The sequence below is a fragment of the Siphonobacter sp. genome (genome assembly GCF_048595215.1).
Taxonomy (GTDB): domain Bacteria; phylum Bacteroidota; class Bacteroidia; order Cytophagales; family Spirosomataceae; genus Siphonobacter.
Window position 1 is genome coordinate 1 of the sequence record NZ_JBMDWJ010000173.1, and the last position, 48,061, is coordinate 48,061.

At 46.1% G+C, this 48,061-nt stretch carries 54 protein-coding genes; 17 read left to right on the top strand and 37 right to left on the bottom strand.

The annotated features are described in order from the left end of the window. Window positions 1–14: 14 nt before the first annotated feature. Window positions 15–827 carry a helicase-related protein gene (locus ACOJTG_RS10010; protein ID WP_420153698.1) on the top strand — a complete coding sequence of 271 codons (813 nt, stop codon included), beginning with the start codon at window positions 15–17 and terminating at the stop codon, window positions 825–827. 122 nt (window positions 828–949) lie between these two features. On the opposite strand, the gene ACOJTG_RS10015 is transcribed toward ACOJTG_RS10010, so the two are convergent. Next, window positions 950–1,450, bottom strand: a complete 501-nt coding sequence (locus ACOJTG_RS10015) for an SRPBCC family protein (protein ID WP_420153699.1) — start codon at window positions 1,448–1,450, stop codon at window positions 950–952. A gap of 148 nt (window positions 1,451–1,598) precedes the next feature. On the opposite strand from ACOJTG_RS10015, the gene ACOJTG_RS10020 reads away from it, so the two are divergent. From ACOJTG_RS10020 to ACOJTG_RS10035, 4 genes are all read left to right on the top strand, one after another. Further along, window positions 1,599–1,997: a nuclear transport factor 2 family protein gene (locus tag ACOJTG_RS10020; RefSeq protein WP_420153700.1), complete on the top strand. Its 399-nt coding sequence runs from the start codon at window positions 1,599–1,601 to the stop codon at window positions 1,995–1,997. A 68-nt stretch (window positions 1,998–2,065) separates the two neighbouring features. Continuing rightward, window positions 2,066–2,665 (top strand): GNAT family N-acetyltransferase, encoded by a 600-nt coding sequence (locus ACOJTG_RS10025; protein WP_420153701.1) that lies wholly within the window; start codon window positions 2,066–2,068, stop codon window positions 2,663–2,665. A 12-nt stretch (window positions 2,666–2,677) separates the two neighbouring features. After that, window positions 2,678–3,577, top strand: coding sequence for a carbon-nitrogen hydrolase family protein (locus tag ACOJTG_RS10030; RefSeq protein WP_420153702.1), 900 nt, complete (start codon window positions 2,678–2,680; stop codon window positions 3,575–3,577). A gap of 215 nt (window positions 3,578–3,792) precedes the next feature. Next, entirely contained in the window at window positions 3,793–5,451 is a 1,659-nt protein-coding gene (locus ACOJTG_RS10035) for a GH39 family glycosyl hydrolase (protein WP_420153726.1), read from the top strand. Between the two features lie 169 nt (window positions 5,452–5,620). Here ACOJTG_RS10035 and ACOJTG_RS10040 read toward each other — a convergent pair whose 3' ends face one another. The 3 genes from ACOJTG_RS10040 to ACOJTG_RS10050 form a co-directional block, all read right to left on the bottom strand. Next, the gene (locus ACOJTG_RS10040) at window positions 5,621–7,039 is read right to left on the bottom strand and encodes a reverse transcriptase domain-containing protein (protein WP_420153703.1); all 1,419 of its coding nucleotides are present in this window, start codon (window positions 7,037–7,039) and stop codon (window positions 5,621–5,623) included. A 575-nt stretch (window positions 7,040–7,614) separates the two neighbouring features. Continuing rightward, window positions 7,615–7,947, bottom strand: a complete 333-nt coding sequence (locus tag ACOJTG_RS10045; protein ID WP_102200239.1) for a hypothetical protein — start codon at window positions 7,945–7,947, stop codon at window positions 7,615–7,617. A gap of 12 nt (window positions 7,948–7,959) precedes the next feature. Further along, window positions 7,960–8,484 (bottom strand): hypothetical protein, encoded by a 525-nt coding sequence (locus ACOJTG_RS10050; protein WP_420153704.1) that lies wholly within the window; start codon window positions 8,482–8,484, stop codon window positions 7,960–7,962. Between the two features lie 225 nt (window positions 8,485–8,709). Between ACOJTG_RS10050 and nadB the strand changes: the two genes are divergently transcribed. The 8 genes from nadB (at window position 8,710) to ACOJTG_RS10090 (ending at window position 19,237) form a co-directional block, all read left to right on the top strand. Further along, entirely contained in the window at window positions 8,710–10,287 is a 1,578-nt protein-coding gene (nadB, locus tag ACOJTG_RS10055; RefSeq protein ID WP_420153705.1) for an L-aspartate oxidase, read from the top strand. Window positions 10,288–10,334: 47 nt separating this feature from the next. Next, window positions 10,335–11,045 carry a thioredoxin gene (gene trxA / locus ACOJTG_RS10060; protein ID WP_420153706.1) on the top strand — a complete coding sequence of 237 codons (711 nt, stop codon included), beginning with the start codon at window positions 10,335–10,337 and terminating at the stop codon, window positions 11,043–11,045. Between the two features lie 118 nt (window positions 11,046–11,163). After that, a complete protein-coding gene (locus ACOJTG_RS10065) occupies window positions 11,164–13,107 on the top strand; it encodes a KUP/HAK/KT family potassium transporter (protein WP_420153707.1) in 1,944 nt (647 codons plus the stop codon). A gap of 121 nt (window positions 13,108–13,228) precedes the next feature. Next, window positions 13,229–14,290, top strand: coding sequence for an NAD-dependent epimerase/dehydratase family protein (locus tag ACOJTG_RS10070; protein WP_420153708.1), 1,062 nt, complete (start codon window positions 13,229–13,231; stop codon window positions 14,288–14,290). A 135-nt stretch (window positions 14,291–14,425) separates the two neighbouring features. Continuing rightward, window positions 14,426–14,971 (top strand): hypothetical protein, encoded by a 546-nt coding sequence (locus ACOJTG_RS10075; RefSeq protein WP_420153709.1) that lies wholly within the window; start codon window positions 14,426–14,428, stop codon window positions 14,969–14,971. A 65-nt stretch (window positions 14,972–15,036) separates the two neighbouring features. Further along, a complete protein-coding gene (locus tag ACOJTG_RS10080) occupies window positions 15,037–15,633 on the top strand; it encodes a Crp/Fnr family transcriptional regulator (protein WP_420153710.1) in 597 nt (198 codons plus the stop codon). A 376-nt stretch (window positions 15,634–16,009) separates the two neighbouring features. Continuing rightward, a complete protein-coding gene (locus ACOJTG_RS10085) occupies window positions 16,010–18,370 on the top strand; it encodes a TonB-dependent receptor (RefSeq protein ID WP_420153711.1) in 2,361 nt (786 codons plus the stop codon). Window positions 18,371–18,373: 3 nt separating this feature from the next. After that, window positions 18,374–19,237, top strand: coding sequence for a DUF4249 domain-containing protein (locus ACOJTG_RS10090; protein WP_420153712.1), 864 nt, complete (start codon window positions 18,374–18,376; stop codon window positions 19,235–19,237). A 62-nt stretch (window positions 19,238–19,299) separates the two neighbouring features. Here ACOJTG_RS10090 and carA read toward each other — a convergent pair whose 3' ends face one another. Beyond that, entirely contained in the window at window positions 19,300–20,415 is a 1,116-nt protein-coding gene (carA, locus tag ACOJTG_RS10095; protein ID WP_420153713.1) for a glutamine-hydrolyzing carbamoyl-phosphate synthase small subunit, read from the bottom strand. A 463-nt stretch (window positions 20,416–20,878) separates the two neighbouring features. On the opposite strand from carA, the gene ACOJTG_RS10100 reads away from it, so the two are divergent. Continuing rightward, window positions 20,879–22,324 (top strand): amidohydrolase, encoded by a 1,446-nt coding sequence (locus ACOJTG_RS10100; RefSeq protein WP_420153714.1) that lies wholly within the window; start codon window positions 20,879–20,881, stop codon window positions 22,322–22,324. 53 nt (window positions 22,325–22,377) lie between these two features. Here the strand turns inward: ACOJTG_RS10100 and rplQ are convergent, their stop codons facing one another. The 31 genes from rplQ to dnaN form a co-directional block, all read right to left on the bottom strand. Continuing rightward, window positions 22,378–22,938 carry a 50S ribosomal protein L17 gene (gene rplQ, locus ACOJTG_RS10105; RefSeq protein WP_102200246.1) on the bottom strand — a complete coding sequence of 187 codons (561 nt, stop codon included), beginning with the start codon at window positions 22,936–22,938 and terminating at the stop codon, window positions 22,378–22,380. 162 nt (window positions 22,939–23,100) lie between these two features. Continuing rightward, a complete protein-coding gene (locus ACOJTG_RS10110) occupies window positions 23,101–24,090 on the bottom strand; it encodes a DNA-directed RNA polymerase subunit alpha (protein WP_094816383.1) in 990 nt (329 codons plus the stop codon). Window positions 24,091–24,230: 140 nt separating this feature from the next. Further along, window positions 24,231–24,839, bottom strand: a complete 609-nt coding sequence (gene rpsD, locus ACOJTG_RS10115; RefSeq protein ID WP_420153715.1) for a 30S ribosomal protein S4 — start codon at window positions 24,837–24,839, stop codon at window positions 24,231–24,233. A gap of 171 nt (window positions 24,840–25,010) precedes the next feature. Further along, a complete protein-coding gene (gene rpsK, locus ACOJTG_RS10120; protein ID WP_094816379.1) occupies window positions 25,011–25,406 on the bottom strand; it encodes a 30S ribosomal protein S11 in 396 nt (131 codons plus the stop codon). A 77-nt stretch (window positions 25,407–25,483) separates the two neighbouring features. Continuing rightward, window positions 25,484–25,861, bottom strand: a complete 378-nt coding sequence (rpsM, locus tag ACOJTG_RS10125) for a 30S ribosomal protein S13 (RefSeq protein WP_094816377.1) — start codon at window positions 25,859–25,861, stop codon at window positions 25,484–25,486. Between the two features lie 41 nt (window positions 25,862–25,902). Then, window positions 25,903–26,019 (bottom strand): type B 50S ribosomal protein L36, encoded by a 117-nt coding sequence (ykgO, locus tag ACOJTG_RS10130; RefSeq protein ID WP_094816375.1) that lies wholly within the window; start codon window positions 26,017–26,019, stop codon window positions 25,903–25,905. A 95-nt stretch (window positions 26,020–26,114) separates the two neighbouring features. Then, the gene (gene infA / locus ACOJTG_RS10135) at window positions 26,115–26,333 is read right to left on the bottom strand and encodes a translation initiation factor IF-1 (protein ID WP_093200805.1); all 219 of its coding nucleotides are present in this window, start codon (window positions 26,331–26,333) and stop codon (window positions 26,115–26,117) included. A gap of 57 nt (window positions 26,334–26,390) precedes the next feature. After that, window positions 26,391–27,182, bottom strand: coding sequence for a type I methionyl aminopeptidase (map, locus tag ACOJTG_RS10140; protein ID WP_094816373.1), 792 nt, complete (start codon window positions 27,180–27,182; stop codon window positions 26,391–26,393). Between the two features lie 11 nt (window positions 27,183–27,193). Beyond that, window positions 27,194–28,516: a preprotein translocase subunit SecY gene (gene secY / locus ACOJTG_RS10145; protein ID WP_094816371.1), complete on the bottom strand. Its 1,323-nt coding sequence runs from the start codon at window positions 28,514–28,516 to the stop codon at window positions 27,194–27,196. Window positions 28,517–28,556: 40 nt separating this feature from the next. After that, window positions 28,557–29,003: a 50S ribosomal protein L15 gene (gene rplO / locus ACOJTG_RS10150; RefSeq protein WP_094816369.1), complete on the bottom strand. Its 447-nt coding sequence runs from the start codon at window positions 29,001–29,003 to the stop codon at window positions 28,557–28,559. 49 nt (window positions 29,004–29,052) lie between these two features. Then, a complete protein-coding gene (gene rpmD, locus ACOJTG_RS10155) occupies window positions 29,053–29,232 on the bottom strand; it encodes a 50S ribosomal protein L30 (protein WP_094816367.1) in 180 nt (59 codons plus the stop codon). Window positions 29,233–29,308: 76 nt separating this feature from the next. After that, window positions 29,309–29,821: a 30S ribosomal protein S5 gene (rpsE, locus tag ACOJTG_RS10160; RefSeq protein WP_094816365.1), complete on the bottom strand. Its 513-nt coding sequence runs from the start codon at window positions 29,819–29,821 to the stop codon at window positions 29,309–29,311. Between the two features lie 12 nt (window positions 29,822–29,833). Continuing rightward, entirely contained in the window at window positions 29,834–30,181 is a 348-nt protein-coding gene (gene rplR, locus ACOJTG_RS10165; protein WP_420153716.1) for a 50S ribosomal protein L18, read from the bottom strand. An 87-nt stretch (window positions 30,182–30,268) separates the two neighbouring features. Then, window positions 30,269–30,823: a 50S ribosomal protein L6 gene (gene rplF / locus ACOJTG_RS10170; protein ID WP_420153717.1), complete on the bottom strand. Its 555-nt coding sequence runs from the start codon at window positions 30,821–30,823 to the stop codon at window positions 30,269–30,271. 73 nt (window positions 30,824–30,896) lie between these two features. Further along, window positions 30,897–31,292, bottom strand: coding sequence for a 30S ribosomal protein S8 (rpsH, locus tag ACOJTG_RS10175; protein WP_094816359.1), 396 nt, complete (start codon window positions 31,290–31,292; stop codon window positions 30,897–30,899). 76 nt (window positions 31,293–31,368) lie between these two features. Beyond that, complete coding sequence (gene rpsN / locus ACOJTG_RS10180) at window positions 31,369–31,638, bottom strand: 30S ribosomal protein S14 (RefSeq protein ID WP_094816357.1); 270 nt, start codon at window positions 31,636–31,638, stop codon at window positions 31,369–31,371. A gap of 62 nt (window positions 31,639–31,700) precedes the next feature. Next, window positions 31,701–32,255: a 50S ribosomal protein L5 gene (gene rplE, locus ACOJTG_RS10185; RefSeq protein WP_094816355.1), complete on the bottom strand. Its 555-nt coding sequence runs from the start codon at window positions 32,253–32,255 to the stop codon at window positions 31,701–31,703. A 67-nt stretch (window positions 32,256–32,322) separates the two neighbouring features. Next, window positions 32,323–32,655: a 50S ribosomal protein L24 gene (rplX, locus tag ACOJTG_RS10190; protein ID WP_094816353.1), complete on the bottom strand. Its 333-nt coding sequence runs from the start codon at window positions 32,653–32,655 to the stop codon at window positions 32,323–32,325. Between the two features lie 30 nt (window positions 32,656–32,685). Further along, complete coding sequence (gene rplN / locus ACOJTG_RS10195) at window positions 32,686–33,054, bottom strand: 50S ribosomal protein L14 (protein WP_094816351.1); 369 nt, start codon at window positions 33,052–33,054, stop codon at window positions 32,686–32,688. 98 nt (window positions 33,055–33,152) lie between these two features. Continuing rightward, window positions 33,153–33,413 carry a 30S ribosomal protein S17 gene (gene rpsQ / locus ACOJTG_RS10200; protein WP_420153718.1) on the bottom strand — a complete coding sequence of 87 codons (261 nt, stop codon included), beginning with the start codon at window positions 33,411–33,413 and terminating at the stop codon, window positions 33,153–33,155. A gap of 38 nt (window positions 33,414–33,451) precedes the next feature. Next, window positions 33,452–33,634: a 50S ribosomal protein L29 gene (gene rpmC / locus ACOJTG_RS10205; protein ID WP_094816347.1), complete on the bottom strand. Its 183-nt coding sequence runs from the start codon at window positions 33,632–33,634 to the stop codon at window positions 33,452–33,454. A gap of 95 nt (window positions 33,635–33,729) precedes the next feature. Continuing rightward, window positions 33,730–34,155, bottom strand: coding sequence for a 50S ribosomal protein L16 (gene rplP, locus ACOJTG_RS10210; protein ID WP_094816345.1), 426 nt, complete (start codon window positions 34,153–34,155; stop codon window positions 33,730–33,732). Between the two features lie 54 nt (window positions 34,156–34,209). After that, window positions 34,210–35,103: a 30S ribosomal protein S3 gene (gene rpsC / locus ACOJTG_RS10215; protein ID WP_420153719.1), complete on the bottom strand. Its 894-nt coding sequence runs from the start codon at window positions 35,101–35,103 to the stop codon at window positions 34,210–34,212. A gap of 6 nt (window positions 35,104–35,109) precedes the next feature. Continuing rightward, entirely contained in the window at window positions 35,110–35,493 is a 384-nt protein-coding gene (rplV, locus tag ACOJTG_RS10220) for a 50S ribosomal protein L22 (RefSeq protein ID WP_094816341.1), read from the bottom strand. 85 nt (window positions 35,494–35,578) lie between these two features. Beyond that, window positions 35,579–35,857: a 30S ribosomal protein S19 gene (gene rpsS / locus ACOJTG_RS10225; RefSeq protein ID WP_104709471.1), complete on the bottom strand. Its 279-nt coding sequence runs from the start codon at window positions 35,855–35,857 to the stop codon at window positions 35,579–35,581. Continuing rightward, entirely contained in the window at window positions 35,857–36,681 is an 825-nt protein-coding gene (gene rplB, locus ACOJTG_RS10230; RefSeq protein ID WP_094816337.1) for a 50S ribosomal protein L2, read from the bottom strand. The genes rpsS and rplB overlap by 1 nt, the downstream gene beginning before the upstream one ends. Window positions 36,682–36,765: 84 nt before the next feature. Then, window positions 36,766–37,053: a 50S ribosomal protein L23 gene (gene rplW / locus ACOJTG_RS10235; protein ID WP_094816335.1), complete on the bottom strand. Its 288-nt coding sequence runs from the start codon at window positions 37,051–37,053 to the stop codon at window positions 36,766–36,768. Between the two features lie 41 nt (window positions 37,054–37,094). Next, a complete protein-coding gene (rplD, locus tag ACOJTG_RS10240) occupies window positions 37,095–37,721 on the bottom strand; it encodes a 50S ribosomal protein L4 (RefSeq protein WP_094816333.1) in 627 nt (208 codons plus the stop codon). Window positions 37,722–37,773: 52 nt separating this feature from the next. Continuing rightward, the gene (gene rplC, locus ACOJTG_RS10245; RefSeq protein WP_094816331.1) at window positions 37,774–38,391 is read right to left on the bottom strand and encodes a 50S ribosomal protein L3; all 618 of its coding nucleotides are present in this window, start codon (window positions 38,389–38,391) and stop codon (window positions 37,774–37,776) included. Between the two features lie 696 nt (window positions 38,392–39,087). Next, window positions 39,088–39,519 (bottom strand): thioredoxin family protein, encoded by a 432-nt coding sequence (locus ACOJTG_RS10250; protein ID WP_420153720.1) that lies wholly within the window; start codon window positions 39,517–39,519, stop codon window positions 39,088–39,090. 132 nt (window positions 39,520–39,651) lie between these two features. Next, on the bottom strand, window positions 39,652–40,776 hold the full coding sequence (dnaN, locus tag ACOJTG_RS10255) for a DNA polymerase III subunit beta (protein WP_420153721.1): 1,125 nt from the start codon (window positions 40,774–40,776) through the stop codon (window positions 39,652–39,654). A 310-nt stretch (window positions 40,777–41,086) separates the two neighbouring features. On the opposite strand from dnaN, the gene treF reads away from it, so the two are divergent. Then, window positions 41,087–42,709 (top strand): alpha,alpha-trehalase TreF, encoded by a 1,623-nt coding sequence (gene treF, locus ACOJTG_RS10260; RefSeq protein ID WP_420153722.1) that lies wholly within the window; start codon window positions 41,087–41,089, stop codon window positions 42,707–42,709. A gap of 43 nt (window positions 42,710–42,752) precedes the next feature. Here treF and ACOJTG_RS10265 read toward each other — a convergent pair whose 3' ends face one another. Further along, window positions 42,753–43,838, bottom strand: a complete 1,086-nt coding sequence (locus ACOJTG_RS10265) for a serine hydrolase domain-containing protein (protein WP_420153723.1) — start codon at window positions 43,836–43,838, stop codon at window positions 42,753–42,755. Between the two features lie 395 nt (window positions 43,839–44,233). On the opposite strand from ACOJTG_RS10265, the gene ACOJTG_RS10270 reads away from it, so the two are divergent. Together ACOJTG_RS10270 and trmB are read left to right on the top strand one after the other, a co-directional pair. Next, on the top strand, window positions 44,234–47,158 hold the full coding sequence (locus ACOJTG_RS10270; protein ID WP_420153724.1) for a DEAD/DEAH box helicase: 2,925 nt from the start codon (window positions 44,234–44,236) through the stop codon (window positions 47,156–47,158). 83 nt (window positions 47,159–47,241) lie between these two features. After that, window positions 47,242–47,970 (top strand): tRNA (guanosine(46)-N7)-methyltransferase TrmB, encoded by a 729-nt coding sequence (gene trmB / locus ACOJTG_RS10275; RefSeq protein ID WP_420153725.1) that lies wholly within the window; start codon window positions 47,242–47,244, stop codon window positions 47,968–47,970. Window positions 47,971–48,061: the final 91 nt, after the last annotated feature.

A 48,061-nucleotide genomic window follows, 5' to 3' on the forward strand; every position in this document is an offset into this window, starting at 1 on the left:
CGTAAAATGTAGATATGTTTTCGTTCTTTTTTCTGTATTTTCCGACCCTTTTTCAATTAACGCCGCTGGAAACGACGGCAACGACGGTGAATCAGGTCATTTATTCCGTACCGAACCTGCATACAAAAATCAATCTGCTGGGTTACCTCTTACAGGACCCCGCCTTTCAGAAGGTGATGATTTTCGTTCGCTCGAAGGAAGTCGCCGATAATATTCACAAATTCATTTCACGGAAAGTCTTCTCGGAAGAGGAAGTTCGGGTCATTCACGCCAACAAGGGCCAGAATACGCGAATCAACGCCATGCAGGCTTTCCGGGATAATACAATCCGGGTACTGGTGGCGACGGACGTGGCCGCCCGGGGAATTGACGTGCAGGAAGTTACGCACGTCATTAACTTCGACGTACCGCTGATTTACGAAGATTACGTACACCGGATTGGTCGGACCGGACGGGCTTTCCGTACCGGCGAGGCCATCACCTTTGTTACAGAGGCCGAAGAATACCACATCGAGAAAATTGAAAAAATCATCGGTCAGGAAATTCCGGTGGAGTTTTTACCCGAAGCGGTCGAAGTAACCAATACGCCTTTCCAGGAACGGCAGGATATGCTGCGGGAAGTGGATGACCAACGCAAGAAGGCCGATCCAACGTTTAAGGGAGCTTTCCACGAGAAAAAGGCCAGACCCTGGCAAAAAGCTCAGGCCGCTGGTCGGCCCGGCAGTAAACCCGGCGGACCCAAAGCCAGCAAGACAGGTGGACGGCCCGGACCCAAAAATTCGGGCGGCAAAAAGCCCACCAGCGGACCAAAACGAGGTAGACGATAAAAGCTCACCCCGATCTGTGACCATCATGGAATGATCGGGGTGGTGTTTTGCGTCTAAGACGCCTGACCAGTAATGCCCCGATCATTCCATTAACGGTTTTAGATCGGGGCAAGCGAGTAAACCTAATAAAATTGAATGTTCAGCGACTGTCCATCCGGCCAGGCTCCGAACACTTCTTCAGCTTTCTGATAACGAAAGGTGAAGATTTCCCGCAGTTTATCTTTCGCTATGATCGCGTGAGCGATATCCCCCAGAATCCAGAAAGGCAGCCGGTAATGTACAATGTCAGTCATTTCCACGCCACCTGCAATCTCCCGAAAATGGTGCTGATGGTGCCACAGACTGTACGGTCCAAACCGCTGCTCGTCCACAAAATAAGCGTGGTCTTTTACGTGGGTAATTTCCGTCATCCAGTACAAGGGAATTCCAAATAGAGGCTTTACGGTATATTCAATGACTTGTCCGGCGTACATCCGGTCGCCGTGGTGGTGACTTCGAATCGTAAAGCCCATCGTAGACGGCGTAATATCTTTCAGATTTCCGGGCTGACTAAAAAAATCCCAGGCCTGATCCAGCGTAATGGGTAACTTCTGAATCGTTTTCAGGGAATAGGTGCGGGACATAACGTAGGGATTGGTTCGATTGTACTCATCGAACAATTAACCCTACCAAAAGTTACAATTCTGTCGTAATTTGCATTGAACGTTTTTCCTGAAACGTTTCTTTAATGTTTAGTACGTTTTATTCGATCTTTTAATTTCTGTATCCACTATGACTGCACTGGAAATTGTTCAACAATATTATGCCTATTTCAACGACAAAAACTGGCAGGGAATGCTAAGCCTGGTAGATCCCGAAATACGTCATGAACCCAACCAGGGTGATGCCCGCATCGGCATCGAGCAGTTTACCAAGTTTCTCGAGCACATGGATGAAAGCTACGAAGAAACCTTAACCGATCTGGTGTTTTTCAGCGAACCTACGCAAACGCGGGTAGCCGCTGAATTTGTAGTGAATGGCGTTTATAAAAAGGGGGAAGACGGTCTGCCCGAAGCTCGTCATCAAACCTATGAATTACCCGCCGGGGCTTTTCTGGAAGTGAAAGACGGAAAAATTACCCGCGTTACGACGTATTACAACCTGCCCCTCTGGATTCAACGCGTTTCGTAGTCTAAAGGCATGGCAGTAGGGTGTGAACTTTTGAAGCTTCCCACCCTAACCAGACTTTCCCTGATTCTATGCATTTCATTCATAAAACTGGACAGGCAATTGAAGAAGTATTCGATGACCTGGCCCATTTACGTATTGCAGTATTCCGAAGTTTCCCGTACCTCTATGAAGGCTCCCTAGCGTACGAAAAAGCGTATTTACAGACTTATACGAAGACGGAGCGTTCCTTCCTGTTTGCGGCGTATGACGGCGAGCGGATGATCGGAGCCACCACCTGTATTCCCCTGGAAGAGGAAACCGCCGAGGTTCGTCAGCCCTTTGAAGAAGCAGGTATGGATATACGTACTATTTTTTATTTCGGAGAAAGCATCCTCCTGCCCGACTATCGGGGTCAGGGATTGGGGCATCGTTTTTTTGATGAACGCGAAGCCCATGCTCGCAGCTTTGGTACGTTTCAAACGGCCTGCTTCTGTTCCGTGGTTCGCCCGGAGACGCATCCGGCTCGTCCGCATGATTACCGTCCCCTGGATGAATTCTGGACCAAACGCGGCTATCATCGCGAACCTTCGCTGCAAAGCCACATGGAATGGCCCGACGTTGGCGAAACCACCTCGACGGCCAAACCCATGGTGTATTGGCTCAAAGCCCTATCACCCACCATCGCTTAAACGCCTGTACCCTTGGAAGTAACGATTGCCGCTGCTCAATATCCGATTACTGAACACGTTGATTTTCTAGCCTGGCGTCGGCATACCGAATGCTGGGTAGCCCAGGCTGCCGGGCAAAAAGCCCAACTGTTGGTATTTCCCGAATACGGGTCGATGGAACTGGTGAGTCTGTTTTCGGAAGACATTCGCCAGAACATCCGCCAACAAGTACGGGAAATGGACGCCTTACGGGCCGATTTCTGTACGGTTTTCGCGGAACTGTCCCGCCAATACGGCGTTAGTATCGTAGCTCCGAGTTTTCCGGTACTCTTAAAGAAAGAGCTCGTTAATCGGGCTTACGTCTTCTCTCCGAAAGGCCTCGTAGGGTATCAGGACAAATTCTTTATGACCCGTTTCGAAAATGAGCACTGGGGTATTTCGAGTGGTGAAAAAGAACTGACCATGTTTGAAGCGGACTGGGGCCGTTTTGGCATTCAGATTTGCTACGACGTTGAATTTTCGCTGAGTTCGCAGTTGCTCTGTAACCTAGGAGCTTCACTAGTGGTAGCTCCAAGCTGTACTGAAACCATTCGCGGAGCTACGCGGGTACACGTGGGTGCCCGGGCAAGAGCTTTAGAGAATCAATGTTATACCGTGGTTTCACAGACCGTGGGAAATGCCCTTTGGTCACCCGCGGTCGATATTAATTACGGCTTTTCAGCCTTTTACTCGACCCCTGATACGGGTTTGCCCGAAGAAGGAATTATTGCTTCGCATACGCCGCAGGCCGAAGCTTGGCTGGTACAAACGCTCGATTTATCCAAAATTGAGCATGTACGAAACGATGGAAGCGTTTTCAACTTCAAAGATCACCGGCGATTGTACGGTGGCTTTATGGAAGATCAGGTGAAACTGCACCGAGCGATCCTTTAATTTTTAGTCCGTAACCGTGGTTACGGACTTTTTTGTGGGTGAACATAGAATTGTTACGGGAAACAAGTCCCTGTACCCGACCGAACAGGTTCCTCAACTGAAGAATAAAGCTTACTTTGCCATCATTGTCGAATGATGCTAAACCTAGACTTCTTTAAGTTATGCCCTTTTTTTCCAGACCCTGGTCTCGCCAAATCTACGTCCTTTCGGCTTGGATGGTCGTTACTTTATTCTTTTTTTCAACGACCTCTACCTCTGCTCAAAACCCTGCCATTCAAGTAGACCTCAAGCAGGAAATTGCTCCCATGAAACCCGTCTGGGCCTGGTTTGGGTACGATGAACCCAACTATACCTACATGAAGGATGGGCAAAAGTTATTAACGGAACTAGCCCAGTTAAGCCCCGTACCCGTTTATGTACGAACCCATAGTTTGCTAGTATCGGGTGACGGAAAAGCGGCCCTGAAATGGGGCTCCACCAATGCCTATACTGAAGATGCCAACGGACAGCCCATTTACAACTGGGCCATCGTAGATAGCATTTTCGATAGTTACGTGAAGCGAGGCATGAAGCCCCTGGCTCAGATTGGCTTTATGCCGCAGGCCTTATCCACGCATCCGGAACCGTATCGGCATTACTGGAAACCGGGCGATCCCTACACGGATATTATTACGGGCTGGGCGTATCCCCCCAAGGATTATAATAAATGGCGGGAGCTGGTCTATCAATGGGTCAAACACTCGGTTGAACGCTACGGCCAGAAGGAAGTGGAAAGCTGGTACTGGGAAGTTTGGAACGAGCCGAATGGTCATTACTGGAAAGGCACGCAGGAGGAATTTCTGAAGCTTTACGACTACGCCGCCGATGGTTTGAAACGGGCCTTACCCACGGCCAAAATCGGGGGTATCAATATTGCGGGGACGCGGGGCAAGGGAGCTACTGAGTGGACTAATAACTTTATCAAGCACTGCATTTCGGGGACTAACTACGCTACAGGGAAGAAGGGTTCACCCGTGGATGCTATTTTATTTCACGCCAAGGGACAACCTAGACTATTGGATGGCTCCGTCCGTATGGACATGTCCGCCCAGTTGAATGACATCAAGACGGGTTTTGCGATTACGGCGGCGTATCCCGAGACCAAAGATTTACCCATCATCATCGGGGAATCGGACCCGGAAGGTTGTGCGGCCTGCGGTATGGCGACGAATCCCGAAAATGCATACCGGAATGGAACCATGTACTCCAGCTATACCGCCGCGACGTTTGCCCGAAAATATCTACTGGCGGATATGGCTAAAATTAATTTCCTGGGTGCCGTGTCCTGGTCCTTCGAATTTGAAGATCAGCCCTGGTTCTACGGGTTTCGGGATTTAGCCACGAATGGCGTAGACAAGCCGGTACTGAATGTATTCCGGATGTTTGGCATGATGTCGGGAAAACGGGTCATGGCTCAAAGCAATCGCATGTATGCGTTGACGGATGTTCTGAAATCAAGCGTTCACGGGCCGACCTCCGATATTGGAGCCCTGGCAACCAGTGATCAGAAAACCGCAGCCGTAATGGTCTGGAACTACCACGATGACGATAAGCCGGGACCTACGGAAACCATCAACCTGGAAATCGCTCACGTTCCGGCCCGAAAAGCGACGGTGCGAGTTTATGTGATTGACAAGGAAAATAGCAATTCCTACGAGGCGTGGAAAAAAATGGGCTCTCCGCAAAAGCCTACTTCCCAGCAGATTGCAATCCTGGAAAAAGCGGGAAAATTAAAATGTTTGGTTATGCGGAAAGTAAAAACCGTCGATGCGAAAGTCTCTTTGCCCATTACGCTAGAACGGCAGGCCGTAGCTCTGGTCAAACTGGATTGGTAATGCTGGGATGAATTTTCGCTATGGGAACGACATAGTGTGTAGGAGGTGCCGATAAATAGAGTTTTTTATTATCGGTACTTCTATATTGGCACTTATAATTATAGATATCTTTACGTAAAAACATATCTATAATTAGGAAATACTTTTATAAAATACAATTATCAAACAATCAATATTTCGGTATTCTTAATTTGTTTTCCCACTTATTCATATGTAAATGTATGTTTTTCCAATGATTCCTTATTTGCAATCTAATAGCTTTAGACTGCAAAATATATGATGATTTGTAAGCATAGTTTATGTAGTTTCTTTTACCTAAATGACTATATTTAATATAAAGATTTTTTCTATATATTTGGGTATGTATAGTTTGTTTTTTCTTTTGCAAATAATAAGCCTTTAATGCTTTTATTTTTATATGTCTTTTTACTTTTCTGTAGTATTTAGCTAAGCTTGATGATTTAATTAATGCACTATTACCATTAAATTCAAAACCCAGATATTTTAGATTAGAATTTATTGGTTTACCATCTATAAATTCAACAATTTCTGTTTTATCATTAAACGAAAGTTTATTGATTTCTATTTCTCTATTGACGAATTCCAATATTTCGTTTTTATTTTCTAAAGAAGTAACTATTATAATATCATCCGAATATCTTCTATAGATACCTTCTAAAGTTGCTAATTTTGCATTAATCTTATTATCAAAATCAAGCATATAAATATTCGCGAGCAACGCACTTATAGCAGTACCTTGTGGGATACCTTTGAGCTTACCTTGTGTATCTTTAAAAGGATGAAATTTTATGAGAGATTTATTCTTATAGTTATTTCTACCTATAATTTTATTTTTGAAATCTTTTTTTTCAGGACAATAACAAACAAAATTGTTATCTTGACGATGTTGTTTCAGAATAGATCGTGGAATAATATGATGATTATATTCTTTGAGTAAATCACTCTCCTCAACATATGTAAAATTTGTAAGAAACTTATATATCTTATATTGATCAAGAGGCAATAATTTTTCACCTATGGCTTTACACCACATTTTTTTTAAATAATTATGATCTAAACTATCGAAAAATTTTTCTATATCAAAGCATAAAACGGCACATGAAGGATTGCTACTTATGTAATCAAAAACTTCTTTAGCAAAATGAGCATTAGATTTACCTCTATTAGATCCGGGCTTTGTCTCAATGAACCTATATGCACATACGCTTAAATGTAGACTAGGATTTGAATTAATCACTTCTTCGTACTTTTTCCCAACTATTTCTCTTGCATAGTAAGCATATATGTAACTATCTAAGTGATTTGCATAGTAAATCTGTCTTTCTTTAGCAGTAGATTTCTTATTCACATAATCATAATGTGATCTTATAGTCTCTTCGTTTTCATTTTTCAGCTTCTTGTACCTCTTTTCCGTTACTACTTTATTGATTAATGGGAAAAAGCCATGTTTTATAATGTTGATTTCTTTAGAAACGTAGCTTTCTACAAAATCATAATCTCTACGATTGAAAGATGGGCTAAAATGTATATATGCTTTGGGTTTATACCAATGCTTAGTATTCATCATTATAAATATTAGATTAAAAGGTTATCGCTTAAGACACCGTGGCATTATGGCTTTTCTATAATTTAATATAGCATTCTGCTTACAACCCACTGAAAAACAATGGTTCACTTCTTTATTCACCGTGCCACTTCTTGACTAATCAGCATGTTACCTTTATCTAAGATTCACTATGAACGCGAACCATCGTTTCAATTGGCAACGTAAGATTGACCGTTGTACCAAGCTCCACAACTCTAAGTACATAATAAATAAATTCAATGGAGGATTTGGAAATACGAAATCTATTTTCCCTCTAAACTATTAATTAGAGGTATCAGAAAAATTATCTGAGAAGCTAAAAGATGCAGAATGCGAAAATGTCAATACGCGATAACCTTTACTTCAAATATATAATAGTTCAGAATCAATTTATTTCAACTTTTGTAAAAAAATCTAAATTTAAAAAACTATTACATACATAATATGTTATTATAAAATAATTACATACTAAACTTAAATAACATTTTAAGCTTAGCGTTTATATTCCTATATATGTTATACGCGTTTAAATTGGATCGTTTAATATGGTTATTAGTTTACCCTACTAACCGTATTCCCGTCACCTTTTCAATCGCGTCCCAGATTACGGTTACGGCGGCGTTCCAGGCTTTTTCGATCGTCACCTGAGCGACGCCCTGCAGCGTTTTCAAAAAGTTCAGTACCATATCCTGTAAACTGTCCAGAAAAAACTCGCGGGTTTCTTCCGTGATTTCACCCGTCGCAATACCCGCTGTAATCAGGACCGACTGCTGAGCAATGGCTTTTAGCTGCCGATCCCGAAAACCCTGGATGGTAGTCACATCTTTGCCCAGTACCGCAGATACCGCCGTGCTGATGTCTTTCATGAGTTGCGTAATGTCCAGCTCCATGGGTACGTAAGGTTAGCGTTCCAGAAAATTTTCGTACGTAAGAGCCTGATCCAGGTAAATTTTCACCATCCCCTTAAAGGCTTGGCTTTCGGTCAGGGTTAGCCCCTGCTTTTGGTCAGTATCCCGCATTTTCACGAGCGTTTCGTAAATTTTTCGCAGGGCCGTAGCACTTGGAATTTCGCCCTCCTCCAGTACCGGAATGCCCCGTTTCTGTAAGGCTTCGTTTACTTTCGTTTTGATCTTATTACGGGGAACGGGCCGGGCATCGGCCTGCAAGGCCAGGGCGTCGAAATTGCCAATCAGGCGATTATACTCGGGCAGTCGTTCGGGAAAACTGGCCGCTTTGGTTCCCCAGGCGTAAAAGGCAAAGAATTCCATCACCGCCTTATTCTGCTCCACTAAACCCGCGACTAAGGCTTGATTATGTTGGGGAGCTAGTCGCACGGTACAGCCCGTTAACCATCCCCAACTAATGCCCAGAATCAGTACTATTCGCAGGATTGACTTTCGACGTACGCTACTAAGAAGTAAGTCCATAGGAGTTCGTATTGACCAGGGTTTAGATAGACTAGCATTTGCTCCGCCCGCTCGGCTTCGAAGGTTATTTTATACGTTGCAGGCCAGCTGATTTATTTCCTGATTACTAAAATAAGACATTCTATTCTTGATCTCAACCGTAGCTGCAGACATTTCCCTTCCTAAGTGGCTCGCATTACCAAATATCTTTTAACTTTCGCCGCTCTAAATCGTTTTGGATGTAATATGACTCATCAGTACGACTTCCTTGTGATCGGTTCGGGTATTGCCGGGCTAAGTTATGCGACCAAACTGGCTCGTTATTTTGAAAGCCGTCAGGAAGCGGTTTCCATTGCCATCATTACCAAAGTTCAGGCCGACGAAACTAATACTAAATACGCCCAGGGCGGCATTGCAGCGGTATGGTCCAAAGAGGATTCCTTCGACAAACACATCGATGATACCGTGGACGCCGGTGATGGCCTCAACAAACGCGATATTGTAGAAATTGTAGTCAAAGAAGCTCCCGCCCGTATTCAGGAACTGATTGATTACGGAACGCGGTTCGATCGCCACGGCGAAGACTACGATTTGGCCCGCGAAGGCGGCCATTCCGATCACCGCATTCTTCATTTCAAGGATATTACTGGAGCCGAAATCGAGCGAGCCTTGCTGGAAGAGGTTCAACGCCATACCAGCATCCAGATTTTCACGCATTACTACGCCGTCGAACTCATTACCCAGCACCATCTGGGCGAAACCGTTTTGCGGTATCGGGAAGACATCAAGTGCTTCGGAGCGTACGTGCTGAATACGCAAACGGGCGAAGTCGATAAGTTTCTGGCGAAAACGACCATGCTGGCCACGGGTGGCATCGGGAACATCTACCAGAGTACCACGAATCCAACCATTGCAACCGGCGACGGCATTGCCATGGCGTACCGGGCTAAGGGGATTTGTGATAATATGGAATTCATCCAGTTTCACCCCACCAGCCTGTACCAACCCGGCAAAAAGCCTTCCTTCCTGATTTCGGAAGCCGTACGCGGCTTTGGCGGTATTCTGAAAAACGCGGATGGTTCGACGTTCATGGAACAGTACGACCCCCGCCTTTCCTTAGCCCCCCGCGACATTACAGCCCGAGCCATCGACTCCGAAATGAAACGGAACGGTACCGATCACGTCTATCTGGACGTACGGGATGCCGATTACGAAAAGTTTCTGGAGCACTTTCCCAACATTACGCAGCATTGTCTGGACCTGGGCATTGATATTCGGACCGATATGATTCCGGTTGTACCCGCACAACACTATCTTTGTGGGGGCGTTCGGGTGAATGAATGGGGACAAACCAACATTCATTTTCTTTACGCCGCCGGTGAATGTTCTTGTACGGGTCTGCACGGAGCCAACCGTCTGGCTTCTAATTCCTTACTGGAAGCCGTGGTATTCAGTCACCGGGCTTTTTTGCATACGATTGAAGAGTTGTCACAGGCTCTTATTCCGGACGATGTTCCCGACTGGGATGACTCTGGTACAACGCATCCGGAAGAGCAGGTACTGGTCACGGAAATGACCCGGGAGCTTAACAGCATTATGTCCAACTATGTAGGTATTGTGCGTACCAACCGACGCTTACGCCGGGCTTACGAGCGGGTAGAGTTATTGTATCGTGAACACGAACAATTGTACCGGGAATCAAAAGTTTCGGTACCGATTTGTGAATTACGGAACATGATCAACGTTTCGTATCTTGTGATAAAAATGGCCATGTCCCGCCGCGAAAACATCGGGCTCCATTACAATCTGGATAATCTGAAGTAAAAGCGTCTCTCTGATTCGGGCTGCATTGGCTCATCAACAACCCTGACATGAAGAATTTTCGTTTTCTGGTAAGTATACTGGCGAGCCTCTTGAGCCTGTCGGCCCTTGCTCAAACCAACCTGGATGTCAATGCCTTTGAAGGCAAGCTTCCCGGTGCTACGCAGATTCTGGATGTTCGTACCTCTTCGGAGTACGAACGCGGCTATTTACCCAATGCCCAGAACATCGACTGGAAACAGCAGACTTCTTTTGCCGAGCAGGTCGCAAAGCTTGACAAAAACAAGCCCGTGCTGGTGTATTGCTACTCGGGCGGTCGAAGCGGACAAGCGGCTGAGTACTTGGCGAAAGCAGGATTCACGGAGGTATACAACCTCGATGGCGGGTATCTGAAATGGACTACCGCTAACAAGACTGTAGTAGCTCCAAAGGAACGCCCGGCCATGGTGGCGGCTCCTACCGGAAAATCCGTACTCGATCAAACGCTGAAAGACAACAAAGTAGTACTGGTTGACTTTTACGCCGTCTGGTGCGGTCCCTGCAAACAGCAGGATCCGATTCTGCAAAAGCTCAAGAAAGACTGGACCGGGAAAGTAGCCGTTCTAAAAATTGACGCCGACCGTGATCCGGACGTGGTGAAACAGTTTCGGGTGGATGCCATTCCTACGCTTATTCTGTTTAAAGACGGTAAACCCATCAACCGCCTCGTAGGCTTCCGGGACGAAGCCCAGCTTCGTAAAGAGGTCGAAGGCGTATTGTAACGTTTCTGGCCGATCTGAACGCTACGTTTGGGTCGGCCTTTTTGTGAAGCTTCGTTTCTGCCCCCGTACGGCTGGTTGTCTAATTACTTAACTTTGCGGCTATCAAGCCAACTTTTACATGGATCATAAACACCTGGATAAGGTGAGTACTGCGGGGCTCCTGATTGCCCTGGGTATCATTTACGGAGATATTGGAACCTCTCCGCTGTACGTAATGCAGGCTGTCGTGGGCGAAAATCCCATTTCCGAACGCCTTGCTTTGGGAGCTGTTTCCTGCGTATTCTGGACGCTGACTCTACTTACTACCATCAAGTACGTCATTCTTATTTTACGGGCCGATAACCGGGGTGAAGGCGGTGTCTTCGCCTTGTACACACTAGTGCGGAAGCACGCCCGTTGGTTAACGGTTCCGGCCATCATTGGTGGAGCAGCCCTGCTGGCCGATGGTATTATTACGCCTCCCATGTCGGTGGCTTCGGCCGTTGAAGGGTTAGAGATGCGGTATCCTCACCTGGAGAAGTATATTATTTATATCATCCTGGTTATCATCACGATTTTATTCCTCATCCAGGCCCTAGGTACGCAGCTGGTGGGCCGCTCGTTCGGACCGCTGATGTTCATCTGGTTTAGTATGCTGGGCTTTTTCGGAGTTCTCTGGATTTCCCACGACTGGACCATTCTACGGGCCATCAGTCCCTATTATGCCTACGACATGCTGGCTCACGAGGCGGGCGGCTTCTGGTTGCTGGGTTCGGTCTTTCTTTGCTCGACGGGTGCGGAAGCTCTGTACTCCGATATGGGCCACTGCGGTCGCGGCAACATTCGGGTATCCTGGGTTTTTGTGAAGCTCTGTTTGATGCTCCAGTACTTCGGTCAGGGAGCCTGGCTGATGGAACATACGGGTGAGTTTCTGCGGGGTCGCAAGCCCATTTACGAAATGATGCCCGAGTGGTTCTTACTGCCCGGTATTACCATTGCGACAATGGCAGCCATCATCGCCAGTCAGGCTTTGATTACGGGATCCTTCACGCTGATTTCAGAAGCCATTCGTTTGAACTTCTGGCCCAAAGTAAAGCTTCGGTATCCTTCCAATGAAAAAGGGCAGTTGTACGTGCCTAGTGTGAACTGGCTGTTGTGGGCGGGTTGTATGGGCGTTGTACTCTATTTCCGCGAATCAACCAACATGGAAGCGGCCTACGGTCTGGCGATTACGCTGACAATGTTGATGACCACCATGCTGATGGCGTACTATCTGTATACGCACCGATTCAATTTCTATGGTGTGATTCTATTCCTGGTGGTATACCTGAGTATTGAGTTTTCATTCCTGCTGGCGAATCTGCTGAAATTTACGCATGGCGGCTGGGTTTCATTGCTGATCGGTACGACGATTGCGGGGGTGATGATTATCTGGTTACGGGCCTTCAACATCAAAGCTCGTCTGACGGAATATGTGAAGCTCTCCGATTATACGGAACCCCTGAAAGAACTCAGCCGGGACATGTCGATTCCCAAATACGCAACGCACCTGATTTTTATGTCGAATGCTTCGCGGGTGAGCGAGATCGAGTCGAAAGTCATCTACTCCATTTTCCAAAAGCGTCCGAAGCGAGCTGACATTTACTGGTTTGTCCACGTGGATACCGTGGATGATCCGTATACGATGGAGTATAAGGTCAACGTTATTGCCCCGGATGATGTCATTAAAGTGACCTTCCGACTGGGTTTCCGCGTAGAACAACGTATTAACCTTTACTTCCGGAAAGTAATCCAGGACATGGTAAAACGTAAAGAAGTGGATATTACCAGCCGGTACGAATCGCTGAACAAGCAGAACGTAATCGGTGATTTCCGCTTCGTCGTACTGGAAAAATTCCTGTCCTTCGAAAACGATCTCCCCTTCTGGGAGCGTATCACCATGCAGGCTTACTTCTACATCAAGGCCTTTACTACCTCCGAAGATCGATGGTTTGGTTTGGATAGTTCGGCCGTGAAGATTGAGAAAGTACCCCTCATCATTCGTCCCGCTCAAAACTTTGATCTCAAGCGGGTTACGGATTAGGGAATGCATGGTACTACATTTCTATTGTTAATCTTTTCATTTTTCAACCATTTCTGTGTGTAGGCTCGAAGCAGTAAGCCACCGTTACGCTTTCAAGCAACAGTCTACAATCTCACGTATTATGAAAATTCTTATTACTGGCGGAGCCGGGTTTGTGGGTTCAGCCCTCGCCCTTAGTCTCAAGAAAAACTATCCTTCGTACGAAATCTTTGCCTTAGATAACCTCAAACGGCGGGGTTCAGAATTAAATATCAACCGACTCAAAGCAGCTGGAATTGAGTTTGTACACGGAGATATTCGTTCCAAAGAAGATTTCGACGTAATTCCGGCCGTAGATGCCGTGATTGAAGCGTCTGCCGAACCTTCCGTATTGGCTGGTCTCAACGGCTCGCCCGATTACCTGATCAATACCAATCTGGTTGGTACCATCAATTGCCTCAACTTTGCTCTAAAGCACAAGGCTAACTTTATTTTCCTGTCGACCAGCCGCATTTACCCGATCAAGCCGCTGGAAAAACTGACGTATCAGGAAGCCGATACGCGTTTTGCCCTGACTGAAGAGCAACCGCTTCCAGGAGCCTCGTCCAAGGGTATTGCCGAGCACTTCCCCCTCGACGGAGCCCGCTCGTTGTACGGAGCTACCAAGCTGGCTTCGGAGCTGATGATCCACGAGTATAATGAATTCTATGGTCTGAAAACGGTGATCAACCGTTGCGGCGTACTGACGGGCCCTTGGCAAATGGGCAAAGCCGATCAGGGCGTGATGGTGTTGTGGGTAGCCCGCCATTTCTACGAACAACAACTGGCGTACATTGGCTTTAATGGTACGGGTAAACAAACTCGTGATATGCTACATGTAGCCGATCTGTACCGTTTGGTAGACTGGCAGTTGCACAATATCGACAAAGTAAATGGCGAAGTGCTGAACGTTGGCGGTGGCGTCGAAGTCAGTACGTCACTCGTAGAACTAACGAAGGTCTGCCAGGAGGTTACGGGGAAAACGATTCCGATTAAAGCTGTTACGGAAGGCCGTACGGCAGATATTCCGCTGTACATCACCGACAACAGCAAAGTAACCGAACTAACGGGCTGGAAACCCGAAATTTCCATTCGCCAGATCGTGGAAGAAGTACACGAATGGTTACAGGAAAACGCGGAACAACTGAGCTACGTTCTTAAATAACTTTCGGAAGACCGAGGCTTGAGGAGTTAAAACATTCGTGGGTACACCTTGACCCCTGTATGTTTTAACTCCTCAACGTATTCATAAACCTTGGTAGACGTCAAACTATCTTTTCGTTTTTGCTGTTCTCCTGTCATGAAAAAGTTGGTATACCTGCTACCCCTGTTAGTAGTCTTTGCTTGCCAGTCGCCGCAACGCTCGGATAATTTTAAAGCTCCGTATTATGATTTAAAAGGATACATCGATGCCCAGATTATTTCCTTAAGCCGTACGAAACCCTTGGTTCGGAAAGACGTGATTGTAAACGAAGAAAACGAGACCTTAATTACGCAAAAAATTGACTGGAGTAAAGAACTGGAATTGTTTGCACAAGCTGACATCAATAAACCGGCTTTTACCCAAAGTTACTTTGTAGATACCCTTTCTACGCATACTATTTCCTATCGCCTTCGACAAGGAGAAAATTTACCCGTTCAATACATGGAGGTCATTACGGATGAGCAGGGTAAATTGGAAAAGGTTAAAGCCACACTTTTGGATAAAAATTATCTCTTTGAATCGGAGCGAATCCTCACCTTGGAAAGTAAAAATGGACGTTTGGCAGCGTATCAAATTGAAGGCTTTCAGCAATTATTTATTGGCGAACCCAAGCCGTTTAAAGTGATGGCTATTGTACAATAATATACTTATCTTAGACATATTTAACGGTAAGTTTCGTAACATTGAGGGCTAGTTTTTATTTGCCTATGCTACCTCTTACTGAATTACCAACCCAATTAGCTGAAGTCATTACTCAGTTTCCGCCTTTTTCTGAACCGGCTCAGCAGGCATTAAATCAATTATTTAAGCCAACTACGTATCTAAAAGGTTCTATTTTAGTAACGCCCGGCCAGTCCAGTGAGTACTTGTATTTTATTGAAAAAGGACTCTTGCGGGCCTACTATTTTGAAGAGGGTAAAGAGATTACGGCCTGGATTCTAGCCGAAGGAGGAGTAGGTACCATTAGCCAAAGTTTTTATCAGCAAATCCCTTCTACGCAATATCTGGAAACACTAGAAGAAAGTACCATTTTTCGCTTGCATTATCGCGACTTTATTCGATTGCAAGAAGAACATCACGAATATATTCAGGTTGTACTTCATTTTACGCAGCAATACTTTTTGGACTATGATGCCCGCATCCAATTGCTTTGCACGCGTTCGCCGCTTCGCCGATATCAATTATTTGAGCAACAATACCCAAATTTACGAGGACGTTTAGCCCAGAGTGTACTGGCAAGTTATCTTAATATGAGTTACTATCAAATCAGTCGGATTCGCACCCAGCTTTCGCGGGATAAGTAAAAACGTGTACGTACATTTGTTGCGAAAACGCAAGTGGTTTTTTGCGTTTTCGCAATGTTTAATTCCCCTATAATCCTGAATTTTGCTGATGGAATAGCCTGTGTGCTGCTTGCCACAAGAGCTTCTTCGTTTAGCCTTCACCTTCCTATTTAGTGCTAGTTCACTGGTTTATTATCCAATCCACTCTATTACAACTGCTACGGCTGGGGGATTCCCCAGCTTCGCGTACGGTGATCGCTCCTTCTTCCAGTAGCTTCTTCTTATTTTCCCGATTAATCGTATAAATGAAGTAATTCGTAACATCTCTGTACTTCAGCCGTTTGTTTTGTAGATTGGCGTTCGCTCTCTAGACCTTTTCGACAACCCATCGGTTGCTATGCTGGTACGCTTTACCCTGATTTTACTCTTTTCCTTCCGTATAGTTCAGGCTCAAACCAGCCGTGTTACCCTCAGTGGGTACGTACGGGAACAGGGTTCGGGCGAACTATTACCGGGCGTATCGATCCGTGTAACGGAGCGACAAACGGGCACAACCACCAATGCTTACGGCTTTTATTCGCTAACGCTTCCTCCTTCGGATAGTCTGCACGTAATCATCTCATCGGTGGGTTTTCAAACGGAAACTCGAACTCTGGTCTTTCGAAAAAGTACGGAACTGAATCTGACTTTGAGAGCGGAGAACCGGCAATTACAGGAAGTCGTCGTTTCCGCTGAGCAGGTAGCCAAAGAATCGCAACATGTACAGATGTCTACTGTATCGGTTCCCATTCAGCAGATGAAGGCGGTACCGGCTCTATTAGGAGAAAAGGATATGCTGAAAGTCCTGCAATTGCTTCCCGGCGTACAAAAAGGCTCCGAAGGCAACTCCGGGCTGTACATTCGCGGGGGTGGTCCCGATCAGAATCTGATTATGCTCGACGATGCTCCGGTCTACAATTCGTTTCACCTGTTTGGCTTTTTCTCCCTTTTCAACGGCGATGCTCTCAAATCCGTCGAGCTGATCAAAGGTGGATTCCCGGCTCGGTACGGCGGTCGGCTTTCTTCCGTTATTGAGATGCAGATGAAGGAAGGCCACAAAGAAGCGTTTCACGGTGAAGGCGGAATTGGACTGATTTCCAGCCGTTTGGCACTGGAAGGCCCCATCAAAAAAAACCAATCTTCGTTTATTATTTCCGGTCGGCGGACGTATGCGGATCTCTTACTCAAGCCTCTCCTACCCCGCGAAAACCAGGCTGGTTATTACTTCTACGATCTCAACGCAAAAGTCAATTATGATTTTGGCCGACGGAATAAGCTGTACCTGAGTGGGTATTTCGGTCAGGATCGGTTTTCTTTCGCTTCCCGAATTGATGCCAACAGCCAGGGCGGCGGATTAAACTGGGGAAATGCCACGGCTAGCCTGCGGTGGAATCACCTGTTTTCCGACCAGCTTTTCGCAAATACTTCACTGATTTACAGTTACTACCAATTTCAAGTAGACGCCCGTAGTTCCCAAACGTTCAATCAGGTTACGAGTCAGTACGTGCTTCAAAACGCTTCTTCCATCCGAGACTTTTCCCTAAAAAGTAGCTTTGATTGGTCGCCTTCACCTAAGCACGCCGTCAAAGCGGGTGCATTGCTAACCTCACATCGATTTTTACCGCAGACGGTCACCCTCGAAAGCAGTATTGCATCCCAGAATGTGGCTCGTAGTCAGCCCCTGGACAGTTACGAAGGCGGCCTGTACCTGGAGGACACCTATCACCCTACTACTCCTTTACGAATCAACGCAGGGGTTCGGTTAAGTTCGTTTACCACCGATGGTCGCACGTACGTCCGGCCTGAGCCTCGATTGGCGGTTGCATATACCTTTCCCCACGATTGGGCCGTAAAGGCTTCGTATGCGACCATGAACCAGTACATTCACCTCTTGTCGAATTCGGGGGTGGGATTGCCGACGGACCTTTGGGTACCTACTACGCAGAATATTGCTCCGCAACAGTCGCGGCAAATTGCTCTGGGCGTGGTCAAAGATTATCGCCCTTTCTCGGTAACCCTGGAAGGATTTTACAAAAAGATGGATGGTATTCTTTCGTACAAGGAAGGTTCTAGTTTTTTGGCGAGTACGGGTCTGGAAAGTCTGACGGAAACGAACCGACAGCCCCGTTCGTGGGAAGAACAAATTACGGCGGGTCAGGGCTGGAGCTACGGAACTGAATTTTTACTACAAAAGAAAACGGGTCGGCTTACGGGCTGGGTCGGCTACACGCTTTCCTGGATTCAAAATCAGTTTGACGAACTCAATAGCGGACAGAAGTTCTGGGCTCGGTACGACCGCCGCCACGATGTATCACTGGTTGGCATTTATCACCTCAACTCCTGGGTGACGTTTTCGGGAACCTGGGTGTATGGAACGGGACAGGCCCTTTCCCTCCCCCAAAGTACCTTTGAAATTCGGGGCCCGATCCAATCGGGTAATGTTTCTCTATTTCCGGCTCAGGTTTTTGATTATAACCAACGAAACAGTTTTCGGGCCGCCCCGTATCATCGGCTGGATTTGAGCGTACAACTTCGCAAACAAAAGCGTCGTCACGAGCGTACTTGGGAGTTTAGCTTATACAATGCGTATAGTCGGCGAAATCCCTTTTTCTACTACATCGATGATTCGGAAAGTACCGCTACTCAGTCAAAACGTATCCTGAAGCAAGTTTCCTTATTCCCGATCATTCCTAGTGTTTCGTACGGATTTAAGTTTTAAACCATGAAGATACTCGTTGCTGTAGTACTGTTGCTGAGTCTGATCGGCTGCCTGGCTTGCGAGCAGGAAGTAAACTCCGTACTGATTCCGTACGAGCGTAAATTAGTACTGGAATGTTACTTGAACCCCCACGAGCAAATCATTCAGGTTACGCTACGTTCCAATCAGCCCATGGTGGGCACCGATAGTGCTGCTTTCATCCGCAATGCGGTGGTACAGATTTCCAATGGTCAGCGAACGGTCACCTTACCTCCCCGGGCCGACGTTTATCGAATTACTACCCGACAAATGCCATTGGTCGCGGGTGGCACATATACGTTGACGGCTTCAGCTCCTGATTTCCCTCCCATTGAAGCCTCCTGTACTATTCCGTCCGTGGTAAATGGCGTAAGCTGGCGTGACGAAGGCTTGAGTTATATCCAACGCCCCTTGAGCGTTACCGTATACCGAACGTACACCTTGCTTTGGAACGGAGGTACTGGTACAGAGCCGTACTACTTTGCCCTCGGGCGGCAATGGGCCTTTTCGGATACGACGGCCGTTGATGGAAGAGATACCGTGATTAATGGTTTGGAAACGCGATGGGATCACTTCAAAACTGCCGATGAACTTCGGCTTAACTCCCCAATGGTACGGGCGTATCTGGGAAGAATTATTTCCCCGGATTCGGTCTTACGCACGCCTCGATCAACGGATTTACTCATTCTTCAGTGCGACCGCCATGCGTACGAGTTTTTGAAAGCGAGTGCCCTGCAAATGGAAAATGGCAATAATCCTTTTGCTGAACCTACGCTTATTCCCAGCTCGGTTAAGAATGGGTTGGGAGTCTTCGGAGCCATCTATTTACGAAGACGAACGATTCCCTAACTTCACAAAAAAGACCGATACCTCAAGCATCGGTCTTTTTTATATCGAAAATCAGTCAATGCCTATGCTTCTACCGTTTCTTTGCTCAACAGCTCAACGAACTGATCGAACAGATAACGGGAATCGTGAGGTCCTGGAGCCGCTTCTGGGTGATATTGTACCGAGAAAGCCGGTTTATCCGTCCGACGAATCCCTTCGATGGTTTTGTCGTTAAGGTTAACGTGCGTTACTTCTACGTTCGGGTGGCTTTTGATTTCATCCGCGTTTACGGCAAAACCGTGGTTTTGGGAAGTAATCTCACACAAACCTGTAATCAGGTTTTGTACCGGGTGATTCAATCCACGGTGACCGTGGTGCATCTTATACGTGGAAATACCACTTGCTTCAGCCAGTAACTGGTGGCCTAAACAAATACCAAACAAAGGCTTACCCGTATCAATGAGTTCTTTCACCGTTTCAACGGCGTACTCCATCGCTGCCGGATCGCCTGGACCATTCGAGATAAAGAAACCATCCGGATTCCAGGCTAACACCTCTTCTACAGGCGTTTTTGCGGGGAAAACTTTGCTGTAGCAATCACGCGTAGCGAAGTTATTGAGGATGCTTTTCTTGGTACCGTAATCCATTACCGCTACCCGATATTTCGCATCTTCATTGCCTACAAAATAAGGCTCTTTCGTACTTACTACTGAAGAAAGTTCCAGACCTTCCATGGAAGGCAGCTTTTTCAGTTCAACCATCAATTCTTCTGGATCAAGGATTTCAGAAGAAATAATGCAGTTCATCGCTCCACGCTCGCGGATGATGCGTACTAACTGACGCGTATCCACATCGCTGATTCCCACGATTCCAGCCTTTTCAAAATACTCCTGCAAAGATGAATCGGCTACATTACGAGAATGAATGGGTGAGAAAGAATTACAGATCATCCCTGAAATCTTCACACTATTCGATTCCTCTTCCGTATCCAGTAGGACGCCGTAATTTCCGATGTGTGCATTGGTATTGACAACCACCTGACCAAAATACGAGGGGTCTGTGTAGATCTCCTGGTAGCCGGTCATGCCCGTATTAAAGCAAATTTCACCACCGTGCGTGCCAATTTTGCCTAATGCGGTACCACGAAACGTCGTGCCGTCTTCTAATAAAAGGAGGGCTTCCTGGGTTTGATTGCTCATGCCTGGTTCGTAAAGAAGCCCTTGCTAGCCGGAAAGACAGACAAGGGCATTATGTGCTATTAGTTCTTTTACTGTACAAATTGGACAAAGATACTTCTTCTAGCCGAAAAGCTTTAAAGCTAAGCTCTTTAAAAAAGAAACTTTTAAGAAAAATAGTTCAGATCCGTTTGATTTTGGCACTAATTACTACTATTCAAATATGGAATTGAAGAAAACCGCTACCGCCGATTTAATCAAAATACTATTTCTCCCATCCGCTGCATTTACGAATAAATAGTCTCTATTTTTATTCGAAACGCCGATTCCGTTGCAAGTATCCATTGAGATCAGTATGATAGATCTTCCGATTTTCTCTCATTCAAAATAATAGCGTTGCTAGTAATGTGAGTGGAGGTAAGCTGTCTTTTCTTCCTCATGTATGATCTGATCTTTCCACTCCTATCGACTCAATTTCATCTCTCGTATGAAGAAGCGACCCTTTCTTACTCTTGGCCTACTTGCCCTTAGTATAGGTATCTCTCAGGCCCAATCCGATTCGCAGAAAGTCATTTCCAGCTTGCAGGACAAAACGGATTACTACGGAGCCATTTCCAAAAAAATCTGGGATTATGCCGAAGTAGGTTACCAGGAAACGAAAAGCTCCGCTCTGTTGCAGACTGAATTAAAGAAAGCAGCATTTAGCATTGAGTCAGGCGTGGCGGGTATTCCTACAGCTTTCATCGCTACCTACGGAAGTGGCAAGCCCGTCATTAGTATCCTGGCCGAATACGATGCCTTACCGGGTTTAGCTCAGGCAGCTACTCCCGAACGGAAGGTGATTGAAGGGCAACGGGCGGGTCATGCTTGTGGTCACCATTTGTTCGGTACAGGCTCATCAGCCGCCGCCATTGCTGTAAAAGACTGGCTGAAGCAATCCGGCAAAACGGGAACGATCAAGCTCATTGGAACGCCGGCAGAAGAAGGTGGTTCAGGTAAGGTATACATGGTTCGTGATGGCATTTTCAAGGATACCGACGTCGCTTTACATTGGCATCCGGGCGATGCGAATGCGGCCAATCCTTCGTCTTCCTTAGCTAACATTTCGGGTAAATTCAGATTTAAAGGGATCTCCGCCCACGCTGCTGCGGCTCCCGAACGCGGTCGTTCAGCCCTTGACGGCGTGGAAGCCATGAATGACATGGTCAACATGATGCGGGAACACATTCCGCAGGATACCCGAATCCATTACATCATTACGAAAGGGGGCGAAGCTCCTAACGTAGTACCCGATTTTGCGGAAGTATACTACTACGCCCGTCATAAAGACCGTAGTATCTTACAAAACGTCTGGAAACGCATCACTAAAGCCGCCGAAGGAGCCGCGTTGGGTACGGAGACCACGATGGAACTGGAAGTGATTGGTGGCGTGTATAATCTACTTTCGGTAGAGTCACTGGCTAGCCTCATGTACAAAAACCTTGAGCAGGTAGGAGGCTTCTCGTATACCGACGAAGAGAAGAAGTTTGCCGAAAAGCTTACCGAAAGCTTTGGAGCCTCATTCGGCTCTCTCCCAAAACCGGGTAGTGCTCAACAAATAGCTCCCTATTCAGCCGCCAGCCTATTGGGATCAGCCTCGACGGATGTAGGGGACGTAAGCTGGGTAGTTCCTACGGTAGGGATGACGGCGGCCACTTGGGTACCCGGTACGGCTCCGCATAGTTGGCAGGCCGTAGCAGCGGGTGGTACCAGCATTGGTATAAAGGGAATGATGGTCGCTGCCAAAACCCTTGCCTTAACGGCAATCGATCTTTACAATGATCCTGATTTAATGAAAAAAGCGAAAAAGGAATGGGAAGAATTGCGGGGTAAAAATTTCAAATACGAAGCTTTGTTGGGTGATCGAAAGCCCGCTCTAGATTACCGGAAGTAATACAAAAAAGGGTACTCACGGAATGTGAGTACCCTTTTAGACGTGAGAAAAGACTATTCTTCGTCTTTCTTTTCTTCTTCAGCAGCGGGAGCTTCAGGAGCCTGTTCTTCCGTTGCAGGAGCTTCAGTAGCGGCAGCGGCTACCGGCGTCGTTTCTACTACTTCAGCAGCAGGAACATCATCCGTAGTTTTCTTACCACCACGACGGCTACGACGAGTCGTTTTCTTTTCTTCTACTTCTTTCGCACTGTAAACTTCGTTGAAGTCAACCAGCTCGATCAAAGCTACCTCTGCGTTATCACCCAAACGGTTGCCCAATTTGATGATCCGCGTGTATCCACCAGGACGATCAGCAACTTTCTCAGCTACTGAACTGAACAATTCCTTAACGGCTTCTTTGCTCTGCAGGTAGCTAAATACGGTACGACGATTGTGTGTCGTATCTTCTTTCGCACGATTGATCAGAGGCTCAGCGTATTTACGAAGTTCTTTCGCTTTCGCTAAAGTCGTTTCAATCCGTTTGTGCAGGATCAAAGAAATGGTCAGGTTAGCTAACAGAGAGCTACGATGCGAAGCCTGACGGCCTAAGTGGTTAAATTTTTTCCCGTGTCTCATGGGAGTCGTAAGTTGCGGTCAGGACACCAGTTTGCAGCGATCTACTGCCCCACCTATTACGAATTGATTGAAAAAAACGATCGAGTGCTGCCAGTTCGATGGTTATAAAAAGTGCTTAGAAACTACAGCTAATGCCTTCGTTTCTAAGCACTTTCAAATATACTATTCTTCTTCTAGACGATACTTAGCTACGTCCATTCCGAAGTGAAGATTTTTATCTGCTACTAGTTGCTCCAGCTCAGTAAGCGATTTCTTACCGAAGTTGCGGAACTTCATCATGTCAGAAATTTCCAGTTTCACCAGATCACCCAATGAGCGAACGTCTGCTGATTTCAAGCAGTTGTACGCACGTACAGAAAGATCCAGATCCTGAAGAGGAGTTTTGAGTAATTTCCGCATGTGCAGGAATTCTTCATCTACTACGTTTTCTTCTTCAGGTTTAACCGTTTCGAAAGTCATCGTTTGATCGCTGAACAACATGAAGTGTTGAATCAAGATGTAAGCGGCTCCTTTCAAAGCGTCTTCCGGGTGGATTGAGCCATCGGTCATTACTTCAATGATCAATTTCTCGTAATCCGTACGTTGTTCCACGCGGAAGTTTTCGATGCTGTATTTTACGTTTTTGATAGGCGTATAAATCGCATCGATAGCAATATGACCGAAAGGTAATTCCGTCGTACGAGGTTCGTCAGCGGGAATATAACCACGGCCTTTTTCCAGAATCAACTCAATATCCAATTCCTTGGATTCGTCGATGTGGAGAAGTTCTAATTCAGGATTAAGAATCGTGAAATAAGGGGTAAACTTTTGGATATCACCGGCAGTGAGAACCTTTTGGTTTTTAACCTTCACGTTAATCTTATTATCCAGTACTTCCGAGGCTGCTTTGAAGCGAACCTGTTTCAGATTCAGAATAATATCAGTTACATCTTCCATGACACCTTCAATGGAAGAGAACTCATGCAATACTCCTGAGAATTTTACGCTTGTGATGGCGTAACCTTCCAGAGAGGAGAGCAGGATCCGACGGAGGGCATTGCCAATCGTGACACCGTAGCCCTTTTCCAAGGGCTTAAACTCAAATACACCGTGAAAGTCGTTGGCCTTTTCCATTACGACTTTGTCGGGCATTTGGAACGCGAGTATTGACATACGGATTGGGTTTTTAGCGTAATACTTGGATGGTAAACCTTGACGACGCAAAGGATTGAAGGATGGACCAACCCATCCTCCAATCCTTACTGGGAGAATCAAGGCTCTGGAAAAGTCCAGAGTAAATAAGATTTGGCTTACTACTTCGAATACAATTCGACGATTGCCTGCTCATTGAAGCTTTCCGGAATCTGATCGCGTTCAGGATAGCTAACGAATTTACCTTGTAAGTTAGACTGTTCCCATTCCAACCAGCTAAAACGCTTCGTGTTCCGGCCAGCCAAACTGTTTTGCACGGCTTCCAGAGATTTTGACTTTTCACGAACCGAGATCAATTGGCCTGGACGTAGGGAATAAGAAGGTACGTTCACGATTTCACCGTCAACAACGATGTGTTTGTGAACGACCAACTGACGAGCTGCCCGACGCGTCGGAGCGATACCTAAACGGTATACCGTGTTGTCCAGACGAGCTTCGCACAATTTCAGCAGGTTTTCACCCGTGATACCTTCACGAACGGCAGCTTTATGGAAAAGGTTTTCAAATTGTCTTTCCAGAATACCGTACGTATATTTTACCTTTTGCTTTTCTTGCAATTGGAGAGAATATTCAGACTTTTTACCCCGCTTACCCTTGCCATGTTGGCCGGGACCATAGTTTTTGCGAGAAACAGCCTTACCTCCACCGAGAACGGCTGCGTCGCCAAAACGACGGGAGATTTTTGCCTTAGGACCTGTATAACGTGCCATGAAAAATGAAATTGGAGAGGTTTGAAGCGGTATATACCCTTGTAACCTATTTCCTATATCTTTTGAGTTGTCGATTAGGACAAGGTGATTGGTTGATTAATGCTTCGGCCCGATACTGGTAATCACCAACCAGGGGTGCCTATCTCACTAAAAGTTAGAATTGTGTCGGTACTAGACGCGACGACGTTTGGGAGGACGGCAGCCATTGTGGGGCAGCGGAGTGATGTCCTTAATCAACGTTACTTCAATACCTGAACCTTGAATCGTACGAATCGCTGATTCACGGCCTGAACCGGGTCCTTTTACAAACACTTCAGCTTTACGCATTCCTGCTTCGTGAGCTACTTGAGCACAGTTAGCAGCGGCAACCTGAGCAGCATAAGGCGTGTTCTTTTTGGAACCCTTAAAGCCCATTTTACCAGCAGAAGCCCAAGAGATTACTTGACCTTGGTTATTGGTAATTGAAATAATGATGTTGTTAAACGTAGCTCGGATGTGAACCTGTCCAACTGGTTCTACCACTACGACCCGCTTTTTGGCTTTGTCTTTCCGTTTTGCCTGAGCCATTTCTGATGGAGTTTGAAACGTTCAAAGTTTAAAGTTTAAGGTTGACTTCATACCTCAAACCTTAAACTCTAAACTAATTATTTCGTTGCTTTCTTCTTGTTAGCAACCGTCTTACGCTTACCTTTCCGGGTACGAGAGTTGTTCTTCGTTTTCTGACCACGGAGCGGTAGTCCTTTCCGGTGACGCAGACCTCGGTAGCAACCAATATCCATCAAGCGCTTGATGTTCAATTGGATTTCTGACCGAAGTGGTCCTTCCGTTTTGTATTCACTGCTAATGACGTTACGGATAGCCGTAGATTCTTCGTCATTCCATTCGCCAGCTTTCTTGTCTACGCTTACGCCAGCTTTAGCTAAAATGGTGCGGGACAAACTACGGCCAATGCCGAAGATGTACGTGAGAGCGATTTCGCCCCGCTTTTTGTCGGGAATGTCTACCCCTGCAATACGAGCCATATTGGTCGGATAAGTTTTTGTACGCCCAAAATCGAGCGGGATTAACCTTGACGTTGTTTAAACTTAGGGTTTTTCTTGTTGATCACGAAGAGCTTTCCTTTGCGACGAATTACTTTGCAATCAGCACTACGCTTTTTGATCGAAGCTTTGACTTTCATCTTATTTCGAGTTTTCAGTTTTCAGCGGTTCAGCCGCTTCGGTTTCCAGTTACCAGTCACAGTAATTGAAAACTGTAAACTGCCAACTATCAACTTTACTTGTATCGGTAGGTAATACGAGCCTTTGATAAGTCATAAGGCGACATTTCCAAGCGAACCTTATCTCCAGGCAGAATTTTGATGTAGTGCATCCGCATTTTGCCGGAAATGTGAGCGATCACTTCATGCTTATTTTCGAGTTGTACCCGAAACATTGCATTCGATAATGCCTCCAGAATGATACCGTCCGTGGTTATAGAGCTTTGTTTGGCCATTTGTTTAGTTTAGAATAGGACTTTTAGAATTGAGAAGTACTCGCCCTATCCTTCCTATTATGCGATGGCCATACTACGTTCGGCCAGTACTTGCTCAATATATTCGAAAGTGGTCAAGATTTCGGCCTTTCCTTTACGAATAGCTACCGTGTGCTCAAAGTGAGCGGCCGGCTGCCGGTCCGTTGTACGAATGGTCCAACCATCTTTTTCCTGTACCACACTTCGTTTACCCAGGGTAATCATCGGTTCAATGGCAATAGTCATCCCTTCTTTGAGTTGGGGACCTTGACCTCTTCTTCCGAAATTAGGTACCTCCGGGCCTTCGTGAAGAAACTTACCTACGCCGTGTCCAACTAACTCTCGAACTACACCGTATCCAAATTGCTCCACATGACTTTGTACAGCATACCCAATGTCACCAATCCGATTCCCTGCTACTGCTTTATCAATACCCAGGTAAAGAGAATCATAGGTGCGTTTCAGTAGTTGTTTTACTTCGGGCTTAATTTCCCCCACTGGATAAGTAAAGGCACTATCCGAATGGTATCCATTCAAAAAAACCCCACAATCTACCGAAATAATATCTCCTTCTTTCAAGCGATACGCACTTGGAAAACCGTGTACGACCACCTCATTAACGGAAATACAAAGAGCAGCCGGAAAGTCATTATACCCTTTAAACGAAGGATGACCCTTATGATCCCGAATAAACTCTTCTGCTACACGATCCAGTTCCTTAGTTGTTACTCCTGGATTAATCAGTTTAGCAACCTCGGCGTGAGCCTTACCCAAAACCTGAGCACTGATTTTGATTAATTCAATCTCTTCGTCAGTTTTTAGATAAACCATCTTTCTGTGTATTAAATCGCAGAAACGCTTTCAGTCGTTCTGCCTTGCACGCGTCCTGATTTCATTAAGCCTTCGTAGCGACGCATTAGCAGGTAGCTTTCAATTTGTTGCAACGTATCCAGTACTACCCCTACTAAGATAAGTAAGGAGGTTCCACCGAAAAACTGTGCAAAGCCTTGAGAAATACCGAACAGGCGAGCAATCGCTGGCATTACTGCCACCAGAGCTAACATAATAGCTCCGGGTAAAGTAATACGGTCAAGAATCTGACCAATATATTCTGACGTTTCAAAACCAGGTTTAACACCAGGAATGAAACCGCCACTGCGTTTCATGTCGTCAGCAATCTGTTGCGGGTTTACTGAAATCGCCGTATAGAAATACGTAAATACAATAATCAAGAAACCAAACAACACATTATACTGCCAGTGATCATAGCTATTGAACGCTTGAGCAATCGACTGAGCCGTATCACTCTTTTCAGCAAAATAGCCCGCTACTAGACCCGGTACGAACATCAAAGCCTGAGCGAAAATGATGGGCATAACGCCTGCAGCATTCAACTTCAAGGGAATATACTGACGTTGTCCGCCTACTACCTTGTTTCCTACTACCTGCTTGGCATACTGTACCGGAATACGGCGAGTAGCTTGAGTAATAAGAACAGCACCCATTACAACAAAATATAGAGCAACAAGTTCAATTACGAATAATAAAGCTCCACCTGTACCTCTTGAGCCAGCTTCCTGAAGTAAAGCAACCGGAAAACGAGCTACGATACCAATCATAATCAGCAGCGAGATACCATTTCCAATTCCTTTATCAGTGATTCGCTCACCCATCCACATACAGAAGATTGTGCCCGAAATCAAAATAATTGTTGAGTAGATGGTAAACCAGCTTCGCTCAATCATTAAGGCTTCCGCCGGAATCTGTGATTGGGTATAGGCGATTGCCTGAGCCGTAGTAACGAAAATGGTTAGTACCCGAGTGATCTGGTTCAGCTTGCGGCGACCGGACTCCCCATCTTTCTGCATTTTCTGAAAATAAGGCAGTGCAATGGTCAACAGCTGAATTGCAATAGACGCCGAGATATAGGGCATAATACCCAGAGCAAAAATGGAAGCGTTTTGAAAAGCTCCTCCAGAGAAGGTGTTAATCAAATCTAGCAAACCATTTCCTTGGCCCTTAGGAAGTCGAGCCGGATCAATACCTGGCAGGACAATATATGAACCTATACGATAAACAGTAATAAACAACAGGGTGTTGAGGATCCGGCTACGGAGCTCCTCAATGGACCAAATGTTCTTGAGAGTAGTTATAAACTTGTTCATTCCAGCGAGGATTCAAATTCACCTGTCGTTCATCCGGAAACTAGACCGTAACTGCTTTACCACCGGCTTTTTCAATGGCTTCAACCGCCGTTTGCGAGAAGGCATGTACCTTCACTTCAACAGCTGATTTTACCTCACCGCGGTTCAGTACTTTCACCAGATCTTTTTTACCAACCAGGCCGTTGTTGTAAAGCAGTTCAATGTCTACTACAGTGGCATTAGTTTTCTCAACTAAAGACTGGATAGCGTCCAGATTGATTGCTTTGTAAGCTACGCGGCTCAGGTTATTAAAACCGAACTTAGGTACACGACGTTGCAAAGGCATCTGACCACCTTCGAAACCTCTTTTACTGCTGTAACCCGAACGAGACTGAGCCCCTTTATGTCCGCGAGCAGAAGTTGCTCCTTTACCAGAGCCTTGTCCGCGACCGACACGCTTACCTACTTTCGTAGAACCAGCGGCGGGTTTCAAATTGCTAAGATTCATTGTCGTATTGATTCAAAGTGAAAAGCGTTGCCGCCCCACACTGAGTTTCTTAGATTTCTTCCACTTGAATGAGGTGGTTCACTTTACGAATCATACCAGCGATGGCATCATTCAGCTCAACTTCCACACTCCGATTGATTTTGCCCAAACCTAGGGCTTTGATAGTACGCTTTTGGTTTTCAGGACGTTCAATCGTGCTACGAACCTGAGTAAGTTTAACCTTTGCCATTTCTTTAAAGTTCTCGGTTTTTAGTTCTTGGTTCTTAAGTTATGCTTAATTAACCAAGAACTAAGAACACTATGACTTATCCATTGAATACGGTTGTCAGTTTCACTCCACGTTGACGAGCTACTTCATGGGGAGCACGCATTTTCAGCAGAGCATCAACCGTAGCTTTTACTACGTTGTGAGGATTGGAAGAGCCTTTTGATTTCGCTAATACGTCGCGAATACCAGCACTTTCCAGAACGGCACGCATTGCACCACCAGCAATTACTCCAGTACCCGGAGCAGCAGGCTTCAGCAGTACGAAACCACCTGAAAATTTACCTTCCATATCGTGAGGTACCGTATGCTTCAACAAAGGAACTTGTACCACGTTTTTCTTGGCATCTTCAATTCCTTTAGCGATTGCGTCGGTTACTTCATTGGCTTTACCTAATCCGTAGCCTACTACGCCTTTGCCATCACCCACTACTACGATAGCTGAGAAGCTGAAGCGACGACCGCCTTTTACTACTTTAGCTACCCGGTTAATAGCAACAACACGTTCCTTTAACTCTGACTCGTTATACTTGGTAGGTCTGTTCGTTTGCATGATTCTTTGAAATTAGAATTGAAGGCCACCTTCGCGGGCTCCGTCAGCTAGTGCTTTTACTTTCCCGTGATACAGGTAACCGTTCCGGTCAAACACCACAGCTTCAATACCAGCGGCCTTAGCTAATTCGGCTACTTTCAAGCCTACTTGCTTAGCAGCTTCAACGTTGTTACCCTGTAAGCCTAATTCGAAAGAAGAAGAAGCGGCTACTGTTTTGCCAGCCTCGTCGTCGATTAGTTGGGCGTAAATACCTTTATTAGAGCGGAAGACCGTCAAACGAGGACGCACAGGCGTACCAGCCATGTTACTGCGAATGCTACGTTTGATCCGAAGCCGCCGGGAATCTTTAGTAGTTGCCATTGGAATTCAAATTGGTTGTGGATTACCGACCCACACGTTTGAGTATAGAAAGCTTCAAGCCATAGCCGAAGCTTTCTACTGGAAATATTATTTCTTACCAGCCGCTTTACCAGCTTTCCGACGCACGAATTCACCCGTGAAGCGAATACCTTTGCCTTTGTAAGGCTCAACCTTACGGAGAGACTTAATTTTGGCAGCGACTTGGCCGATTAGTTGCTTATCAATACCTTCCAAAACCACTTTAGGGTTTTGTCCTTTTTCCATCGCCGTTGTGATTTTCAACTCTTCAGGAATAGCGACGAAAATACTGTGTGAGTAACCCAAAGCCAGTTCCAGGATGTTTCCTTGGTTAGAAGCTTTGTAACCTACCCCAACGATTTCCATTTCGGTACGGTAGCCCGTGCTTACGCCGACTACCATATTGTTGATTAGGGCACGGTACAGACCGTGCAGAGCCTTATGGCGTTTTTGTTCCGTAGGGCGAACCACTTGTAACTCGCTACCTTCGATTTCTACCGTAATGTCTGGATCAATCGTTTGGCTCAATGTGCCTTTAGGTCCTTTTACAGTAACCTGGCTTTTATCGACCGTTACGCTAACTCCAGCAGGCAGGGTAATGATTTTTTTACCAATGCGTGACATGGTACTGAGTGTTAAAATGAATTAGCGGAGGTTTTCAGTGGTAAGATTGACCTCCGCTATTCCATTGGTTTAATTAATAAACGTAGCAAAGTACTTCGCCACCTACATTGAGGGTACGAGCTTCTTTGTCCGTCATAACTCCTTTTGACGTCGAAACAATTGCAATGCCTAAGCCGTTTAATACGCGGGGCAGCTCTTTCGAACCTGAGTATTTCCGGAGACCGGGTTTACTTACGCGAGTTAACTTAACAATAGCTGACTGTTTCGTCAGGGGATTGTATTTCAAAGCGACTTTGATGGTTCCTTGTACGGAAGCCTCTTCGTCAAATTTGTAACTTTGAATATAGCCTTTCTCAAAGAGAACTTTAGTAATCTCCTTCTTGAGATTGGAAGCCGGGATCTCGACGATTCTGTGGCGAGCCTTGATGGCATTCCGCAGACGGGTCAAGTAATCTGCAATCGGATCCATGAAAGAATATGATTTTGCTACGGGCCGCTTCAAAACGGCTCGCAAAATTAGAGAATCAAAATGGATACACCAAAAATTACCAGCTCGATTTTGTTACGCCCGGAATTTTTCCATCAGAAGCCATTTGACGGAACGTAACACGGCTGATACCGAACTTCCGCATGTACCCCCGAGGACGACCATTCAGCTTATCGCGGTTATGGAGACGTACAGGGGAAGCGTTACGGGGAAGTTTGTCAAGTCCGATGAAGTCACCGGCCTCTTTGAGGGCTTTGCGTTTAGCAGCGTACTTGGCTACCAGACGTTCGCGTTTCCGCTCTCTTGCTTTGACTGATTCTTTTGCCATTTTGTTTGCTTATAATTGGTCCCCGTCCTTTTCAGAAATCTGAAGTGACGGGGGATCAATAATTACTTTTTTTGTCCAGCAAAGGGCATTCCTAAAGCCTTCAGCAGTTCTAAGCTTTCAGCGTCAGTTTGTGCTGTAGTAACGAACGTAATGTCCATACCTGAGATTTTTTGTACTTTCTCAATCGAGATCTCAGGGAAGATGATTTGTTCTTTTACACCTAACGTGTAGTTACCACGGCCATCAAAGCCTTTGTCACTAATTCCTTTGAAGTCACGTACGCGAGGCAGAGCGATCGACGTCAGACGGTCCAGGAATTCGTACATTTTTTCGCCACGCAGCGTAACTTTCGCTCCGATGGGCATATTTTCACGAAGCTTGAAGTTAGAAATTGCTTTCTTAGAGATCGTGGCTACTGCTTTCTGACCAGAGATCGTAGATAATTCTTCTACCCCTACATCAACCAGCTTTTTATCTGCTACAGCAGCACCGATACCTTTGTTGATCACAATTTTTTCCAGTTTCGGTACTTGCATCACCGATTTGTACTGGAACTTCTCTTTCAAAGCAGAAACTACTTCGTCAAAGTACTTTTGTTTTAATCTGGGAGTTGCCATTGATGCGAATGGTTTGTGGATTTCCGACCCACTGTTTCGTGTTGACGGCAGCTAACCGTCAAGCTAGTTAAATAAGGTTACCGCTCTTTTTGCTGAAACGCTGAGACTTGCCCTTTTCGTTCAGTTTACGGCCGGTGCGGGAGGCTTCGTTCGTCTTCGGGTCTACCACCTTCAGGTTACTGATGTGGATGGGACTTTCGATTTCTTTGATTTCTCCCTGAGGGTTAGTCGCGGAAGGTTTCACGTGTTTCTTTACCAGATTCACACCTTCTACGATAGCCCGTTGCTTTTCGCGATCCACAGACTTGATAACGCCGGTTTTACCTTTAGCGTCACCGGCGATCACTAAAACCGTGTCACCGCTGCGAACGTGAAGCTTCACTTGCTTTTGCTTTTCCATTGTTTGATTTCGTACGATTATCCTGAGTGATTAAAGCACTTCAGGAGCCAGCGAAACAATTTTCATGAATTGCTTTTCACGCAATTCGCGAGCAACTGGTCCGAAGATCCGAGTTCCACGCGGTTCGTCCTGGTTGTTTAGAAGTACGACGGCGTTATCTTCAAAACGGATATAAGATCCGTCTTTCCGGCGAATTTCTTTTTTCGTACGAACCACTACGGCTTTAGACACCGTTCCCTTCTTCATGTTCGAAGAGGAGAGGGCTTGTTTTACGGTTACTACGACTTTGTCGCCGATAGATGCGTAACGCTTGCCCGTACCGCCCAACACGCGGATTACGAGTACCTCTTTGGCACCGCTATTATCCGCTACGCTACATCTAGATTCTTGCTGAAGCATGTCTTTGCTGAGATTTCAGTTTCGTTTTCAGTTTCCGCTTGTTAGTTTAGCTATCTGCTAATCATCAAAAACGGAAACCGATCCCTACTCCTGCCTGATTACTTGGCTTTTTCGATGATTTCCACCAAACGCCACCGTTTGTTTTTAGACAAGGGACGGGTTTCCATCACTTTGATCGTATCACCGACGCCACAATCGTTGTTTTCGTCGTGTACCATCAATTTGGTCGTTTTCTTTTGGAACTTACCGTAGATTGGGTGCTTCACCTTCCGCTCGACGGTAATTACCACCGACTTATCCATGCCGCTGGATACCACCCGACCAAATCTGACTTTTCTGAGCTTACGTTCTACTTCCATTGATTCGGAATTTGCTTTGTGCCCGTATCGGGCAATGACTAGCGAGCGTTAAGTTCGGTCAACAACCGGGCGATAAGCTTACGGGAGGTCCGAATACGCAACGGATTTTCGATTGGAGAAATAGCATGAGCAAATTTGAGACGGCTCAATGCATCTTTTTCCTGGGCAATTTGCTGACGGATTTCTTCCGTACTCAAAGCCCGAATGTCTTTGATTTTCATTACTGCTATAATTTGAAAACTTGAAAAGGGCTAATTTGAAAATCGTAGTATTCGACTAGAACCATTTCAAATTGTCGAATTATCAAATCCTCAAATTAGTTAGCTTCCTGGTAATCCCGGCGAACTACGAATTTCGTCCGTAAGGGCAACTTTTGAGCTGCTAAACGGAGAGCTTCCTGAGCCAGTTCCAGAGGTACACCCGTTGATTCAAATAGAATTGTTCCGGGTTTCACGTTGGCTACCCAATATTCGGGAGCACCTTTCCCTTTACCCATCCGTACCTCTGCAGGCTTCTTCGTAATAGGCTTATCGGGGAAAATACGAATCCATACTTGTCCTTCCCGTTTCATTGCACGGGTAACAGCGATACGAGCCGCTTCAATCTGGCGAGCCGTAATACGGCCGGGCTCCAGCGATTTAATTGCAAATGAGCCGAAGGAAATCTCATGGCCCCGCGTTGCAAGACCCTTGATCCGACCTTTCTGCTGTTTGCGGAATTTGGTTCTTCTCGGTTGTAACATGATCGTTGAGTTCTTTAGAGTCTGAAGCCCTAGTAACTAGGGCTTGCAATCTAATTAGCGACGTCCTCCTGGGCCACCGCCACGGTTTCCACCACCTTGGCCACCACGGTTGTTGTTTCCACCACGGTTTGCACCGCCTTGGCCACCACGGTTGTTGTTTCCGCGTCCACGGTCACCACCGCCTTCACCACCACGACCCCGACGGTTACCACCATCGCGATCATCTCCACCACGACCGCCACGACGATCGCCGCGATCAGAACCTCCACGAGCTTCAGCACCACCGGCGTTCAAACCAGCGTTAACTACTGAAAGATCACGCTTACCGTATACTTCTCCTTTGAAGACCCAGATCTTGATACCGATCTTTCCGTATACTGTTTGAGCTTCTGAAATAGCGTAGTCGATGTCAGCACGGAGCGTATGCAGAGGGACACGTCCTTCTTTGTACTCTTCCGTACGAGCCATTTCAGCTCCACCTAAACGGCCTGACAAGCGAACTTTGATTCCCTGTGCTCCTACCCGCATGGCTGAAGCAATCGCTTGCTTCATGGCACGACGGAAAGAGATACGGGCTTCCAGTTGTTGAGCGATCGTTTCACCAACGAGTTTCGCATCTACTTCTGGACGCTTGATCTCGAAGATATTGATCTGAACATCTTTGCCAGTCAATTTCTTGAGCTCTTCTTTGATTTTATCAACTTCGTTACCGCCTTTACCGATAACCACGCCCGGACGAGCCGTGTTGATGGTTAGCGTTACCCGTTTCAGCGTACGCTCGATGATTACTTTCGAGATCGCACCTTTAGGAATACGAGCAGCAATATATTTACGAATCGTTTCGTCTTCTACCAGCTTTTCAGCGAAGTTCTTTCCACCGTACCAGTTGGATTCCCAACCACGTACAATACCCAGACGAAGACCTACGGGGTTTACCTTTTGTCCCATGGTGTGTTACGCTTCCGTGTTTTCGGTTTTAGTTTCTTCTGCCTTGGCTTTGCTAGCTACAACAAGCGTTACGTGATTCGAACGCTTCCGTACCCGATATGCACGGCCCTGAGGAGCCGGACGAAGACGTTTCAGGAAAGGACCGCCATCTACGAAAATAGTTTTTACGTATAGGTCAGCATCTTCCAGCTTCACTTCTTCGCCGAATTTCTCCTGCCAGTTTGCAATTGCCGACAGCAGCAACTTTTCCAGACGCGGAGAGCCCGACTTAGGCTGATATTTTAAAATCGCCAATGCCTTGTTTACTTTCTGGCCGCGAATCAGATCGGCAACCAGTCGCATTTTCTGGGGCGACGTCGGGACGTTATTAAGTTTTGCGATTGCTTCCATTACTAAGTTGTCAGTTTGTTGTTCTTAGTTTTCAGTTACCAGCGATACGCATCCGTCAACTGAAGACTGCCAACTGTAAACTGGTTTATCGTTTTCCTTTGTCCTTTTTAGCGACGTGGCCACGGAAGTTGCGGGTCGGGGCAAACTCGCCCAGTTTATGACCTACCATGTTTTCCGTCACGTACACGGGGATAAACTTGTTACCGTTATGCACGGCGAAAGTGTGACCCACGAAATCAGGAGAAATCATCGACCGACGCGACCAGGTTTTAATAACCGATTTCTTGCCTGACCCATTCATTACCTCCACTTTATTGGAGAGGCGAAAATCAATATAGGGGCCTTTTTTGAGTGAACGTGCCATTATTTCTTCCGCTTGCTAATGATTAACTTGTTGGATGCCTTCTTCTTGTCGCGAGTTTTCTTACCTTTCGCTAACAGACCCTTACGTGAACGTGGGTGTCCTCCAGAAGCCCGGCCTTCACCACCACCCATCGGGTGATCAACTGGGTTCATTGCTACACCACGAACGCGGGGACGACGACCTAACCAACGACGGCGACCTGCTTTACCCAGGCTTTCATTCATGTGGTCGGCATTCGATACTGAACCTACGGTTGCAATACCTGAACCCAGTACCATACGGGTTTCGCCTGAGGGAAGTCGCAGAATTACGTATTTCGATTCACGTCCTACAATTTGAGCGTACGTACCAGCACTACGGGCCATTTGACCACCTTTGCCGGGCTTCAACTCAATGTTGTGAACAATCGTACCGATGGGCAGAGCCATCAGAGGAGATGCGTTACCTACTTCAGGAGCTACGCCTTCACCAGCTACAATCGTCTGACCTACGGTCAAACCTTGGGGAGCGATGATATAGCGTTTTTCGCCATCTGCGTATTGAACTAACGCAATACGAGCCGAACGGTTAGGATCGTACTCGATCGTTTTTACTTCTGCTGAAACGCCTTGTTTATCGCGTTTGAAATCGATAATCCGGTATTTACGCTTGTGTCCACCACCGATGTAACGCATCGCACGGCGACCCTGATCGTTACGACCACCTGATTTTTTCAGAGGCTCTAAGAGGCTCTTCTCAGGTTTGCTAGCCGTAATTTCGTTAAACGTCGGGGCCGAACGAAAGCGGGTTCCCGGCGTAACAGGCTTCAACTTCTTGATTGCCATTGGATTAATTGCTACGGTCAGGCTATGTCCTCCACTGCCAGCCTAACCTGTTCAAAACGCATCCTGGAGGAGGGGGATGTTGAATTAAATGCCTTGATAGAAATCGATTACTTCACCTTCGGCAACAGTAACGATCGCTCTCTTCTTGGTGGAAGTAAAGCCAGCCGTGATTTTGGTACGCGTGCTACGAGATTTTTTCTTCCCGATTTGACGAACCGTATTCACTGACTCAACCTTCACACCGTACATTTTTTCGATGGCCTTCTTAATCTCGACCTTGTTGGCCGTAAGAGCCACTTCGAAGCCGTACTTTCCTTGCTCGTTCTGAGCCGTTGACTTTTCAGTCAGGAGCGGGCGAATGATGATGCTCATAATCTTTTGTCGTTAATCTCCAGGCCTTTCGGACCAACGGATTAGTTCAATAATGCTTCGATTTTCTCTAACGCTCCTTCAGCAATGATCAAACGATCGGCATTCAGTAAAGCGTAGGTAGTCAACTGATCTGCGGGCAGCACGTTGGCTTTAGGCAGATTCCGAGCTGACAGAAATACATTGTTGTCAGCCGTCGGCAGAACTAGCAGGGTTTTCGTTTCACCCGCCTGGAAGGCGTTTAGAACCGAAATGTATTGCTTGGTCTTAGGAGAATCGAAAGTGAAGTTTTCGACAACGGTTACTACGCCGTCTTTCGCTTTAGAAGCCAGAGCTGATTTACGAGCCAGGCTTTTCACTTTCTTATTCAGTTTGAAGGAGTAATCGCGGGGCTTAGGACCGAATACGCGAGCACCACCTTTGAAAATGTTAGCTTTGAAAGAACCGTGACGAGCTCCGCCGGTACCCTTCTGACGCATCAGTTTGCGGGTTGAGCGGGAAACTTCCCAACGTTCTTTAGCTTTATGCGTACCCTGACGCTGATTAGCCAAGTATTGCTTTACGTCGAGCCACATTACGTGCTCGTTAGGCTCAATTGCAAACACGTCCTCAGACAGTGTTACTTTCTTCGCCGTTTCTTGGCCTTGAATATTAAATACGGACAGTTCCATTTCTTGTCAAGTGCTACGTTGAGTAAAAGCGAGTGTGAATACTCACACCAACCTATTTCTCAAGAATTACAAATGAATTTTTGGCACCCGGAACTGAACCGCTGATCACGATCAGGTTTTGCTCAGGATACACTTTAAGTACTTGCAGGTTTTGGATTTTAACGCGGTTGTTACCCATCCGACCTGCCATGCGAAGGCCTTTGAATACCCGTGAAGGGAAAGAACAGGCACCAATCGAACCCGGGTGACGCTGACGGTTGTGCTGACCGTGCGTTTGACCGCCTACCCCACCAAAACCGTGACGTTTTACAACGCCTTGGAAACCACGACCTTTAGCCGTACCGATTGCATCGATGAATTCACCTTCAGCAAACAGCGTAGAATCGATCGTATCGCCTAAATTCAGTGATTGTTCAAAAGTTTTGAACTCTACTAACTTCCGCTTGGGAGTTGTACCGGCCTTTTTGAAGTGACCAGCCAGCGGCTTGGAAGTGTTTTTCTCTTTTTTCTCGCCGAAACCTAACTGAACAGCTTGGTAGCCATCCGTTTCGACGGTCTTTACTTGCGTCACGACGCAGGGACCGGCTTCAATCAGCGTACAAGCTACGGCAGAACCGTCAGCGTTGTAGAGGCTGGTCATGCCAATTTTCTTCCCAATAATACCAGACATCTTCTTGATTTTTAATTGGTTATCAGCTCTCCCACCTGGGGGCCTCAGAAAACGGACTGCAAAAGTAGTGCTTTTTCTGCTGTTTACCGTATCAAGACAGAAATTCCCTGAAAAATTTTGAAAACCAGTAACGTACCGAGAAGGAAAGCAGAGAGGAGACTTGCGGGGCGTACCAGATAGGCTTAAAAAAAAGGCCTGTACGCATCCAAAATCCCGAGATACGGGAAGAAGCATCCTGTCAGCTTACTACTCAACTCCCTTGCACTTGGGCATTCAAGTACTGGAGTCAGTAACAGTTCTGACGTTCAAAACCGGGTAAAACCGAAATTGACGTGGCAATCGAACAAATAAACTCAATGGTCTGATAATCAGAGGTTCCTGTAGTTCTGCCAACCACATGGAACAGCGACCTTTTGTTCGATCTTTAAACAGAGTTGCAAAATAAGCGGTTTTCTATTTGATAAACAAGAGTTTAGGAAAAGTTTTTGTAAAAATTTATAAATTTTTCTTGACAGTAAATTTGCTCTATATCGCTAACCTAGAAAATGCTTTTTTAGGGCACTCCTTAATTACAGAAGCAGCCTGATTCGTATGCTAAAACTGCTTTATGCCTTCGTATACGATCCGTATCTTCAAAATGAAAAGAGTCGGTAAGTTGCTCTTACCGACTCTTCTACCTATTCTACTACTAGTTTATTATTGCTCGATCGCTTCATTAGCGAAAGAGATCAGTTGCTCAGGCGTTTTTGCTCCTGCTTCTTTTAATACTACTTCTCCCTCGTAATCAATGAAGAACAACGTAGGAAAACCTTCTACGGGATAGCGATCAATCAGTTTCAGTCCCTCGCCCGCTTCCATATCCAGTTTCACGTTGATAAACTTGCTATTATACAAATCCCCTACCTGTTTATTCGGAAACGATTTCGTTTGCATCCATTTGCAGGGACCACACCAGGTCGTATACGCATCGAGGAAAATCATTTTGTTTTCAGCTTTGGCTTTCGCTAACGCCTGCTTCCAGGTGCCATGAAAAAACTGGATTCCCTCTTTTTTAGGCTCATCCGAAGCGTTGGTCTGCAAGGTCAGTCCAGTCAGTAGCAGGATTACTACGAGTCGAAGTGTTTTCATCGTGTTAAACAAGAAGGGATTTATCAGAATCAATAACGTGAAGTTCGTTGTGAAAAGTCTTTTATCCAACGAATTAACAAATAAAAAGAGCCTTCTTTCGAAAGGCTCTTTTTATTTCATCTTTAAAGGTATTTAGGCATACGTATTGAGCATGACCGGCATCACCAGCATCAAAATGTCCTCGTTTTCGTCTTGATCATTAGGTACTAGGATACCTGCCCGGTTAGGAGCTGATAAGCGTAACTGCAATTGATTGGAACTCAGGTTATTTAACATTTCGATCAGGAACTTCGCGTTGAAGCCAATTTCCAGATCATCGCCGCTATAGTCACAAACCAAACGCTCGGAAGCTTCATTGGAGTAATCCAGATCCTCCGCTGAGATCACGAGTTCGTCCTGAGAAATTCGCAGGCGAATCTGGTGAGTCGTTTTATTGGCGTAGATAGAAATCCGACGCAACGAACTCAGCAATTCGAGTCGATTGATTGTTAAAATATTTGGATTATTAACGGGAATCGCGTTTTCGTAATCCGGGAAACGCTCGTCGATCAATCGGCAAATCATCTTGATGTTACCGAAGGTAAAGAACGCATTCGACTGGCTAAAATCCGCCTTTACGGTCGTATCATCCGAAGGCAGGGAAGACTTCAGCAGGTTTAGTGCCTTGCGAGGAATAATCATGGTACTGGTATTGTCCGAACGTAAATCCTGCCGACGATACCGTACGAGCCGGTGTCCGTCCGTAGCTACGAAGGTTGCATTGCTTTCACCCAGTTGAAGATACATGCCCGTCATGTTGGGCCGTAAATCATCGGTACTGGCGGCGAAGCTTGTATTCGAAATGGCTTTGCCCAGTACTTCTGCCGCTACTTCAATCGATAAGGTTTTGTTGACCGCCGGAACTTTCGGGAAGTCAATTGGATTCTCACCGGAAAGTTTGTACCGACCGTTTTCGGAAACGATTTCAGTACCAAACGTTTCGGCATCAATTTTGAAAGTAATGGGTTGTTCGGGTAAACCCCGCAACGTATCGAGCAGCAATTTAGCCGGTACAGCGATGGAACCTTTATCTGAAGATTCGACCTCTATTTCAGTAATCATAACCGTCTGCAAATCAGAGGCCGTTACCGTGAGTAGACTCCCTTCGAGTTGGAACAGGAAGTTTTCCAGAATCGGAACAATCGGATTGGACGCTACGACTCCGTTGATAGCCGCCAGTTGTTTCAACAATGCCGAAGACGAGACGATAAATTTCATTGACTATCAGAAGTTTAAACGAGTTTAAACAATGTATTTTTCGGATACCCGAAAATATAATTTAGAGGGCGAAAGTACAACATTTTATCACAAGGTGTGAGATTTATTTACCGAGAGCCAAAACTTTACGTACGTTTCTACTTCAGCTAACTACCCTTCTTTTGGATATGAATCTTAGCTCTAGCTTCGTTAACTACAGAAATAGGTGATATTTGCCCACTTTTAGGGGCACTGTAGAGCTTTCTCTACTTTTATTACCCTGATACTCAGAAACGTTTCTAAAAACCCTTAAGCATTATTATTTAGCTCTATGCCCTTTATACTTCGTTCATGTGTTCTATCTATTCTAGCAATTCCCTTGTTACTACTTGCCTGTACACCGGCCGAACTTCAGACTCCCCCGAGTCCTGATGTAGAATTTGGACAACTCTTCGTAGATGTCCAGATGAAGGAGCTATTCCCGGACTCCAAGACCTTTGCCGACGCGGAACCACTCATTCCTGCCAAGCAGATTTTAAGGGCTTATGAAGAGCAGAAAGATAAAGAAGGCTTCGACTTAAGGGCATTTGTTAACGAGTATTTCCGCTTCCCGGATGCTCCTAATAACCATTTTGTTTCGGATACATCTTTGTCGCCTGAGGCTCATATCAACGCCTTGTGGCCGATCTTGACCCGAAAGCCTACGGGCGAAGTGAAAGGCTCTCTGCTGGCATTACCCCGTAGCTATGTCGTACCCGGGGGTCGTTTTGGCGAGATTTACTACTGGGATAGCTATTTTACGATGCTAGGATTGCAGGAAGCGGGCGAAGACTCTTTGATCGAAGGGATGGTCTCCAACTTTGCTCACTTGATTCGGTATCAGGGGCACGTTCCTAACGGCAATCGGAGCTACTACCTGAGTCGTTCGCAGCCACCGTATTTTTCGCTGATGGTCCGATTGCTGGCCGAAACCCGTAATAATGATCAAATCATTGCTCAGTACTTACCCGAATTGTTGAAGGAATACTACTTCTGGATGGGGGCTGCTAATGAGGATGATATGAAAAAGACGGGTGACCTGAAGCCGGGTGAAGCGTACCGTCGCGTGGTCCGTCTGCCGGGTAACTATCAGTTAAATCGGTACTATGATGATAGTGATACGCCTCGTCCGGAAGCCTACAAGGAAGACGTAGCCATCGCCCAACACACCGGTCGCAAAGCCGAAGAAGTATACCGTGACATTCGGGCGGGTGCTGAATCGGGCTGGGACTTTACCGCTCGTTGGTTCCGGGACGGCAAGACGATGGGAACGATTCATACAACGGATATTATTCCGGTGGATTTGAACTGTCTGCTATACGAACTTGAAATGACGCTGGCGGAAGGTTATACGCTGATTAATGATCAGGCTCACAGCCAAAGCTTTAAAAACCTGGCTGAAAAGCGTAAGAAGGCTATTCAACAGTTTTGCTGGAATAAAGAAGACGGATTTTACCACGATTACGACTTCAAAGAAGCCAAGCAAACGCCCATTGCCTCCCTGGCGGCAGTATATCCGCTATTCTTCAACATTGCTACGGAAGATCAGGCAAGATTAGTAGCGAAGCGACTAAAAGATGATTTCCTGAAACCGGGTGGGCTTACGACTACCTTGGTTCAAACGGGACAGCAATGGGATGCTCCCAATGGCTGGGCTCCTCTGCACTGGATGGCTATTCAGGGTTTGCGAAATTATAAAGAAATGGATCTGGCCAAGGAAATCCGGGATATCTGGGTGGAAGAAAACGTTCGGGTATACAAAGCCACGGGCCGTATGGTAGAAAAGTACAATGTCTACGACACTTCTTTGCTCGGCGGCGGCGGTGAGTATCCGCTGCAAGATGGCTTTGGCTGGACGAATGGCGTACTTCTAAAGCTATTGGCGGAAGATAAGAAAACCGAACCTAAGCAGTAAGAAAAGCGAGGGTCGTATCTGTAAAATCAGATACGACCCTTTTTCAATTCGTCAGGCGATGAAAGGTTTCCCAATTCATTTGCGGTTTTAGATCGGGCTCGGTTTGTAGTACGGTCAATACTTCATTGAAAAATGCGTGATGATTGGCCCGATTCGAGAACATTACCAGCAATACATCTTTTTCAGGAATACGGATAACTACGTTACTAAAACCGCTGGTCGTACCGCTGTGGAATAACTCGATGGGAGATGTTCTTCGAATAAACCAGCCTAAACCGTATCCTGAATCGGGTAACTCCGAAAATGTAAAAGCCATCGTCTGCAATTTCTTGATTAAGTCTAAGGGCTTTCCCTGCTGTAAGGCCTGATGCCAGCGAAAGTAATCGGCCAGCGAGGTGTACACGCAACCATCTCCCCGGGTGGCACTCGTCAGGCTCTGATCGGATTCCTGAACCTTTCCTTCTTTTGTGACGGTATAACCCAAAGCCCGATGCGGATACGCTTTCCCAGCTTCGTATACAAACGTTTCTTTTAGGCCCAATGGCCGGAACAGGCGTTCGTTCATGAACGTCCCATAAGCCTGACCGGATACCCGTTGAACCACCATCGCCAGCAAACAAAAGCCTGAATTACTGTACCGAAACTGGGTACCGGGTTTAAAGTACGTCTGCGTTTGATCCTGCAATAATTTAACTACGTCTTCATCCAGAATCTGCCGGTGCCAAGTACTGTCCATCAACTCTTCATAATCCCGAATACCCGAGGTATGGGTCAGTAAATGTTGCAGGGTAATGTGGGAAGACAGTTCCGGACGGAATTCCGGGAAAAACTGACTTAAAGGGTCCGTGAGTTTTAGTTTGCCTTCCTCTTCGAGCAGTAATACGCCCATGGCCGTAAACTGCTTGGAGACGGAGGCCATGCGAAATCTGGTTCGCAAACTGATTTTTTCCCGCGTATTCACTTGGGCCATCCCAGCCGTTCCCGCATACACAATATTCCCCTTATGTATTACGCCGATGCTTACGCCCGGCCCGTTGCCCAGAATCTGGCGGGCCAATAAGTGATCCAGCTGCGTAGCAAGGGACTGAGCATGTATACTACTACTTACTAAGCTTAGAAATAGCCACATTACAACTACGCTTTGTTTTAGAATATCCATTGTTAAGGGAAGTATTACCTAGCCATTCAGCCTCTATTTCATCGAATCAGGGTGGATTATTCTCAAAAGAATAAAACTGGCAATGAACGCAAAAAACAGGAAGCTTTAAAAGGTTTTTATGCCTTTGTATTTGGCTAAACTTAAGTATTGAAAAATTAGGTTTTTTGAATCCCAATCATAAAATTGCCGTTCGTTTGCCTTTAAATTAAATTGGATTGAGAACCGTTTTGCTTCATTTTCGCAAAAATGAATCCGTTTCCCTTCCAAAAATTGCATCATTCCGTACCTCGATTCCTAGGCCCTTAAACTCACGTTTTAGGCTAGGTATACACGAATTGATCAGCGGACCTTCCCGCTTTAAACTTATGAAAGTTGCTACCTCCCAACCGTTTTGTCTCATCTACTCGCTCTATCAGCACGAGTACCTAGGCTATCTTTGGGAACCGTTTATTGTTCAGTTAAATGATCGCGGTGAACTTACCCTTCTGCATCAATCCATTTCCTCCAAGAATATCAATGAGTTTGCTGAACGCCTGGATGATACTGATTTTGAGTTAGTAAAACTTATCGATGCTATTCAGCAGGAAGTGGTGATTAAAAAATTTAGCTCGAAGAAAACGACCCCTACTGATTTCTTTCTCAAAGTCTTCGATAAAAATAAAGGCGATAAAAACGTCCAGGATTCCATCTGTAACTACATTGAAAGCCACCGGGCCAAGATTTGTCCGCTCTTAGTAGACAAACGCGTCTTCATTATGGGCAACGATGGTAATCCCATTCGTGAGGAAGTCACCATTCCGACCGAACCCGCTTCGGTACGTTTTCATGTCATGCGGAATGCTGATAATACGCATTACTATCCAACTATTCGGCACCAGGGAGTAAAAGTAGAGTTTCAGCATCGCGATGCAATCTTACTGGGCGAAGACCCGGCTTGGCTTTTGTTGGATGCGAAGTTGTACCATTTCAAGCCAGCCGTTGATGGAAAAAAGCTAAAACCCTTTTTTCATAAAAAGTTTATTGTCATTCCTAAAAGCATTGAAGAGGACTATTACCGCAAGTTTGTTTCCTCTCTAATTACACTCTTTGACGTATATGCAAAAGGCTTTGAAATCCGTTCGGAATCTTTCCGTCCGGTACCTCAATTAAACCTGAGCGAAAACTTTATTGAATCGGCCACGGCGGGTTCTTCAGCGTCTTCAGCAGTAGCAACGGATACCGATGTAACGCTTACCTTATCATTTAACTACGGTGATCATAGTTTCCGGTTCGACAGCTTCACGGCCTCGGCTAATGTGAGTATGGAGACTCGCGAGGACGAATATATATTCCATAAAATTCAGCGGGATATTCCTCGGGAAAAGGAAACCATACGAATGTTACGGGAGCGAAACCTGCATTTACGGAATGGACAGGCCGTACTGCCAAAGGCGGAAGCTTTTTCCTGGATTCAGGATCATTACGAGCCGCTGCTCGAACAGGGTTTTGTCATTAGTCAGAGTCCAACCGACAGCAAACGGTATTTTCTCGGCTATTCGTCCCTACAGCTTTCCATTCACGAAAATCGCGACTGGTTTGACATCTTCGCAGTCGTGCGGTTTGGGGAATATGAAATTCCTTTCCTGCAACTTAAACAGTTGATTCTCGATAAAAAGCGGGAATTCACGCTGCCTAATGGCGAGGTTGCCGTCATTCCCGAATCCTGGTTTTCGCAGTACTCTGAGCTGTTCGCCTTTGCTAACGACCACGACGATCAGGATCATCTGATCCTTCATAAACACCACATTTCTCTGGTACAGGAGTTACAGGAGGAAAGTCTGGCCGCTACGATCATTAACCGAAAACTCGAAAAACTACGGGATTTCGAAGAAATTGAAGCGTATCCGTTGCCCCAAGGACTCAATGGTACCCTTCGTCCTTACCAGAAAGCTGGCTACGACTGGCTTCGCTTCCTGAATCAGTACCAGTTTGGGGGTTGCCTTGCCGATGATATGGGTTTGGGGAAGACCTTACAGACCTTGTCGCTGCTGCAATCGCAATACGAAAATGGTGCGAAAGAAGCGTCACTGATTGTCATGCCCACGTCCCTGCTGTACAACTGGCAACTGGAGATTAAAAAGTTTACCCCCATGCTACGCGTACTGGTATATACGGGTACGTACCGCGAAAAAAACATCGACCTATTTAATCAGTACGATATTGTATTAACCTCGTACGGTATCGTGCGGATTGATGTGGAGCTACTCCAACGTTATCCGTTTCATTACATCATTCTGGATGAATCGCAAGCCATCAAAAACCCCGGTTCTAATATTTCCAAGGCCTTGTCACTGCTACAAAGTCGGTTTCGGCTCATTCTGAGCGGTACCCCCTTGGAAAACAGTACGATGGATTTGTGGAGCCAAATGAACTTCGTTAATCCGGGCTTGCTGGGTAGTCAGTCCTTCTTTCGGAACGAATTTCAGATTCCCATTGAAAAGCGGGGCGATGAAAAGAAAACGCAGCGGCTTTACAGCATCATCAAACCGTTCATGCTGCGACGGCATAAATCGCAGGTTGCCACGGAACTTCCCGAAAAGGTCGAATCCGTTCAGTACTGTGCCATGTCTGAGGAGCAGGAAAAAGCCTACGAAGAAGCGAAGTCGTACTACCGCAACATGATTCTTCAGCACATTGAAGAAGAAGGCATCGCTAAATCCCAGATGGTCGTGCTTCAAGGTCTTACGCGTTTGCGGCAGCTGGCGAATCACCCAAGAATGGTGGATTCTGAATACGAGTTTAGTTCGGGAAAACTGGAAGAAGTACTGGCAAAAATTGAGACGGTAGTCGGCGAAAAACACAAGATACTCATCTTCAGCCAATTCGTTAAGCACCTGGATCTGGTCAAGTCCGAACTGGAAGAACGCGGGTTTCCTTATGCGTACCTGGACGGCAATACGCAAGATCGGCAGGGGCAGGTTGAGCTATTCCAGACGAATGAACAGGTTCCTATTTTCTTGATTTCACTCAAGGCAGGTGGCTTAGGTTTAAACCTTACGGCGGCCGATTATGTATTCATTCTGGATCCCTGGTGGAATCCGGCCATTGAAGCTCAGGCCATCGACCGGGCCCACCGAATTGGGCAGGATAAAACCGTATTTACGTACAAATTCATTTCTCAAAATACGGTGGAGGAAAAGATTCTAGCTCTACAACATTCCAAACAACGATTGGCCAGCGAGCTGATTACGACCGAAGATACCTTTGTGAAATCTTTGTCGAAGGAAGATGTACTGTCGCTGCTGGAGTAAGGAGTAACTCCCTCTGATTGAATATTTTTCGTTCTAATTTTCGGGTATTCTCTACCTTTGTAGGGTTAAACTTACAGGTAGTCGTGTCACGTCAAAAACTCCATTTTTTTGCTCATAATGCCCAGACCGATAACGTGCTGGAGCCACCCAAGCCCTTATTTTACGCCATCAAAGGCCACTGGCATGACCAGTTTTTCAAAAATGAAAATCCACTGATCGTAGAGATCGGCTGCGGTAAGGGTGAATATACGGTAGGACTGGGAAAGGTATTTCCGGACAAGAATTTCGTTGGTGTGGATATGAAAGGCGACCGCATGGCTCGCGGTAGCAAGCAGGCTATCAATGCGGGGCTCACCAACATCGGCTTTCTTCGAACCATCGTACAGGATGTAGAACTATATTTTGCTCCCAACGAAGTAGATGAACTCTGGGTTACGTTTCCGGATCCAAGGCCACGAAATCGGGATATTAAACGTCGGCTCACGCATCCACGTTTTCTACGTATGTACGCCAGTATGCTCAAGGAAGGTGGGATATTCCACCTAAAAACGGATAGCGATAGTCTGTTTGATTATACTCTTGAGACACTCCAAGCCTTCGGTTGTGAAAACCTGATTTATACCCGAGATTTGTATCAATCAGAACTCAACATGCGGCACTTTGGTATTAAAACCAGGTACGAAGCTCTATTTTACGAGCAAGGGTATAGCATTAAATACCTCAGTTGCAATCTGACGCCGAAGCTTACCGAAGCCGAAGAGCAGGCCTTGATGATCAATGAACCTGAAGCAATTGTTAGTATTTCGGAATAAGAAATCATCTTAAAAAACAGAAGAGGGGAGAGCAAATAATATCGGAGCTGGTTGGTTTTTATTAAATAAATAAAAAACCAGACAACAAAAG

Coding starts and splice junctions, on each gene's coding strand:
- rpsQ (WP_420153718.1), bottom strand. CDS start 33,413: ATGGAAGTAGAACGTAAGCTCAGAAAAGTCAGATTTGGTCGGGTGGTA.
- ACOJTG_RS10050 (WP_420153704.1), bottom strand. CDS start 8,484: ATGGACTTACTTCTTAGTAGCGTACGTCGAAAGTCAATCCTGCGAATA.
- rpsN (WP_094816357.1), bottom strand. CDS start 31,638: ATGGCAAAAGAATCAGTCAAAGCAAGAGAGCGGAAACGCGAACGTCTG.
- rplQ (WP_102200246.1), bottom strand. CDS start 22,938: ATGAGACACGGGAAAAAATTTAACCACTTAGGCCGTCAGGCTTCGCAT.
- ACOJTG_RS10070 (WP_420153708.1), top strand. CDS start 13,229: ATGAAAATTCTTATTACTGGCGGAGCCGGGTTTGTGGGTTCAGCCCTC.
- ACOJTG_RS10045 (WP_102200239.1), bottom strand. CDS start 7,947: ATGGAGCTGGACATTACGCAACTCATGAAAGACATCAGCACGGCGGTA.
- ACOJTG_RS10020 (WP_420153700.1), top strand. CDS start 1,599: ATGACTGCACTGGAAATTGTTCAACAATATTATGCCTATTTCAACGAC.
- rplB (WP_094816337.1), bottom strand. CDS start 36,681: ATGGCAATCAAGAAGTTGAAGCCTGTTACGCCGGGAACCCGCTTTCGT.
- rpmC (WP_094816347.1), bottom strand. CDS start 33,634: ATGAAAATCAAAGACATTCGGGCTTTGAGTACGGAAGAAATCCGTCAG.
- rpsE (WP_094816365.1), bottom strand. CDS start 29,821: ATGCAAACGAACAGACCTACCAAGTATAACGAGTCAGAGTTAAAGGAA.
- ACOJTG_RS10015 (WP_420153699.1), bottom strand. CDS start 1,450: ATGTCCCGCACCTATTCCCTGAAAACGATTCAGAAGTTACCCATTACG.
- rplN (WP_094816351.1), bottom strand. CDS start 33,054: ATGCTTCAGCAAGAATCTAGATGTAGCGTAGCGGATAATAGCGGTGCC.
- rplP (WP_094816345.1), bottom strand. CDS start 34,155: ATGTTACAACCGAGAAGAACCAAATTCCGCAAACAGCAGAAAGGTCGG.
- rplC (WP_094816331.1), bottom strand. CDS start 38,391: ATGTCTGGTATTATTGGGAAGAAAATTGGCATGACCAGCCTCTACAAC.
- ykgO (WP_094816375.1), bottom strand. CDS start 26,019: ATGAAAGTCAAAGCTTCGATCAAAAAGCGTAGTGCTGATTGCAAAGTA.
- nadB (WP_420153705.1), top strand. CDS start 8,710: ATGACTCATCAGTACGACTTCCTTGTGATCGGTTCGGGTATTGCCGGG.
- ACOJTG_RS10265 (WP_420153723.1), bottom strand. CDS start 43,838: ATGTGGCTATTTCTAAGCTTAGTAAGTAGTAGTATACATGCTCAGTCC.
- ACOJTG_RS10090 (WP_420153712.1), top strand. CDS start 18,374: ATGAAGATACTCGTTGCTGTAGTACTGTTGCTGAGTCTGATCGGCTGC.
- ACOJTG_RS10250 (WP_420153720.1), bottom strand. CDS start 39,519: ATGAAAACACTTCGACTCGTAGTAATCCTGCTACTGACTGGACTGACC.
- rplX (WP_094816353.1), bottom strand. CDS start 32,655: ATGGAAAAGCAAAAGCAAGTGAAGCTTCACGTTCGCAGCGGTGACACG.
- rplV (WP_094816341.1), bottom strand. CDS start 35,493: ATGGAAGCAATCGCAAAACTTAATAACGTCCCGACGTCGCCCCAGAAA.
- rplD (WP_094816333.1), bottom strand. CDS start 37,721: ATGGAACTGTCCGTATTTAATATTCAAGGCCAAGAAACGGCGAAGAAA.
- ACOJTG_RS10080 (WP_420153710.1), top strand. CDS start 15,037: ATGCTACCTCTTACTGAATTACCAACCCAATTAGCTGAAGTCATTACT.
- infA (WP_093200805.1), bottom strand. CDS start 26,333: ATGGCCAAACAAAGCTCTATAACCACGGACGGTATCATTCTGGAGGCA.
- rpsK (WP_094816379.1), bottom strand. CDS start 25,406: ATGGCTCAGGCAAAACGGAAAGACAAAGCCAAAAAGCGGGTCGTAGTG.
- rpsH (WP_094816359.1), bottom strand. CDS start 31,292: ATGGATCCGATTGCAGATTACTTGACCCGTCTGCGGAATGCCATCAAG.
- rpmD (WP_094816367.1), bottom strand. CDS start 29,232: ATGGCAAAGGTTAAACTTACTCAGGTTCGTAGCACGATTGAACGTCCT.
- ACOJTG_RS10085 (WP_420153711.1), top strand. CDS start 16,010: ATGCTGGTACGCTTTACCCTGATTTTACTCTTTTCCTTCCGTATAGTT.
- ACOJTG_RS10040 (WP_420153703.1), bottom strand. CDS start 7,039: ATGATGAATACTAAGCATTGGTATAAACCCAAAGCATATATACATTTT.
- ACOJTG_RS10035 (WP_420153726.1), top strand. CDS start 3,793: ATGGTCGTTACTTTATTCTTTTTTTCAACGACCTCTACCTCTGCTCAA.
- ACOJTG_RS10010 (WP_420153698.1), top strand. CDS start 15: ATGTTTTCGTTCTTTTTTCTGTATTTTCCGACCCTTTTTCAATTAACG.
- map (WP_094816373.1), bottom strand. CDS start 27,182: ATGGTTTATCTAAAAACTGACGAAGAGATTGAATTAATCAAAATCAGT.
- rpsD (WP_420153715.1), bottom strand. CDS start 24,839: ATGGCACGTTATACAGGTCCTAAGGCAAAAATCTCCCGTCGTTTTGGC.
- ACOJTG_RS10110 (WP_094816383.1), bottom strand. CDS start 24,090: ATGTCAATACTCGCGTTCCAAATGCCCGACAAAGTCGTAATGGAAAAG.
- dnaN (WP_420153721.1), bottom strand. CDS start 40,776: ATGAAATTTATCGTCTCGTCTTCGGCATTGTTGAAACAACTGGCGGCT.
- rplF (WP_420153717.1), bottom strand. CDS start 30,823: ATGTCACGCATTGGTAAAAAAATCATTACCCTGCCTGCTGGAGTTAGC.
- ACOJTG_RS10270 (WP_420153724.1), top strand. CDS start 44,234: ATGAAAGTTGCTACCTCCCAACCGTTTTGTCTCATCTACTCGCTCTAT.
- trxA (WP_420153706.1), top strand. CDS start 10,335: ATGAAGAATTTTCGTTTTCTGGTAAGTATACTGGCGAGCCTCTTGAGC.
- rpsS (WP_104709471.1), bottom strand. CDS start 35,857: ATGGCACGTTCACTCAAAAAAGGCCCCTATATTGATTTTCGCCTCTCC.
- rpsM (WP_094816377.1), bottom strand. CDS start 25,861: ATGGCTCGTATTGCAGGGGTAGACATTCCCGACAAAAAGCGGGGCGAA.
- rplW (WP_094816335.1), bottom strand. CDS start 37,053: ATGAGCATCATCATTCGCCCGCTCCTGACTGAAAAGTCAACGGCTCAG.
- ACOJTG_RS10025 (WP_420153701.1), top strand. CDS start 2,066: ATGCATTTCATTCATAAAACTGGACAGGCAATTGAAGAAGTATTCGAT.
- rplO (WP_094816369.1), bottom strand. CDS start 29,003: ATGAATCTTAGCAATTTGAAACCCGCCGCTGGTTCTACGAAAGTAGGT.
- rplE (WP_094816355.1), bottom strand. CDS start 32,255: ATGGCAACTCCCAGATTAAAACAAAAGTACTTTGACGAAGTAGTTTCT.
- treF (WP_420153722.1), top strand. CDS start 41,087: ATGCCCTTTATACTTCGTTCATGTGTTCTATCTATTCTAGCAATTCCC.
- rpsC (WP_420153719.1), bottom strand. CDS start 35,103: ATGGGACAAAAGGTAAACCCCGTAGGTCTTCGTCTGGGTATTGTACGT.
- secY (WP_094816371.1), bottom strand. CDS start 28,516: ATGAACAAGTTTATAACTACTCTCAAGAACATTTGGTCCATTGAGGAG.
- ACOJTG_RS10065 (WP_420153707.1), top strand. CDS start 11,164: ATGGATCATAAACACCTGGATAAGGTGAGTACTGCGGGGCTCCTGATT.
- ACOJTG_RS10075 (WP_420153709.1), top strand. CDS start 14,426: ATGAAAAAGTTGGTATACCTGCTACCCCTGTTAGTAGTCTTTGCTTGC.
- carA (WP_420153713.1), bottom strand. CDS start 20,415: ATGAGCAATCAAACCCAGGAAGCCCTCCTTTTATTAGAAGACGGCACG.
- ACOJTG_RS10100 (WP_420153714.1), top strand. CDS start 20,879: ATGAAGAAGCGACCCTTTCTTACTCTTGGCCTACTTGCCCTTAGTATA.
- rplR (WP_420153716.1), bottom strand. CDS start 30,181: ATGGCAACTACTAAAGATTCCCGGCGGCTTCGGATCAAACGTAGCATT.